Consider the following 57,671-nt stretch of genomic DNA (forward strand, 5'->3'; position numbering starts at 1 on the left):
GTCGCCCGCACTCGCAGCGTCACCGCCCCCGCCGCCTGCGGAGTCCAGGTGTACGACCAGTTGGCTCGGCCGTTCGCCGGGTGCCACGTCGCGCCGCCGTCGACGGACACCTCGACGCCGCCCACTACCCCGCCTCCGGTGTCGGTAGCCGTACCGGAGATGGTGGCGGGCGCGCCGACCTGGAAGGTCGCGCCGGGTCCCGGCGGGGTGATCGTCGCGCTCGGCCCGGTCGTGTCCGTCGACCTTGTCGCGGCGGTCAGCCCGGACACCAGCGTGGCGGGCTGCACGCCCATGTCCGCGAAGAGGTTGACCGTCGCCTGCCGCATCGGCGTGCTGGCGGCGCCGGAGCCGCGGTCGTGGTTGCTGTCCAGGCCCCAGGACCACTGCACGGTGCCGGCGCCGAAGACCAGCGCGCCGCTGGGCGCCCGGTAGAGCGTCAGGTTGTGGGTGGCGCTGCCGCCGCCGTACGTGCTGCCGTAGTCCTGGAGCAGGTCCAGGCCGCTCGCCGTGGTGGTGGACAGGCGGATGAGGCCGCGCGGGCGGGAGCCGTTGTCGGCGTCGACGTCCCACTCGTAGCCGAGCGTCCCGGTGCCCAACGTCGCGGTGGCGCCGGCGGCCTGGGTGGCGACGGTGGTGCCGCGCCAGAAGCGCATCTTGCCGTCGGCGGCCGGCACCTGGAGGTTGACCGTGCCGGCGTTCACCTTGAAGGACGTGCCGGTCAGCGCGTTTTCCGGCCGGCCGCCGTCGCCGGGCGGGCTGAACCGCGGGTCCCGCCAGGTGCCGGTCCAGGTCGACGGTGCCTGCGGGTCGATCCGGCTGTTGGCGTGGGTCTCCTTGTAGCAGACGAGGGTCCGGTGCGCGGTCCCCGAGCCGTCGACGCTCGGCTCCCACCGGGTCTTCCAGAACACCTCGTTGCCGCTGAAGAACGCGAGGTTGACGCCGGCGTCGCGGGCCGCCTCGACGTTCGCCCGCTGGGCGCCCGACCAGTACTCGTCGTGACCCACCGACAGGAACACCTTGTGGTTGCGCAGCAGCGGGCCGCGGCGGTCGGTGTCGACGCCGGCGATGTAGCTGACGTCGTAGCCGTTGGACTCCAGGAAGCGCACCATCGGGTACTCAGCGTTGAAGACGAAGTCCTCCGCGGCGTTGCCCCGGGTGCCGAACGGCCGGTTGTAGCTCACCTTGTACGCCCGCCCGACCGGCGCGCCGGCGTAGAGGCTGTTGCCGCCGTACTGGTTGTACGCCTGCCAGGTGGTGTCGGAGGTCTGGAACACCATGTCCGAGTGGCTGGCGTCGTCGCGCACCACGAAGAAGACGTGGCTGGCGCCGCTGGTGCCGTCGGTGCGCACCAGCCGCGCGAAGTAGATGCCGGACACCGCCGTGCCGGGGACCGGCCAGGAGGCGGAGACCGCCCAGTTGCCGCAGTCGACGAGGCCGGTGCTCGGCTCGGAGAGGCAGTTGGGCTGGCTCTGCGCGCCGCTGCGGGTGGCCGACCCGACCAGCCGGGCGCCGTTGCCGCCGTAAAAGCCCATCCGGTAGATGTCGAGCCGGTACGAGGTGGCGACCGTCTTCACCTTGAAGCTGACCGTCTCGCCGGCGTTGACGCTCATCTGGGTGGCGAAGCCCTGGATGGTGGCGCTGCCCGCGCCGGACACGTCCCACGTGCTCTTCGGCGTGCCGGGCTTGCTGTTCTCGCAGGCGATCGGGTTGAGCAGCGGCGCGCACGGATCGGCCGCGGCGGCCGGCTCGGCACCGAACGTCACGGCCGCGGCGGCGAGCAGCGTGGCAACGGCGACCACGGCGCGCCGCGTAGCGGATCTGCCTGTCTTCATGGCGCACTGCCTCCCGGCCGCGGGTCTCCCGGCGGCGTCGCGAGTCAATCGGGTGCCCGATTCACGGTGTCGACATAATGGGTCCACCGTTCCGGCTCCTCTGTCGGGAAGCCGACGCACGCGGCTGAGTGATCCGTTCCGCCTGGTTGATCGTGGCTGTCCGTACGGCACGGCTCGGCGTATCGGCCGGTTTCCCGTGATCCGGCCCCGTCCGCGGCGCCGTCCGGGTAGGTACGCACGCGCGCGGGGCCGGTCACCGCCGCCCAGGTGCCAACGGCGGGCGGCGGGCCGGCCCCGCGCTGTCTCCCCCGACGGGGAGGTCTCAGTTGACCGCGGTCACCTGCCGGTGCTGGGCGATCAGGTTGGCGTACGCGTGGCCGCTGGCCTTGATGGTGCGGCGCTGGCTGTCGTAGTCGACGTGCACCAGCCCGAAGCGCTTGTCGTACCCGTACGACCACTCGAAGTTGTCCAGCAGGGACCACACGTAGTAGCCGTCAATCGGCACGCCCCGACCGGCCGCCGAGGCGCAGGCGTCGATGTGCTGCTCCAGGTAGTCGGTGCGCTCCTTGTCCTGGATCTCGCCGTCCGTGGTGAGCTCGTCACGCCACGCCGAGCCGCTCTCGGTGACGACGACGCGCGCCGGCCGGTACGTCTCCGACACGCCGACCAGCAGCTGCTCGAGGCCGGACGGGTACATCTCCCAGCCCATCGCGGTCTCCATCGAGCCGGGCACCGGGATCTGCCGGGCGTACGGCGCGGGCCCCTCGGGGTCGTCGACCACGAGCTGCCGGAAGTAGTAGTTGAGGCCGAGGAACTCGGTCGGCGTCGCGATCAGCTCCAGGTCGCCGGGCTGGACGGGCGGCTCGTGGCGGTACGTCTCGACCATGTCGGCCGGGTAGCCGCGCCCGTACAGCGGGTCGAGCCACCAGCGGTTGGTGTGCCCGTCGGCGCGCCGCGCGGCGGCCACGTCCTCCGGGCGTTCGCTGCCCGGCTCGCAGGGGCTCGGGTTGAGCACGATGCCCACCGACGGCGGGCGGGCCGCCGCGGCCCGGATCGCCTGGGTGGCCAGACCGTGGCCGAGCAGCGTGTGGTGGCTGGCGCGCACGGCGAGGCCGAGGTCGCGCACGCCGGGCGCCATCCGCCCCTCCAGGTGGCCGATCCAGGAGACGCACAGCGGCTCGTTGACGGTCACCCACTCCGTGACCCGGTCGCCGAGCGCGCCGGCCACGACCGTCGCGTAGTCGGCGAGCGCCTCGGCGGTGGACCGCTCGGGCCAGCCGCCCTTGTCCTGCAACGCCTGCGGCAGGTCCCAGTGGTAGAGCGTGACCATCGGCTTGATGCCCGCCTCGAGCAGCCCGTCGACGAGGCGGTCGTAGAAGGCGAGGCCGGCCGCGTTGACCTGGCCGGTGCCGTCCGGGACGACCCGCGGCCAGGCGACCGAGAAGCGGTACGCCTGGACGCCGAGCCGGCGCATCAGCGCCACGTCCTCGGGCCACCGGTGGTAGTGGTCGCAGGCGACGTCGCCGTTGTCCGCGTTGTCGATCGCACCGGGTACCCGGCTGAAGGTGTCCCAGATGGACGGTTTCCGGCCGTCCTCGTCGACGGCACCTTCGATCTGATACGCCGCGGTGGCGACGCCCCAGGTGAAGTCGGGCGGCAGCTTGGTTAGGTCCGGCACTCGTCGACAACCCTTCTCACTTGACTGCGCCGGCGGTCAGGCCGGCCACGAAATAGCGTTGGAGCATCAGGAAACCGGCGACCACGGGGATGCTCACGACCAGCGACGCGGCCATGACCTGGTTCCAGTAGACCTGGTACTGGGTCGCGTACCCCTGAAGGCCGACGGCGAGGGTGCGGCTGTTCTCGTCGGTCATCACGGAGGCGAAGAGCACCTCGCCCCACGCGGTCATGAAGGCGTAGACCGTGACCGCCACGACGCCCGGCACGGCGGTCGGCAGGATGACCTGGAAGAGTGTCCTCATCGGACCGGCGCCGTCCACCTGCGCGGCCTCGTCGAGCCCGCGCGGGATCGAGTCGAAGTAGCCGACCAGCATCCAGATGGAGAACGGCAGCGAGAACGTCAGGTACGTGATGACGAGCCCGGTGCGGCTGGCGTACAGCTCGACGCCGGTGGCGTTGCCGAGGTTGACGTAGATGAGGAAGAGCGGGAGCAGGAAGAGGATCCCGGGAAACATCTGCGTCGACAGCACGGTCACCGAGAAGACCTGCCGGCCGCGGAAGCGGTACCGGCTGACCGCGAACGCGGCGAAGACGGCGATCGCCACCGAGACGAGCGCCGCCACGCTGGAAACCAGCAGGCTGTTCACCAGGTACCGGCCCAGCGGCACGGTGCTCCACATGTCGACGAACGCCTCGACGCTCGGGCGCGAGGGAAACCACGTGAACGCGCCCTGCACGTCCTTCAGCGGTTTGAGCGCGGAGCTGAGCATCACGTACAGCGGCGTGATCGTGAACAACGTGAGCAGGGTGAGCACGACGCGCCGCGACCAGCGCTCGGCGGTGGTCTCACGCATGGTTTCTCCTCATGCAGGGTCCCTCCTCCGGTTGGTGACCAGCAGGTACCCGGCCGTCACGAGCAGCAGGAAGAGCAGCAGCGCCACCGACATCGCGGAGCCCTGGCCGAAGTTCCAGGTGATGAACGAGCTGCGGTAGATGTGGATGGAGACGAGGTCGGCCTCTTCCGGCGCGGACCCTCCGAAGAGGACGAACGGCGTGTTGAAGTCGTTGAACGTCCACAGGAACAGCACCAGGACCAGCACCTGGTTGACCGGCCGCAGCATCGGCAGCGTCACGTCCTTGAGGCGGCGCCAGAAGCCGGCGCCGTCGATCGCGGCCGCCTCGTACATCTCCGACGGCACGTTCTGGAGGCCGGCCATGATGCACAGGAACGCGAACGGCCACGACCGCCACACCGACACGACCAGCAGCGCCCAGAAGCTGTTGCCGCCGATCAGCCAGAACGGCCGGTCGTCGGCGAGCCCGGTCGAGGTGAGCAGCTCGTTGAGCAGGCCGGTGTCCCGCTGGAAGATGAACGTCCAGGTGATGACGGCCGCGTAGACCGGCAGCGCGTACGGGGTGAGGAAGAGCGTGCGCAGCACCGCCCGACCGGGGAAGGGCCGCTGGAGGAACACGCCGGCGAAGAGCCCGAAGATCCAGGACAGGCCGACCGAGAAGGTCGTGTAGAGCACGGTCACCCAGAACGAGTGCAGCAGCTCCTTGCCGACCGGCCCGTTGACGTCCAATGTGGCCTTGTAGTTGTCCAGGCCGACGAAGGGCGCCGCCGACCAGTCGCGGATCTGAAACTGGGTCAGCTCCAGCAGGCTCATCCATACGCCGACCACCATCGGTACGACGTGGACGAGCAGCTCCAGCAGGACGGCCGGGAGCAGCAGCAGGTACGGCAGCTTGGATCGGGGCAGCCGGGTCTTCTTGCCGCGGCCGGCTTTCCCGGGGGCGGACGGCCGGACCGTCGCCGGAGCCGTCGTGGTGGTCGCCATCGCGGTCCTCTCAAGGATGGGCCGTGGAGGGGTCGGCGTTCCCCTCCACGGCCACGTCTTCGTCGCTCAGCTGCCCATCTGCTGCTGGGCGTTGCTGAGCTTCTCCTTGACCGCCTGCTCGGTGACCGCCTTGCCGCTGGCCGCGTCGGCGAACAGCTCCTTCATCGCGGTACCCACGAGGGTCTCGAACTTGCTCTCCTCCGCGACCTGGGGCAGCGGGGCCGCGCTGGTGGCGAGCACCTGGGCGAGGACCTTCTGCTCCTCGGCCTGGAACGCCGCGTCACCGGCCACCGTCGTCACCGACGGCAGTGAGCCGTAGGTCTTGTTGAGCTGGATCTGCTCGGCGTCGCTGGTCATGAACTTCACGAACTGGAGCGCGGCGTCCTTGTCCTTGGTGTGCTTGAACACCGCGATGTTGATGCCGGCCACCATACTGTTGACCTTTTTGCCACCGGCCGGAGCCGTGGCCGGGAACGGCACCGGCGCCACGCCGTACGCGTCGGCGGCCATGCCCTGCGCCTTGAACGCGGAACCGGCGGCCTGCCACAGCAGCATCGCCGCCTTGCCGTTGGCGAAGTCGGACACCGACTGGTTCTGCGCGTACTCGGCGTTGCTCGGGTTGACGATCTTGTCGACCGCCATCAGGTCGATGTACCGCTTGACGGCGGCCACGTTCTGCGGGGTGTCGAAGGTGGGCTTGCCGGACGCGTCGAACCACTCGCCGCCCCACTGCTGGCCGAACGCGAACGCGTGGTGCGAGTTCTCCGAGATGTTGGCGCCCTCGACGGCCAGGCCCCACTGGCTGCCCTTGGTCAGCTTCTTGCCGGTGGTGACGAGCTCTTCCCAGGTGGTCGGCGGGGCGGTGATGCCCGCGTCCGCGAACATCTTCTTGTTGTAGTAGAGGGCGTACGCGAGGCTGTAGAGCGGCACGGCGGTCGGCGGCTGGCCGGGCGCCCCCGCGGCGGCCAGCGCGGCCGGCACGAAGCGGTCCTTGCCGCCGACGGCACCGATGGTGGCGTCGTCGAACGGGACGAACGCGCCGGTCGCCTGGAGCGAGGCCGACCAGGTGTTGCCGATGTTGACCACGTCCGGGCCCTTGCCCGAGGTGGCCGCGGCCAGCAGCCGGTTGAGCAGGTCGGACCAGGGCACGACCTCCACGTTCACCTTGATGCCGGTCTGCTGCTCGAACTTGTCCAGCTCGGGCTGGAGGGTCTGCTTGTCGAAGTCGAGGCTGGAGCCCTGGTTGCTGGCCCAGTAGGTCAGTGTCTTGGCGCCGCCGCCGGAACCACCGTCCGAGTCGTCGCCACACGCGGTAATCGAAGCGGCCAACATCAGGGCCGCGGCAGTCATAGCCAACAGTCGTCGAGACACGATCTGCCCTTCTGGCGTGGGAGTTACATCAGGGCTTAAATTACGACGTCATTAAAGTGACTTTGCGGTTCGCCGTCAAGAGATCGCTCTCATGAGCCTGGCGGCGGGCACGAGAGCCTTACAGTTATCTGCCGGCGGGTGGGTTTGATCGAGGTGGTGGATGGCGCTGGAACGCACGACGAACCGCACGGTCCGGTTGCGTAACCGGGCGGCGCTGCTGTCGAAGCTCTTCCTGGAGGGGCCGCTGACCCGCCAGGACCTCGCCCGCGGCACCGGGCTGAGCCAGCCCGCGGTGAGCAACGTCGTGGCCGACCTGATCGCGGCCGGCCTGGTGGTGGGCGCGGGCGCGCTGGAGTCCGACGGCGGCCGTCCGAGCATGAGCCTGCGGGTGGCGCCCCGCTTCGCGCTGGTGGCCGGCGTCGACGTCGGTGAGACGCGGGTGCGGGTCGAGCTCTTCGACCTGTCCATGGCGCTGCTGGCCAGCGCCGACTACCCGATCGACGCGGCCCGGCCCGACCCGGCCACCGTCGTGCGCCACATCGTCGCCGGCCTCGCCGCGGTCACCGACCAGGCCGGTGTCCCCCGCGCCGACCTGCTCGGCGTGGGCGTCGGGGTCTCCGGCGTCGTCGTGCAGGACCGCGAGGCCGTCGTGTACGCGCAGACGCTCGGCTGGGACGGCGTGCCCCTGGAGCGCATGATCCGGGCCGAGGTCGACGTGCCCCTCCACATCGACAACGGCGCCAAGACGCAGGGCCAGGCGGAGATGTGGTTCGGCGCCGGCCGGGGTGCCCGCCACGCGGTGTTCGCGCTGGTCGGCTCGGGTGTCGGCGCCACCGTGGTGAGCAACGGCGCGACCTATCGCGGGGTGGCCAGCAGCGCCGGCGAGTGGGGGCACACCACGCTGGTGTACGGCGGCCGGGCCTGCCGGTGCGGCGCCCGCGGCTGCCTCGAGGCCTACGTCGGCGCGGAGGGCATCATCGAGCGCTACCGGGAGGCGCGGCGAGGTCGCGCGGTGCCCGGCGCCGACGAGGAGTCCCAGATCAACGCGCTGCTGGCGGCCGCCGACCGCTCCGAGACGGCGCGGCGGGTGCTCGACGAGACGGCCGCCTACCTGGGCGCCGGCGTCGCCAACCTGATCAACCTCTTCAACCCCGAGCGGGTGGTGCTCGGCGGCTGGGCCGGCCTGGCCCTGGGCTCGCGCCTGCTCCCGGAGATCCGCGCGGCGGCGGCGGCCCAGGCGCTGCGCAAGCCGTTCGAGCAGGCCAGGATCGAGTTGGGCCAGCTGGGCGTCGACGCGGTGGCGCTGGGCGCGGCGACCCTCCCGGTGGCCCAGCTCCTCGCGGCCGGCGGCGTGCGCGCCGCGACGGCGGTCCCCGCCTGAGCCGCGCCTTCCGGCATTCGGGATTTATTACGTTGTGATGGATCTATGTCTTGACGCACTCGTGACCCCGGCGTAACACTCTGCCGGGGAGCGAGAGCGCTCTCAGCGTTGCCCGGTTTCGGCGTCCGGGCCCCACCACCCACGACAGGCAGGGTCATGATTTCGCGTACCCCCTTTCGCCGGATCAGACGTCGACCACTCGTCATCGCCGTCGTCGCGGCGGCCGTCCTCGCGCTGCTCCCGCTCGGCGCGATACCGTTCGCCAACGCCGCGCCCACGCTGATCTCGCAGGGCAAGCCGGTCACCGCCTCCTCCACCGAGTCCGCCGCCTACCCGGCCACCGCGGCCGTCGACGGTAACACCGGCACCCGCTGGGCCTCCGGGTTCACCGATCCACAGTGGATACAGGTCGACCTGGGCACCACCGCCACGATCAGCCAGGTCGTGCTCCGCTGGGAGGCCGCGTACGCGTCGGCGTACCAGATACAGACCTCGACCAACGGCACCACCTGGACCAACGTCTACGCCACCACCACCTCCACCGGCGGCACGCAGACGCTCAACGTGACCGGCTCCGGCCGGTACGTGCGGATGAACGGCACCGCGCGGGCCACGGCGTGGGGGTACTCGCTGTGGGAGTTCGAGGTGATCGGCGAGTTCGGCGCCCAGCCCAACGTGTGCGGCACCGCCAACGCCGCCGCCGGCCGCCCCGCCACCGCATCCTCGACCGAGGCCGCCGCCTACCCCGCCTCGGCCGCGGTGGACGGCAACACCGGCACCCGCTGGGCCTCCGCGTTCAGCGATCCACAGTGGATCCAGGTGGACCTCGGCACCAGCCAGTCGATCTGCCAGGTGGTGCTCCAGTGGGAGGCCGCGCACGCGACGGCGTACCAGATACAGACCTCGGCCAACGGGACGAGCTGGACCACCGTCTACTCCACGACCACCTCCACCGGCGGCACGCAGACGCTCGACGTGAGCGGCACCGGCCGGTACGTGCGCATGAACGGCACCGCGCGGGCGACCGGCTTCGGCTACTCGCTGTGGGAGCTCCAGGTACGCGTCGGCGGCGGCACACCGACCACCAGCCCGCCGACCGGTGACCCGGTGGAGCCGACCGACCCGCGCAACCCCAACCTCGGGCCGAACACCTTCGTCTTCGACCCGTCCACGCCCACCTCCACCATCCAAAGTCGACTGAACACCATCTTCACCCAGCAGGAGACGGCGCAGTTCGCGCCCAACCGGTACGCGGTGCTTTTCAAGCCCGGCAACTACACCGCCGACGTCAACCTCGGCTTCTTCACCCAGGTCGCCGGGCTCGGCATGTCGCCGGACGACACCAACCTCAACGGCCACGTGCGGGCCGAGGCGTTCTGGATGGGCGGCAACGCCACGCAGAACTTCTGGCGCGCGGCCGAAAACCTCTCCGTCACGCTGCCCGCCGGCACCATCGTGGAGCGCTGGGCGGTGTCCCAGGCCGCGCCGTACCGCCGCATGCACCTGCGCGGCGCCGGCAACCAGATCCAGCTGTGGAACGGCGGCGACGGGTGGTCCAGCGGCGGCTTCATGGCCGACACCAAAGTGGACGGCCAGGTGGTCTCCGGCTCGCAGCAGCAGTGGTACTCGCGCAACAGCGAGTTCGGCAGCTGGAACGGCGGCGTGTGGAACATGGTGTTCCAGGGCGTCACCGGCGCGCCCGCGGCCAACTACCCCAACCCGCCGCACACGGTGATCGGGCAGACGCCGGTGGTCCGCGAGAAGCCGTTCCTGTACGTCGACGGCACCGGCGAGTACCGGGTGTTCGTGCCCGCGCTGCGCGCAAACTCGGCCGGCACGACGTGGTTCGGCAAGACGCCGGCCGGCTCGTCCATATCGCTGAGCCAGTTCTACCTGGTCCGCCCCGGCACCACCGCGGCCACCATCAACAACGCGCTCGCTGCCGGGCGGCATCTGCTGTTCACGCCGGGCGTGTACCAGATCGACCAGACCATCCGGATCACCCGGCCGGACACGGTGGTACTCGGCCTCGGCCTCGCCACCCTCCAGGCCAACAACGGCGTGACGGCCATGTCGGTCGCGGACGTCGACGGCGTGAAGGTCGCCGGCATCATGTTCGAGGCCGGCACCACCAACTCGCCGGTGCTGATGGAGGTCGGCCCGGCCGGGTCGTCGGCGAGCCACGCCGCCAACCCGACCTCGCTGCACGACGTGTTCTTCCGCATCGGCGGGGCGATCGCCGGCAAGGCGACCAACACGCTGACCGTCAACAGCGACAACGTGATCGGCGACCACATGTGGCTGTGGCGCGGCGACCACGGCGACGGCATCGGCTGGAACGTCAACACCGCCGACACCGGCCTCACCGTCAACGGCGACAACGTCACCATGTACGGCCTGTTCGTCGAGCACTACCAGAAGTACGAGGTCATCTGGAACGGCAACGGCGGCCGCACGTACTTCTTCCAGAACGAGAAGCCGTACGACCCGCCGAACCAGGCCGCGTGGATGAACGGGAGCACGCGCGGGTACGCCGCGTACAAGGTGGCCAACGGCGTCACCAGCCACGAGGCGTGGGGCGTGGGCAGCTACTGCTACTTCAACGTCAACCCCGCGGTGGTCGCCGAGCGCTCCTTCGAGGTGCCGGACACGCCCGGCGTCCGCTTCCACAACCTGGTGACGGTGTCGCTCGGCGGCGTCGGCACGATCAACCGCATCATCAACAACACCGGGGGTACCGCCAACACGGCGACCCAGCGGCAGACGCTGAACAACTACCCGTAGTCCCCCGTAGACCGCAGCCCTCCCACCAAGAGACCGTGGCCACGGACCGCCTCCGCGACGGGCGGCCCGTGGCCACGGTCCGGGCTACCGGAAGTCGTCCGCGTGGTCGCGGGCCCACTCGGCGAAAGCGCGGGCCGGGTGACCGGTCACCTTTTCCACATCCGGCCACGGGCGGGACAGCGCCGACCAGTCCTGCTCGGCGTAGCCGCTGTCGCTTTCCGGCGCGTCGCCGCCGTACTCGACGAAGCCGAGCATCAGGTCGGCACTCGCGGCCGCGAACCCGCCCTGCGCCAGCATCAGCGCCCGCGCCTCCTCGCGCGTCACCTCCTCGTACCGGACCTCCTCGCCGAGCGCGGCGCCAATCGCCCGCACCTGCTCGCGGACGGTGACCGCCGCGGGCCCGGTGATCGTGTACGCGGCACCGTGGTGCCCCTCCCGCAGCAGCGCCTCGACCGCGACGGCGGCGATGTCGTCTTCGTGGACCAGCAGCATCGGCTCGTCCGCGAACGGGTAACGCACCACCCGTTCGGCCCGCACCGTGGGCGCCCACATCTGGAGCATGTTGGCCATGAAGCCACCCGGCCGCAGGTGCGTCCACTGTAGACCGGACCGCGCCACGTGCGACTCGACCGGGTTGGTGTGCAGCCCGGCCGTCACAGACGCCGCCGACAGGTCCACGATCCGCCGCACCCCGGCGTCACGGGCCATCGCCACGACCTCCGCCGCGGTCCGCTCCACCGGGAAGAGGTAGAGGGCGTCCACATCGGCCAGCGCGGGCGCGACGCTCGCCGGATCTTCGAGATCGCCGCGCACGACCTCGACGCCGGCCGGCAGCCCCGCGCCGCCGGGGCGCCGGGTGAGCGCCCGGACGGCCACCCCTTCGGCCAGGAGGCGCCTGACCACGTTTCGCCCGACAAACCCGGTGGCACCGGTCACAAGAACTCTCATGCCGCCGACACTAGGCGGCAAGTAGGTCAGGAGCTGTCACACTTCCCGCGGGAGCGGGCCGAGGTGCGCGGCCACCCGCTCGCGGAGCAACCGGTACTCCTCCGCCCGCCGCGGCGGCGTCCCGGGCGGCCGGCTCACCGCACGCACCGCCACCACCCGCTGCCCGTCGACGAACTGCGACCGGGTCACGTCGATCTCGACGCCGCTGGCCAACCTGTTCCACCAGTGGAAGCCCTCCTGCACCGCGCCGCGCCACACCTCACCCAGCATCAGCTCACCGCCGAGCAGGTCGTGCAGCAACAGCGCGGTGATGTCGCACTGCCCCCAGGCGGGATTGCCGGGCTGCCAGCCGGCGCGCTCGACGTCGTCCGGTGAGCAGGTGTCGGCCGCCCAACTGGCCCGCAGCGCCGCCTCGATGTCGCCCAAGGTCCAGGGAGTCATCGCACGAGTATGCGAGGCGCCTACGACGAAAGGCGCCGGCGCCGCGAGTGGATCGCACGGACCAGCTCCGCGACGCCCTCCGCCCCTCGAGGTAGAGCTCGGCGCCGTCACCCCAGGCGGAGGAGCATCGCGCCGCCGTAGGCCAGGGCGGCGACCGAGCCGGTCAGCAACAGCAGTCCCCACAGCACCGGCGGGAGCAGCGTGAGCCGGCGCAGCTCGTCGTGGTCGGAGCCCTTGGTGGCGTACGCGCCGCCGCGCATGACCACCAGGCTCTGCTCCACCGCGGCGATCAGCAGGAACCAGGCCCACACGTGCGCGAGCAGCGCCTGGGTGGGCGGCTCGGTGTAGACGGCGGCGAGGAACGCGAGCACGACCAGCGCGGGCACCACCAGCCATCCGACCGGGCCGCGCACCACGAAGAGCATGAGCACCAGGAACGCGAGGCTGGCCCAGAAGACCGCCGCGGTGTAGCCGCGCACCGCCAGCCAGGCGGCGCCGAGCCCGAACACGGACGGGCCGAGGTGGCCCATCATCGTGACCGGCACGTCGATCGCCCACGGGAGCTTGCCGCCGAAGCTGGTGGCCGCGTTGCCGCCGCGCTCCAGGCGGATGCTCACCACCTTCTGCGCCAGCAGGCGACCGAGCAGCGCATGACCGCCCTCGTGGGCGACCGTCGCCGCGTACTTGGTCACCACGAACATCGGCACCGCACCGACCCAGGCGATCACCGCGGCCAGCACGACCACACGGGCGGGGTCGGCGTCGGTCACGGCGGCGGCGAGCGGCATCACAGGCGTCACGGTAAGGGCGGGCCGGGCTTGGTCACCATCGGCGAAACGGCAGGTCCGCGCTTAATCGGTTGTCCGCACACCGGTGGTCCTGATGGAGTGGTCAGCGACCCGACGTCCTGGAGAGGAGACCCGAGATGCGTGCCGCGTACATGTCCGTCCAGAAGGGAATCGACGCCTATGTAGAGGACATGACGCGTGAGTACGTTGAACCTGGGGATCCTGGCCCATGTCGACGCCGGTAAGACGAGCCTGACCGAGCGGCTGCTCTACGACGCCGGCGTGATCGACGAGATCGGGAGCGTCGACGCGGGTAGCACGCAGACCGACTCGATGGAGCTCGAGCGGCGGCGCGGCATCACGATCAAGTCGGCCGTGGTGTCGTTCGCGATCGGCGATGTGACCGTCAACCTCATCGACACGCCCGGCCACCCCGACTTCATCGCCGAGGTGGAGCGGGTGCTGAGCGTGCTCGACGGCGCCGTGCTCGTCGTCTCCGCCGTCGAAGGGGTGCAGGCGCAAACTCGCGTGCTGATGCGCACGCTGCGCCGCCTGCGCATCCCCACCCTGCTGTTCGTCAACAAGATCGACCGCTCCGGCGCGCGCTACGCCGGCCTGCTCGCCGCCGTCTCGGACAAGCTGACCACCGCCGCGGTACCGATGGGAACGGTCACATCGCTCGGCACCCGGCAGGCGGCGTTCGTACCGGACGACGCGGCGCTCGTCGACGCGCTCACCCGGCACGACGACGCGCTCCTCGCCGCCTTTGTGGACAACGAGAGAACGGTCACACCCCGCCGGCTGCGCGCCGATCTGGCCCGCGCCACCCGCCGTTGCCTCGCGTACCCCATCTTCTTCGGCTCGGCGATCACCGGCGCCGGCGTACCCGCGCTGATGAAAGGGATCGCGGACCTGCTGCCGGCCGCGGCGGGTGACCCGCGCGGGCCGGTCTCCGGCACGGTGTTCAAAGTGGAGCGTGGCCGGGCCGGCGAGAAGGTCGCCTACGTGCGGATGTTCTCCGGCACGGTCCGCACCCGCGACCGCCTCCGCGACGACAGCAAGGTGACCGCGATCGGCGTCTTCGACCGCGGCGGCACGGTGCGCGCCGACGAGGTTCCGGCCGGCCGCATCGGCAAGCTGTGGGGCCTGGGCGGTGTCCGCGTCGGCGACCCGATCGGCCGGCCGCACGGGACCGCGGCGCACCACTTCGCGCCGCCGTCGCTGGAGACGGTCGTCGAGCCGGCCCGCCCCGCCGACAAGGGCGCGCTGCACGCCGCCCTCACCCAGCTCGCCGAGCAGGACCCGCTCATCGACCTGCGGCAGGACGCGATCCGCCAGGAGATCTCGGTGTCGCTCTACGGCGAGGTGCAGAAGGAGGTCATCCAGGCGACGCTCGCCGGCGAGTACGGCGTGGCGGCGAGCTTCCGGGAGAGCACGACGATCTGCGTCGAGCGTCCGGCCGGCACCGGCGCGGCGGTCGAGTTCATGGGCCGGGACGGCAACCCGTTCCTGGCCACCGTCGGGTTCCGGGTGGATCCGGCGCCCGCCGGCTCCGGCGTCGGCTACCGCCTGGAGGTGGAGCTGGGGTCGATGCCGTACGCGTTCGTGAAGGCGGTCGAGGACACCGTGCGCGAGACCCTGGAGCAGGGCTTGCACGGCTGGCGGGTCACCGACTGCGTCGTGACCATGACCCACTCCGGGTACGCGGCGCGGCAGAGCCACGCGCACGCCACCTTCGACAAGAGCATGTCGAGTACCGGCTTCGACTTCCGCGGCCTCACGCCGCTGGTGCTGATGACCGCCCTCTCCCGTGCGGGCACGGTGGTGCACGAGCCGCTGCACCGGTTCCGGCTGGAGTTTCCGGCGGACACGTTCGGCACGCTGCTGCCGGTGCTGGTGCGGCTCGGCGGCGTGCCCGGTCAGCCCGACCTGCGCGGACCAGTGGGTGTGCTGGAGGGCTTCGTGCCCGCGGCGCGCGTGCACGAGCTTCAGCAGCGCCTGCCCGGCCTGACCCGCGGCGAGGGCGTTGTGGAGAACATGTTCGACCACTACGCGCCCGTGCGTGGCCCGGTGCCGTCGCGGTCGCGGTGGGACGCCAACCCGCTGGACCGCAAGGAGTACCTGCTGCGGGTGCTCCGCCGGGTGCCGTGAATGATCGGAGTCATGGAATTCGGAGTTGGCATCTTCCCCACCTACGACGGCATGAAGCCCGGTGACGTCGCCCGCATGGTCGAGGAGCGCGGCCAGAACGCGCTCTACTTCGCGGAGCACACGCACATCCCGGCCACCGAGACCGACCGCGCGCCGGGCAAGCCGCTGCCGTCGAAGTACTGGAAAACGTACGACCTTTTCGTCGCGCTGACGGCCGCCGCGGCGGCGACCAGCCGGCTGCGGGTGGCGAGCGGCATCTGCCTGGTCATCGAGCGCGACCCGATCGTCACCGCCAAGGAGGTGGCCAGCGTCGACCACCTTTCCGGCGGGCGGCTGGAGTTCGGGGTGGGCGCCGGCTGGAACCGCACCGAGATGAGCAACCACGGCACCGACCCCCGCGTCCGCATGCGGGTGCTGCGCGAGCGGGTCGAGGCCATGAAGACCATCTGGACGAACGACGAGGCGAGCTACTCCGGCCGGTACGTCAACTTCGAGCGCATCTGGTCGTGGCCGAAGCCCGCACAGCGCCCCCACCCGCCGGTCCTCGTCGGTGGGTCCGGTCCCACCGTGCTCGACCGGGTGCTGGCGTTCGGCGACGCGTGGTTTCCCAACTACTTCCCCGGCGTCTACGACAAGATCGCCGAGCTGCGCGCGCGGGCCGAACGGCCGATCGAGGTGCAGCTGATGAGCGTGCCGGCCGACCCCGCCGTCTTCGAACGCCTGCGCGACGCCGGCGTGCACCGCGTCGCCCAGTGGTTGCCCTCCGGCCCCCGGTGGCGGGTCGAGCAGGCGCTGGAAAAGTGGGAGCGCGCGATCGCCGAGTACCACCCGGAGTGACGCGGATGTTCATGTCACTGGTGACGCTCGTCGTGCCCGACTACGCCCCCGCCGTCGAGTTCTTCGTGGACGTTCTGGGCTTCGAGCTGGTGGAGGACACACCGTCCACGACCAACGACGGCCGCCCGAAGCGGTGGGTGGTGGTCCGCCCGCCCGGCGCCGAGACAGGGCTGTTGCTGGCCCGCGCCGACGGCCCGCGCCAGGAGGCGGTGGTGGGCGCGCAGGCGGCCGGGCGGGTCGCCTTCTTCCTGCGGGTGGACGACTTCGACGCGGTGTACAACCGGTTGGTGGCGGCGAGCGCGGAGATCACGCCGGCGCGCGACGAGCCGTACGGCCGCGTGGCCGTCTTCGCGGACCTGGCCGGCAACAAGTGGGACCTGGTGGGCCCGGTGAAAGGTTAGTGAAAGGTCGGGCTGCTAGCTTGCGGCCCGTGATGATGCGACGCGCCGTCCTGGGTGCGGCGGGCGCGGCGGCGCTGCTGCTCGCCTCCGCCGCCCCCGCGACCGCCGACAGTGTGGTGCGGTGGCTCACCGCGCAGCCGTGTGCCACCGCCCAGCTCACCGTCTCGTCTACACCGGACACCGACACGACGGTCTCCGGCTGGATCGACCCGTGTCAGCGGCCGGCCCGCGCCGAGCGGTTCGGCTTCGTCTACTACGTCCAGGACCCGGAGGGCGGCGGTCCGCGCGGATACGTCTACCTCGAAAGACTGCGGCACTACGGCACCGCCGAGGCGACCGCGTTCGAGGGGACCGTCGACCGCGACGTGGCGTCCCGCTTCGGGTCGGTGCTCGCCCTCTGCCTGGCCACCGGGCCCGGCCGGCTGGTCACCTGCGTCCCCGGCATGTACCCGGACGCCGACGCTCCCCCGCCGCCGAGGCCGACGCTCCAGGAACTGGCGGCTCTCCCGGTCATCGAGATCCCACCATCTCCGGCCGACCCGAACTGCGCCACCTGCGTGTAGGCGCGCCCGCCTTCAAGAGGGCAGCCCTGTCACAGGTGCCCGCGGGAGCATACGGTCTTCAGCTGGCGCGGACGGGGGCAAAATCAGGGCCTTTGCACGCGGGGTGACACACAACCCGTAGCGCTTCCTAGGAAGCTGGGCTAGTGGAACGGCGACGCAGCGTGAGGAGGGCGCCCGCCGCGACCAGGCCTACCCCCGCGGCCGTCGCGGCCTTCGGGAGCCACGGCGGGATGTCCAGGAAGACGGTGATGCCGAGGATCCGGGACAGGCCCCACGGCAGCAGGGCCATCTGGTCGTTCCAGACGGTGAGCGCGCGCTCCAGGCCCATGCCCGCCGCCACCCCGCCGAAGACCGCCACCGGCGCGCCGCCCGCCACCAGCACCCGGCCGGTCGCGTGGCGGGCGCCGAGGCCGTAGCCGCCGCGCAGGGCGTGGTAGGCCGCGACGAACACCCACAGAAACGCCGCGAACGCCGCCGTCACGTACACGCCCCGGGCCGGCGGGTCGGTCCAGAAGTTGAACCAGTAGCGGCCCGGCCCGCGGGACGCGGTGCCCACCAGCAGGATCAGCGTGCGGAGGACGGCCGCGCCGCCCAGCGCCGCCCACAGCGCGTAGGGGTCGGCGCCGCCGAGCAGCACGCGCAGCGCGACCGCGAAGAGCAGCCACGAGCCGAGGGTCAGCGTGAGGTGGGCCGGGGAGGCGAACCAGCTGTACGCCGCGCGGCTCAGCACCAGCGCCAGCGCCGGGATCGCCCATACCAGCAGGCGGTCGAGTGTGGACGGTGGGGGCGGCAGGTCACCGACCCGCCACGGGCGCGTCATGCCCACCCAGAGCGCCCGCAGCGCGGACGAGCGGCGGGAGAACGCGCCCACGAGCACCGCCGCGACGAGCAGCGCCAGCAACGCCCGGGCCAGCCACGCCATGGCGGCGTCCCGCTCGGCGCGGTCGAGGCCGATGTCCGCCGCGGGGAAGCGGAAGGCGGGCAGGTCGACGTCGTCGCCGTAGCGGGCGACGTGCGCGTCGCGGGCCTCGACGTAGCTGGCGCGGGCCGCCTCCCACGCCGCCCGCGCGTCCGGGTCGCCGGTGTCCAGCCACTGGGCGTACCGCAGGAACATCGTGCGGTAGGCGCCGAGGGTTTCGAACAAGTTCAACTGGAAGTCGAGGGTGTCCACGAACCGCTGCCGGAGCGCGGGATCGCGCCAGGTGGCCGGGTCGGTGGCGGCTATCCGCTCGCGCATGCGGCCGGCGAGCGCGACCGCGTCGCCGCCCTCGCGGATCGCCTCGTCGAGGTTGTCGCGGCTGACCGAGTAGATGCTGTCGAGCACCGCGCTGTCGCCGGTGACGATGTCCCACTCGAAGATCCACATCATCGGCGGCGGGTGCACGCCGAGCGCCTTGACCGTGCGGTTGGCGTACGGTCCGATGTAGAGCCCCTTCGTCACCGCCTGGCGCGACATGGCCATCACTTCGCCGATCGCCGCCACAGTGGACGGATCCGCGGAGAAGGTCTGCCGCGCCCAGTCCGCCGTCACCTCCCCCGGGTCGGCGTCCGGATCCCAGGCGAGGCGGGCGGCGGAGTAGACGTTGAGGTCGTAGAGCTGCCAGAAGCCCTCGCGCAGGTAGAGCGTGCGCGGCCCGGCGCGCAGCGGCCCACCCCCTTGCGTCCACGTCCACACGCCCTCGACGTTCGGGTTGGCGGCCAGGAACCGGCGCAGCGCGGCCCCGTGCAACGAGCCGAGGTCGTTGGGGAGCGCGCCGAAGACCTCGAACTCGCGCCGCGCCTGGAATTCCACGATCCGCCGCTGCGTGCCCATCTCCAGCGTGTGGTTGAACGGCAGGTGGCTGTAGTAGTCGCCGAGGCAGTACTTCGTGGACACGATGAGGTGCGGGTCGTCGATGCCGCCGAGCACCTCGTCGTACGACTCCGCGTCGATGTGCATCTCGCCGACCGCGCCGACCCCGATGCTCCAGGTGCGGAAGATGATGTCCCGCTCCCCCTCGCCGGCGACGGCCAGGAGCGCGCGGAGCATGGCGCGCACGGCCGCGGGCGTCTTCACCGCGATCTCCGAGGTGTAGTCCCACCCCGGGAACTTGTAGATGTCACCGCCCTCGCCGATGCGCACCATGAGGCCCGCCGCGTACGGCAGCGAGGTGAAGAACTCGCGCAGCCCGGCCTGGTAGACGCTCCACAGGCGAGGGTCCTCGGCGTTCATGCCGCCGGGCGCGCCGCGCAGGTGCTCGCGGAGCGGCGGGGAGAGGGCCAGCATGTCGGTCATGAAGTAGACCTTCATGCCCATGTCGGCGGCGTAGCGCCAGACCGGGCCGAAGTGCTCCACCATCGCGCGGGCCCGCGCCACGTGCGGGTCGCCGTCAGGGTAGACGCCGATCCCGTCGAACGTGACGTACTCCAGGAAGCCCTGCACGACGACGCCGTTGTACCCCTGGGCGAGCGAGTGGTCGACGAGCTCGCGAAACTGCTCCGAGATGCGGTCGACCGCAACTCTGTCCACATAGGGCGGTCCACTGAGGACGGCGGGGCCGACCACGTCGGTGTTGAGCGAGTAGTCGTCGCTGCCCGCCCAGCCGGCCGGGTCGGCGTCGACGCCGACCGCGCCCGAGTCGACCAGGCGCAGGCCGAGGCGGGGCGTGACGATCCGGCCGTCGTCGGCGGGTGGCAGGACGGGTGCGCCGGACCGGATCCGGTCGGCGACCGTGTAGAGGCCGGCGGAGGCGCCCGCCGGGGTGGCCGCCTCCAGGACGAGGTCGGCGCCGGCGCGGCGGAGCCGGAACGCTTCGCCGGCGAGGCCGCCAACCGCGGAACCTTCCGCCCCCGGCGGCTCAGCGCCCGGCGGCGGGCCGCCTTCCGGCGCCGGCGGCTCGGTGCCCGGCGGCTGGTCGCCCTCTGGCGCCGGCGGCTCGGTGCCCGGCTGGTCGCCTTCTGGCGCCGGCGGCTCGGTCAGGGCGACCCGGAGCACGGGGCCGTCGCCGCCCGCTCCGGGCGCGGGTGGGGTGGCGCCACCGGGCGCGGGTGAGGCGTCGCCGGCCGTGACCGGGCCGCTCACCACCATCGGCTTGGCGCCGCCGCGCTCCGCGAGGGCACCGGCGACCGCGTCCGCGGCGAGCCCGACCCGCCGGTCCACCGGCACCTCGACCCGGGCGAGCCGCGGCGCCGGCTCCATCTCGCGCGGCGGTGCCGCCTTCAGGTCCTCGGGTGGCACGTCGGCCGGCGTGAAGCTCAGCCCGAGCGCCTTGTCGACCTGCCAGGCGATGGCCGCGCCGACGCCCAGCAGCACGAGCGCGGTCGCGCCGGCGATCCACGGGCGCGCGGCCAACCCCCGAAGCATGCCTACCCCGCTCCGCCGCTCGGCGCTCGTCCGCCGTCGGGGTCGAGGCTCGCGGCCTCGCGGCTCCCGCTCAAGGACACGCGGCCATCCTACGGCCTGATCAAGCCACCACCTGGTTCAAGCCAGCAGGCGGTCGAGGAACGGGTTGGTGAACACCCGGTGCGGGTCGAACGTGTTCAACACATCGACGGCGGCGTCCCACGTGGGGTCGGGGCCCTGGCGGTAGGAGTCGGGCACCGTGCCGGTCACGAAGGGTACGTCCGCCCAGGCCGCGTCCGTCGTGTAGCCCCAGCCCTTCGACCACTCGGCCCGCACCGCCGCGTAGCCCTGGTAGGTCGCGAGGAAGAACTGCTCCATGTCCCGGTAGAAGGCGTGCGCGCCGGGCGCGGTCGGGAAGGTCAGCACGTCGAACCACACCACCACGTCCCAGTCGGGGTGGTCGGCCCGTGGCCGCGCGGCGGACAGCGCCGGTGGCGCCGCGCCGGGTACGCCGCTGTCGGCGGGCCGGTCCACCCCGGCGACCCGGATCTCCACCTGCCCGGTCACCGGGTAGAGCCCGCGCGCCTGGTACGCCGCGACCGACTGCTCGTGGTACACGGCGAACTCGTGCACCACCCGCTGGATCGAGGCGCGGCTGGTGTGCACGGCGTACCCGTTCGCGGTCTCCCGCAGCGTGGTCGGCTTGACGTACAGCAGCAGGTTCTTCGAGCGGCCCCACAGGTCGGTCGAGACGGTGGCGGTGAGCCCGGTGGCCGCGACGGTGTACTGGAGCTGCCCGAACGTCGGCGTCAGCTCCCACTCCCCCGCCAGCAGCCGCTCCGCCAGGTCCGCGACGGCCTCGGGCACGTTGTCGGAGAACGGGTAGTTGTACGGCGCGACGACCGGCCGGGAGGTGAGCGGCCGCTGCGGGCTGACGCTCCACACCTTGACCCACGGGTGGGTGGTGTTGGTGAACCAGATCGCCTCCACCCGCCCGCCCTCGTCGACGTAGCGGGCGTACGTGCGGCCGGGCGAGCCGGGCGGGGCGAAGAGCTCGCGCGCCGGTACGTCCACATGCGACAGGCAGCGGAGGTTGCTGTCGGCGCCCACCCGCAGCACCGCCTCGGTGATGAACGCTCTGCCCACATGGGTGAGAAGCGCCGGCCCCTGGGGATCGGCGCGGTTGAACGTGTTCAACACATAGCGGCCGGCTGATGGGTCCCAGACCACGGCGGTGAGCGAGAGGACGAGGTTGCTGAGCGTGCCATAGGTGTGCCCGGGGGCCAGCGTCTCGCCCGTCGCCGCCACCGAGGTGCCGTGGCCGTTGATGGCAAGCACGCCGCCCACGCTCAGGTCACCCGGCGCGGGCGTGTTGGTGACGCCCAGGCCGTTGCCCTCCAGGAAGGCGAGCAGGTCGTCCATGGACGCGCCGGCCTGCACCCGCACGGCCGACGAACCGGGCACCGGACCGGCGACGACCGACATCGCCGTCAGGTGGCGGGTGGTGTCCACGAGCAGCACCGGGTCCGCGGGAGCGGTCTCCTCGGTCACCGTCAGCGGCGCCCACCCGTGCTTGAAGCCACGCGGCCGCACCTTCCAGCCGGCGCCGTGCGCCCAGTTGACGACGGTCACCACGTCGGCGGCGGTGCGCGGGACACAGGTCCACAGGCTGGCGACGCGGATCTCGCCGGCCCAGTTCTCGTAGACCTCCCGGTGCACGTCGATGCCGGCCGGGAAGCCCGGCGGCGGGTCCTCACCGAGCACACCGGCGGGCAGCCAGGCGACGCCGGCGGCGGCAGCCGACGCGCGGAGCAGGTCACGGCGGGTCAGTTCGGCCATGGTGGACAGTGTGGGCACGCGGTGGCGCCCACCGCTGGGCGAGCGCCCGCTAACGACCGGTTGGCGCAGTGTGGCAGATGACCAACAAACCGCGGCGAGGTGTCATTGCCGTTTCCGCGTGGCGCGGGCGACGCCGTGCCCTGTGCGGCGGCGGCCTCAGGACCATCATGTCCCGGGTCCGCGTCAGCCGCGGACCGCCGCTCCCGCCGGAGACCGCGCAGGTCGGCGGCTCGCGGAGCGAGCCGAATTCCCCGACCTGCGCTGCCAGGTCCGCGGCGCACGCCCCCGGTGGAGACCTCGGCCGCTGGTCGGCGAGGCTCCCTCGTTTGGCCCGCTCGTCACGAGCCCGATCTGAAGGACGGAGCTTGGGCTGCCGCGATGTGCGTCGTGGTCCGGACCCGGTCACCCGTCCGCTGTTGCTCGCGGTTAGTTCGGCGCCTCCGGCGGGGCCTCGGGCTTCGCACGCTGGCCGCGGCTTTTGGGGATGGCTGGCCAGGTGGGTCATGATCGCCGGCCTACTTCCCACTGGTTGGGGATGTGGCTCAGCATGTGGGCGGCGTCATGATCGTTCGCCTGAAATGGGCGTGACACGCCGAGGATTACGCCCTTATCGGGCGAACGATCATGCGCTGCGACCGCCACAGCCCCGCATCTCCCACGTGACGGGACGATCGGGTCAGCATTCGGAAGGCGTCGTGATCGTTAGCCCGGAACCTGTGTGACACGCGGACGAGAACGCGGTTCTAGGGCTAACGATCATCGAAGCGCGGTGGACACCGGGGCTCGCGGAGCCTTGCTTGGCCGAGCCCCAAGCCCGGCCAACAGCCGCGAAAGTCGAGGGGCCGACAAAAATACCAAGATCTGGTGGCGGGCCCGCGGCAACCGGGCTGGCCGCCGATCAAGGTCTAGCCCGTGGGCTTGCACCGCGGGCTCGGCGGCGGATGGCCGGACACCGACCGGTGCGGTCAGCGGGCCAGCCGCTTCGACAGCCACCCGAGTGCCATCGGATATCGGTGGTCGATGGCCATGTGGCTGCCTTCGAAGTGTTCGAAGTGGACCTTCTCGTCGGGCACGCCGATCCGGGCGAGGCCGGCGCGGAACGCCTCGGCGCCGAGGTCGAGGAACCACTCGTCGCGGGTGCCGGCGTCGATCCAGGCGGCGCGGAGGGAGCGGAGCGCGTCCGGGTACCGGTCGATCATGCGCACCGGGTCCCAGGCCAGCCACCGCTCCCACAGCTCGGGGCGGAGCTGACCCGTGTGCGGGTCGAACGGCAGCTCGGGGGTGCCGTCGTCGCGGGCGGAGTAGCAGGCGGAGCAGCCGAGCACGATCAGCAGCGTCTGGTCGGCCTCCTTGGTGAAGGCCGTCCGCGACCGGAAGTCGTCCCACCAGCGCTGGATGTCGCCGCCGTAGTCGCGTAGCGCGCGTACGGCCTTGCCGAAGTCGTTGAGGTACACGTACTCGTAGAGGCTGTCGCCGGCGTGGCTGGCGAACGCGCCGAAGAGGTCGGGCCGCAGCATCGGCGTGATCATGGCGCCGAAGCCGCCCGAGGACTTGCCGCTCACGGCGCGCGACTCGCGGTCGGCGATGGTGCGGTAGCGGGCGTCGACCCAGGGCACGATCTCGTCGCAGAGGTACGAGTGGTAGCGCCCGGTGCCCGGTGAGTCGACGAACTGGGAGCCGCCGTACGCCGTCCACGCGTCGACGTAGACCACGACGCACGGCGGTGCCTCGCCGGAGGCGAAGACCGCGTCGGCCGTCTCGATGAACGGCTGCCGGTAGGGCGTGCGGTTGGCCCACATCGCGACGTGGCCGGTGTACCCCTGTAGCACGTACACCGCCGGGTAGCGGGTGGTGGTGTCGCTGTCGTAGCCGGGCGGCGTATACACCCACAGTGGACGCTCGTGGGGATCGCCGAGCGGGTTGCCGCGCAGCAGCTCAGACTCGATCACCGCGCGGTCGAGGCGACCGGCGAGCTCACCCTCCCAGGGCAGCATGGTGGCGTTTACTGGGCCGCGAGCACGTCGACGACGAAGCGCAGCGGCCCGGCCGGCGCGCCGGCCTGCTGCGGGTTGTCGCCGTACGCGAGGTCGGCCGGGATGTCCAGCTGCACGCGGCTGCCCACCGTCACACCGACCAGACCCTGGTCCCACCCGGGGATCACCTGACCGACGCCGATCGGGAAGCTGGCCGGCTGCCCGGCCTTCCACGAGGCGTCGAACTCCTCGCCCTTGGCGTAGGTGACGCCGACGTAGTTGACGGTGATGGTCTGCCCGGACTTGACCGCCGCGCCCTTGCCCTTGATGAGCGGGGTGACGACAAGCTTGGACACGGTGCCGCTGCCCGCCTTGACCACCGGCTTGGTCTTGAGCGCCGGGTCGGCCCCGGCCGGAAGCGGGACCTCACCTGCCGGAGGCGGCGCCGCCGTGGTGGCCGGTGCCTCCGGCTCGGCGACGGCGGTGGGAGTGGGGCTGGCGGTCGTGGTGAGCGCGGGCGAGCCGACGTCTTCGCCGTCACCGCCGCTGCGCGCGACGAAGAAGACCGTGACGAGTATCGCGACGACGGCGACGCCGACACCGGCGCCCGCGAACGCCTGGTTGCGCTTCTTCACCTGCGCGGCCCGTGCGGCAGCCGCCTTGGCGGCAGCGCGCCGCTCCTGCTTGGGCGTCCTCTGTTCCGCCACCACGCCTCCTCAATCGGCAAGACTCCGACACCTTACCGGCACGACCTGAGCCCCACCCACGTGCGGGGTCAGCGGCCGAGGACCCCGGAGTAGACATCGACCAGCGTGCGGACCACCGCGTCCTGGGCGTAGCGGGCGATGGTCGCGCGGCCGTCGCTGCGCGCGCCGGACTCCAGCACCTCGGCGGCGGCCGCCACCAGCGCGGACACGAGCTCGGCGTCGGACGGCGGAAACGGCACCACCGCGGAGGGCGTCACGCCGGCCAGGACCTCGCGGGCGTCGCCGACGTCGGCGCTGACGACCGGCAGGCCCATCGCGGCGGCCTCCTTGACGATCAGCGGGCCGCTCTCGGTGCCCTTCCGGGAGGTGACCAGCAGCAGGTCGGCGGCGGCGAACTTGGGCACCACGTCGGCGCGCACCTGGCCGGGGCCGGGCAGGATCAGCTCGCGGACGGGCAGCCCGCGCTCGCGGAGGCCGGCGAGCACGGCCGTGAAGATGTCGTAGCGCTTGACCGCGTTGTCCGGCGCGGCGCCGAAAAGTACCACCAGGTCGTCGGGCTTGAAGCCCAGCCGGGAGCGGGCCGCCGCGCGGTCTTCCGGCGAGAGCGGGGTGAAGAGATCGAAGTCGATGCCGTTGGGCACGATCACGCCGGCGGGGTCACCCGCCGCCTCGACAAGGCGGCGGGACGGGTACACGCGCACCGCCGGCCGGCCCGCGGTGAGCCGGGTGATCCGGCGCTGCCACGGCTCGTTGACGTCGCTGCCGTACAGCGACAGCACCCGCGGCACGCCGCGGACCAAGCGGGACGAGAGCGCCGTCAGTCCATAGTGGACGTGGACCAGGTCGTAGCCGCCGCGCGCGGCGCGCCGGCGCACCCGCGGGGCGGCCAGCAGGTAGTCGGCCTTGCCCCGGGACTGCGCGACGACCTCCACGTCGACGTCGTGGCCGAGCTTGCGAAGGCCCTCCACCTGCTCGGCCACGAACACGCCGCGGAAGCTGCCCGGCGCCGGCCACAGGTTCGTGACTGCTAACACCCGCATGTCAGGCGACGCGCATCTCAGAAGAAGGACTTCACCGCGGCGACGACGCGCGCGAGCTGCTCGTCGGTCAGCTCCGGGTAGATCGGCAGCGACAGGCACTCGTCGGCCCACGCCTCGGTCAGCGGCAGGTCGCCGCGCTTGTGGCCGAGCGACGCGTAGGCCGGCTGGAGGTGCAGCGGCACCGGGTAGTGCACGCCGGCGCCCACGCCCTGCTCCTTCAAGAACGACAGAAGCGAGTCGCGGTGCGAGGTGCGCAGCAGCGCGTGGTGGAAGACGCTGCGCCGGTCCGGCGTCGCGGGCGGGAACCACAGGTCGCCGACGCCGGCCAGCTCGGCCTCGTAGCGCGCCATGAGCGCGACGCGCCGCGCGTTGTCGGCGTCGAGCGTGGTGAGCTTCGCCGACAGGACCGCCGCCTGGAGGGTGTCCATGCGGTGCGCGTACCCGATGATCTCGTGCTCGTACTTGGTGGTGCGCCCGTGGTCGCGGAGCTTGCGCACGGCGGCGGCGAAGTCGTCGTCGTTGGTGGTGATGGCGCCCGCGTCGCCGAAGGCGCCCAGGTTTTTACCCGGGTAGAACGAGAAGCAGGCGGCGATGCCCCACCCGCCGGCCCGCACCACGCTGCCGTCGGCCTTGACCACGTCGGCGCCGTGCGACTGGGCCGCGTCCTCGATCAGCGGTACGCCGGCCGAGGCGCACACCGCGGTCAGCTGCTCCAGGTCGGCCGGGCGGCCGTGGATGTCGACGGGGAGCACCGCGCGTACCCCGTCGATGGCGTCCTTGAGCGCGACCGGGTCCATCGCGCCGGTCTGCGGGTCGATCTCGACGAACCGCGGCGTCGCGCCCAGCCAGGTGATCGGCTCGGCGCTCGCGATGAACGTGTGCGCGGGCACCGCCACCACGTCGCCGGGGCCGACGCCCGCGGCGGCGAGCGCGAGGTGCAGCGCGGCGGTGCCGGAGCCGACGCCGATCGCGTGCTTCGTGCCGCAGAACGCCGCGTACTGCGCCTCGAAGGCCTTCAGCTGCGGGCCCTGGATGAACGCCGTGCTCTCCACGACCTCGCGCATGCCGGCGTCGATCGCCTCCTTGTGGCGCAGGTAGGAGGCCTTGACGTCGACGAGCGGTACTGCGGTGGTCATCGTTACTCCGAAAGCGATGCGTAGGGACGGTGGTCAAGCCCGGCGGGGCAGAGCAGGTCGTCGATGGTCTTCACTTGCCGGCCGGCGTTGCCGACCACGACGGCGCCCGGGGCGACGTCCTTGGTGACGACGGCGCCGGCGCCGACGAGGGCGCGCTCGCCGATGCGTACGCCGGGCAGGATCGTGACGTTGGCGCCGATGCGCGCGGCGCGTCCGATGTGGACACCCTTCATGCACGCGGACACGTCGGGGCAGCGCGGGAACGGCGCGTTGGTGAGCGTCACCCGCGGCCCCAGCCACGCGTCGTCCTCCAGCACGGAGAACTCCGGCACGAAGCAGTGCGAGTGCACGCGTACCCGGTGTCCGATCTGGACGGTGTGCTCCACGACGGACAGCGAGCCGACCGAGACGTCGTCGCCGATGGTGGTGTGTTCGCGAACCAGCACGTGGTGGCCGGTCTGGAACTTCGCGCCGGCGGTGACGCCCGCGTAGACGACGGTGTGGCTGCGCAGCGTGGCGCCGTCACCGAAGACCGTCTTCTCCGACGCGGGCCCGGACCGGCCGACGATGCAGAACTCCTCGACGGTGCTGCCCTCGCCGAGCACCACGCCATCCGCCACCACGGCGAGCGGGCTAACGGTCACCGGCCTCCACCTTCACCTGGGCGCCGCCGGCGCGCAGCGAGGCGTCGACCGCCTCGAGCACGGCCACGACGTCCACGCCGTTCCACCCGTCGGTGCGCGGGCGGGTGCCGGCGTCGGCGCACTCCAGGAAGTGGCGCAGCTCCACGCCGAGCGGCTCGGCCTTCTCCAGCTCGGGCACGGTCACGACGCCGTCGCGCAGGCGGTACTGCCAGGCGCCGTACTCGTCTTCGAACACCTTGTCGGCGCCCTTGTCGTAGACCCGCAGCTTGGCGTCGGCGTCCATGTCGTCGTACACGAGCATCTGCTTGCTGCCCACGACGGTGGTGCGGCGGGTCTTCGACGGGTCGAGCCAGCTCACGTGCATGTGCGCGAGCACGCCGCCCGGATAGCCGACGGTGACGAACGCCACGTCTTCGACGGTCTTGTTGAGGTAGCGGGCACCCTCGGCCGCGGCCCACTCGGGGCGCTGCCCGACCAGGAAGTTGGCGATCGACACGTCGTGCGGGCCGATCGACCAGAACGCGTTGATGTCGCTCTGGATCCGCCCGAGGTTGAGCCGCTGCGAGTGCAGGTAGAGCAGGTCGCCGAAGTCGTCGCCGTCGACGAGCTCCTTCATCTTCCGCACCGCCGGCACGTACTCGAAGGTGTGCCCGACCATCAGCACCCGCTCGCGCTGGTCGGCGAGCCGGGCCAGCGCGACCGCGTCCGCGCTGGAGAGCGCGAGCGGCTTTTCGACCAGGACGTGCTTGCCGGCCTCCAGCAGCCGCCGCGTCAGCGACACGTGCGTCGCCGCCGGGGTGGCGACCACGGCCATGCCCACCGCGGGGTCGTCGAGCACGGCGGACAGGTCGTCGGTGACGGTCACCTTCGGGTACAGCCCCGCCGCCTTCGCGCGCCGCTCGGGCGAGAGCTCGACCAGGTAGCGCCACCGGTCGCCGGCGTGGGTCTGAAGGTTGCGGGCGAGGTTGGGGGCCCAGTAGCCGAAGCCGACCAGTGCGACGGCATCACTCACGTTCTTCGGTCCTCTCGGATTCAACCGCTGATCCCGAAGACACTAGCGTGCCGCGCTTCCACCAGACCCAGGCCAGGCCCAGGATGGTGAAGAGCTGCGCCGGGAACAGCGGATCCTCCAGCGAGGGCGCCAGGCAGGCGACCAGGACCGCGAACGTCATCGCGGCCGCCGCCCACCAGGCGAACGGGTGCACCGCGGCCCCGCGCCGCCACACCGCACGCACCAGCGGCGCGATGAGCAGGAAGAGCCAGGCCAGGTACGCGAGCGCGCCGAGCGCGCCGGTCTCCACGAGCAGGTGCAGCCAGAAGGAGTCGACCTGCTTCTCGTTGGAACCGTAGAGGCGGAAGCCCTCCGGGCCGAAGCGCGAGTCCTGGTACCAGAGCGGGTCGTGCTCGTACGCCACGATGCCGCCGAACTGGCCCACGCCGTAGCCGAGCAGCGGCCGCTTGAGCCACAGCTCGACGCCCTGCTGGGCGTAGAGGACGCGCACCTCGCGCTCGGGGATCTTCTCCCGGTCGTCGCCGCAGTCGGTGCGGGTCTCGACGCAGGCGTCGTCGCCCTCGGCCCCACTGGGCAGGTCGAACGCGCTCGCCACGCCGGCCAGGCGGCGGGCCAGCTCGGCCCGGTTTTCCGGGCTGACCGCGAGCTGGGCGCCGGCGAAGCCGAGCACGATCACGACGGCGATCGAGGCGGCGGCCCACTTGGCGCGGCGCAGGAAGCAGATCACCGCGACACCCGCGACGAAGCCGAGCGTCGACTCGCGCGACTGGGTCGCCGACAGCGCGATCGCCAGCAGCACGAACGCGACCCACCACCGCCAGTGCGTCTTCGCGCGCGACGCCATGTACGCGAAGATGCCGAGCATCGTGAGCGCGAGCAGGTGGCCGAGGTGGTTGGGGTGGTCGAGCAGCGCGTGCGCCCGGTTGATCCGGGCCCACGTCATGTTGATCCAGCCCAGGTCCTGGTAGGTGGCCGGGCCGGCGAGCGTCTGCCAGATCGCGATCGCCGCGTTGACGCCGACGACCGCGCCCACGACGACGAGCACGGTGCGCACGTGCTTGCGACTGGGGTCGGCGGCCCGCCACCCGTAGAAGACGATCACGCCGCGCAGGTAGACCCAGCCGGCCTCGCCGATCAGCTTGACCGGCGAGTCGCCGAAGATGCCGGCGAGCACGAGCACCACGCCGAGCACGACGAGCGCGATGTCGGCCGGGGTAAGGAAGTCGCGCCACCGCCGGTCCACTGTGATCTTGACGAGCGTGACGGCGAGCAGCAGGAAGTACAGCCCGTTCTTCACCGACTTCGGCCAGTCGGGGCCGTCGGCGAGCAGGTTGCCCTCGGCGTCTTCCACAGGGGTGGAGAGCAGCACCTGGATCCAGGTCTCGAAGAGCACCCACACCAGCAGGGTGCCGAGCAGCACCACCAGGGCGAGACCGAGCCACCGGCTCAGGCGGCCCGTCAGGTCCGTGCGGGGCGCTGTGTCCTCCGCGAGCGATTCCGTCCGCGGTTGTGCAGAAAGCATCTGTGCCCCGTCATCCGTCCCGGTCCCTACCGCGCCGCGCGCCACTACACCCTCCGTCCCCAACGAGATGGTGAACCCCCGGCCACCTTAAGCCGTCCGCCAATGGAAGCGTCGCGCAGTATGCGGATCTGACCACGCAGCAGGAAAATGCCCATGATCAGGGCGAACGCGGCCGCCGCGATCCGCGTGCCGGGATTCAGCCATTGGTCGGCGATCGAGGCGGCGACGAGCGCGGCGGCCACCAGGCCGACCGCTAACCCCGCGGGGGCGAGCCACGACATGCGATGCAGTCGCCAGGCCGTGACGATCGGGCCACCCGCGGTCACCGCCGTGCCGCACAGGTAGCCGAGCCCGACGCCGGTCGCGCCGAGCGGCCCGCCCAGCGCGGCGACCACGGCCAGGCCGGTGACCAGGCCGGCCACGGCCGAGAGGACCGGCACGCGCACGTGGGCGCCGCTGGAGAGGGCGTTGACGGCCGGTACCGCCACCACGGCCAGGTAGGTGGCGGCGAGCATGAGCCGCAGCACCGGCGCGCCGTCCGCGTAGTCCGTTCCGCCGAAGACGGTCAGGATCTCGGGCGCGAGCAGCAGCGCGGCGGCGAAGAGCGGCGCCAGCACGACGAGCAGCGCGCGGGTGGAGATGTCGGCCTGGCGGCGCACGTCGTCCATGTCGCCGGCGCCGTGCGCGCGGGCCATCGACGGGAAGAGCACGATGCCGAGCGCGCGGGGCAGGAAGTACGTCGGCGCGATGAGCGTGACCGCCGCCGCGAAGTAGGCCACCTCGTGCGGCGCCGCGAAGTGGTTGGCCAGCAGCTGGGTGCCCTGGAGGAAGCCCTGCGAGCAGAGCGTGCCGATACACGCCAATGCCACGAAGACGGCGATCTCGCGGGTGGCGGCGTGCCGGGTTTTCGGCCCTTTCGTGAGTGGCCGCACGCGCCACCACGCGCCGATGGTGAAGAGCGTGTAACCGGCCGCCAGGGGCAGCAGATAGACGGACCAGCCGGCGGCCACCACCAGCACCGTCGCCGCCAGCGACACACCGGAGCAGGCCAGCTCCAGCCTCGTGTACGCGGGGACGAGCCCGAACCCGTACAACACCGACTTCTGCACGGAGTAGGCGGAGAACGCGCAGCAGAGCGCCGCGACCTGGACCGTGTCGACCCACCCCAGGTCGAGCACGGCGGCGGCGCCCACGGCCGCGCCGAGGCTGATCGGCACGGTGCCCGACCAGCCCACCCGCACCAGTAGGCGGTGTACGCCCCGGGCCGCGGCGTCGTCGCCCCGCCCGTGCTCGAAGGGGATGAACTTGGACGCCGCGCTCGCCACCCCGGCCGGCAGCAGCAGGCTGCCGATGGTGGTGACCGCGATGAGCGTGCCGACCAGGCCGAACGTCTCCTGGTCGGTGGCGCGGCTGACCATCGCACCGTGCAGGAGCCGGGTCAGGCCGAGGGCGACGAGCCCCGCCATGGACAGCAGCCCCGCGCGGACGATACCGGGGCGCGGCGGGGAGGTGGTCTCAACCACGCCTTGCGGCGAGGCGGTCGACGACCGCGAAGTAGTGCTTCTTCTGCTCGCTCCACCGCAGGCCGGCCATGACCTCGCTGGCCCGGGCCGCCTGCGCGAGCGCCTTGTCGGGGTCGCCGGCCAGCTCCCGCATCGCCTCGTGCAGCGTGTCGGGGTTGGCCGGGTCGACGTAGCGGACGGTGTCGTCCGGGAAGTAGCGCGAGATCACCGGGTTGCGGAACGTGATGACCGGGACGCCCAGCATCGCGTACTCCATCAGCTTCGTCGGGAGCACGCCGTCGGTCCACGGGTCGAGCTTGCTCGGCACGAGTCCGATGTGGACCTTCTCCAGCTCCTTGACGATCTCGGGCAGCGGGTAGAGCTTGGTGGGCAGGTCGACCGCGTCCGCGACGCCGAGCGCCGCGGCGCGGGCGCCGAGCTCCTCCAGGCCGTCGCCGCTCCCCCGCACCTGGAGCCGCGCGCCCGGGAAGTCGCCGCGCAGCCGGGCCAGCGCCTCGGTGGCCTCGACCAGGCCGTGGCGGGGCGCGACGAGGCCGTGGTAGCTGAACACGATCTCGCCGGCCGGATCCCAGCGCAGCGGCTCGGGGCGGGGCACGAAGAGGCGCTCGTCGGGGCAGTTCATCACCACGGAGACGGGGCGCTTGGTGCAGGCGCGGATCTCGTCCGCGTACGGCTCGTGGACGGTGAGCACCTCGCGCGCGAACCGGAACGACGCCTTCTCCGACGCGGTGATCGCGCCGAGCACCTTGCTCTTGCCGGCGAACTTCGACGCGAACAGCTTCGACGTCAGGTCGTGCACGTCGAGCAGCACCGGGGTGCCGAAGAGCCGGGGCACGACCGCGGCGAACACCAGCGCCTCGGGCATCGAGTGCGCCTGCACCAGGTCGAACGCGCGGGGGCGGGTGCTCAGCCAGCGGGCGGCGCGGGCGCCGAAGCCGCCGTACAGGGACAGGTAGGCCTTCGCCGAGCTGCCCCGGTACTTGCGGGTGGGCAGGTGCACGACGTTCACGCCGTCGACCACGTCGATCTCGGGGCGGCCGGGCGCGGCGAGCGCGACGACGGTCACCTCGTCACCGCGCGCGACGAGCGCCTCGGCCTGCCGGCGCACGCGGGGGTCCGATTCGTACTCGCTCACCACGATCATGCCGATCCGCAGCGGACGGCCCGGATCGCGCGTCGGTGGGGTGGCCTTCTCCGGCGCCGACAACGTCACGCGCCCGAGGATAGGTGCGGGGCGCTCACCTATCCTCGGGCGGGGGGCTCGGGCACCGATTATTAACCTTTCGTTTACCTGACGGCCACCTTGGTCACCGTCGGTGACGGTTCGAGTGCGGGTTTCCTCCGCGCCCGGAAGGCGACGGCCACCGCGACCGCCCCCGCGAGCACCACCGCGCCGGCCCAGCTCGCCGTCACGTGCATCGCGTCGACGAACGCCCGGTTGGCCGCCTCGACGAGGTCGGGACGCCCGAGTACCCCGGCGGCGTGGCGGGTCGCCTCGGCGGACGGGCTGGCGTCCTCCTGTACCCCAGGCGGAAGGCCGGCCAGCGCGGGGCCGACGCCGTCGCGATAGTTGGAGGTCAGGATCGTGCCCAGGACCGCGATGCCCAGCACGCTGCCGACCTGGCGGATGGTGCTGGTGACGGCGGAGCCGGCGCCCATGCGTTCCGGCGGGAGGGCGGCGACGACCGCGGCGGTGACCGGCGCGACGGCCGCGCCGATCCCGAGGCCGCTGAGCGCACCCGCGACGCACCACCAGAAGAGGGAGGTGTGCAGGCCGAACGCGAGGTTCGCGGCGAAGGCGGCCGTGACCGCGACGAGGCCGGCGCCGGCGACGGGGGCGACGCCGAGGCGCCGGGTGAGCCGCGCGCCGAGCGGGGCGCCCGCGATCACGCCGAGCGCGCCGGGCAGCGCGACGAGGCCGGCGTCCCACGCGGACATGCCGCGCGCGCCCTGGAGGTAGAAGGTGCCGAAGAACATCTGCCCGGTGACGCCGAAGAAGAGCGCGCCGAGGGCGAGGTTGCCGGCCGCGAAGCGCGCGTTGCGGAACAGCCGCGGGTCGAAGCTCGGCTGGGCCGCGCGCAGCTCCGCCACCACGAACGCGGCGAGCAGCGCGACGCCGGCCACGATCGGCAGCCACACCCGCGCGCGTCCCCAGTCGACGCTCTGGCCGCCCTCGATGAGCCCGTACGCGAGCCCGACCAGACCGGCGGTGGACAGGACGAGCCCGGCGGTGTCGACCTTCCGCCGGCTCGCGGCCCTGGGATTCGGGACCGTCCGGAGCACGCCGGCGAGGGCGAACGCGACCACCGGCACGTTCACGAGGAAGATCGAGCCCCACCAGAAGTGGTCGATGAGCAGGCCGCCGATGAGCGGTCCGCCGGCCACGCCGACGCCGCTGGAGGCGGACCAGGCGGCGATCGCGGCGGCCCGCCGCGCGGGCGGGAACGTGACGCCGATGATCGCCATCGACGACGGCATGATCATGGCGCCACCCGCGCCCATCAGCCCGCGGGCGACGATGAGCTGCGCCGGGTCGCCGGCCCAGGCCGCCCACACGGAGGCCACGCCGAATGCGACGAGGCCGAGGAGGAGGACGGTGCGGTGGCCGTACCGGTCGCCGAGCGCGCCGGCCACGAAGAGCCCGGTGGCGAAGATCAGCGAGTACGAGCCGACGGCCCACTGGAGCTCTCCCGGGCTGGCGCCGAGCCCGGTGGACGGGTCGGCGAGGCGCTCCAGAGCGGTGCTCAGGATCGTGGCGTCGAGCCAGATGAGCACGGCGGCGGTGACGAGGATCGCGAGGATCCGGGTATCCTTTGACAGGTTCCTGACGGTCACTCGTTGAGGGTGGCAGGTCGTCAGGGTCCTGTCAATCTTCAGAATGGCTGGTGTGAGCGACGATCCCGGCACCGAGTGGTGCCTCAGCTTCCTGGTCCGGCATGCGTGGCTGAGCATGCGCGGGGTGGTGGCCGAGGCGCTGGCCGAGCACGGGCTCTCGGTGGCGCAGTTCGGGTCGCTGATGCTGATCGAGGAAGAGCCCGGCCTGACCGTCGCGGAGCTGGCGCGCAAGGTCTCCAGCACCCGCCAGTCGGCCAACGAGATGCTCGCCGGCATGGAGCGCGCCGGCCTCGTCGAGCGCCGCCCGCATCCCACCGACCGACGCGCCCAGCAGGTGTTCATCACGCCGGCGGGCCGTTCCCGGCTGCTGGCCGCCACGCCCGACGTGATCACGGTCGAGGCGGACCTGGAGGCGGACTTCAGTGCCGCCGAACGGGCCGTCGTGCGGCGCTGGCTCACCACGATGGCGGCGGCCGGCACGCCCCACGGTGAGGAATTCTCCACCGCGTGACAGGCTGTCCGGCATGACCCTGCTCCTCGTGGACGCGCCAAGCCTGTACTTCCGGGCGTACTTCGGTATCCCCGAGTCGGCCGCCAAGGCTTCCGATGGCACGCCGGTCAACGCCGTGCGCGGGTTCATCGACTTCATCGCCACGCTGGTCCGCGGCCGCCACCCCGACCGCCTGGTGTGCGCGATGGACGCGGACTGGCGGCCCGCGTGGCGGGTGAAGCTGCTGCCGTCGTACAAGGCGCACCGCCTCGACGCCGGCGGCGCGCCCGGCGCCGAGATCGTGCCGGACACGCTCGTCCCCCAGATCCCGCTGATCCTCGAGGTGCTCGAGGCCGTGGGCATCCCGGCGGTCGAGGCGGCCGGCTACGAAGCCGACGACGTGCTGGGCACGCTCGCCACCACCCAGCCCGGTCCGGTCGAGGTGGCCTCCGGCGACCGCGACCTGTTCCAGCTGATCGACGACGCCAAGCCGGTGCGCCTGCTGTACTGCGGGCGCGGCGTGGCCAAGCTCGAGGACTGCGACGACGCGGCGGTGCGCGCGAAGTACGGCGTGCCGGCCGCGGCCTACGCCGACTTCGCCGCCCTGCGCGGCGACCCGAGCGACGGCCTGCCCGGCGTCCCCGGCGTCGGCGAGAAGACGGCCGCCCGGCTGGTCACCCGCTACGGCGACCTGGACGGGATCCTGGCCGCGCTCGACGACCCGAAGGCCGGCTTCGCGGCCGGGCTGCGGGGCAAGCTGGCCGCGGCGCGCGACTACCTCGCGGTGGCGCCGCAGGTGGTGCGGGTGGCGCGGGACATCCCGATCCCGGACTTCGACACCCGCCTGCCGACCGCGCCGGTGGACGGCGACCGGCTGCTGGCACTGGCCGAGAAGTGGAACCTGGCCGGCTCCTGCAAGCGCCTCGTGGACGCCCTCGCCCTCCCCCGCTGACGGACGGCGGCGCGTCCGGGGGTTGGGCTTGGCGCGCGGACCCGGCAGCGGAGGCCGGGGATCTCGGCTCGCTCCGCGAGCCGCCGGCCGCCGCGGTCTCCGGCGGGAGCGGCGGTCCGCCGCTGACGCGGACCCGGGAAATTCTCGGAAGAAAAGCTAGTGGCGGCGCGTCGACGAGGGGAAGTTGGTGCGGCGGGCGGCCAGGCCGTGTGGGGACGGGGGTGGCTCGGGGGCCGAGGCGTTGGCCCGGTCGGCCATCCGGGCGTCCAGGTAGGCTGCGCCGGCGCGGTCCTCCTCGTTGGGGGCGGCCAGCACGGCGTAGATGAGCGCGATCACCACGAGGATCACGGCGAGGATGATCGGCACCAGCAGGTTGGACGCGGTGGCGCCGGAGGGGTCGCCGGCGGTGGGGTGTTCGTGTGCGGACATGGAGGACATGCCGGTGAAGTGCATGCCGTTCACCGCGATGCCCATGACCAGGGCGGACGCGACGATGGCGAGCGCGCCCTTGACGTTCACGACCAGCCACAGCGCGACCGTCGCGGCGACCACGGCGATCGCGAACGACAGGGCCACGCGGGTCGTGTCGTAGTCGATGCGGGCGTCGACCCGCATGGCGGCCATGCCGGTGTAGTGCATGGCGCCGACGCCGACGCCGGCGAAGATGCCGCCGAGCACGATCTTCGGGATCGACGGGCGGCCCAGCGCGGCGATGAACAGGCCGATGCCGACCACCGCCACGGCGATCAGCGCGCTCGCGGCGGTCATCGCCACGTCGTACCGGATCTGCTGGCCGACCACCGAGAAGCCGAGCATGGCCATGAAGTGCATGCTCCAGATGGCGGTGCCGCCGATCGCCCAGGCGGCGAGCATCAGCCACCAGGCGCGCTGTGCCCGGGTCTTTCCCTCGCGCACGCGAACGGCACAGGTGAGCCCCAGCAGCGAGCCGAGCACCGAGATGCCATAGCTGAGTGTCGGCGTGATCCAGCCGTACTCGAAGTGATGAATCTCCACGATCGCCCGTCCCCCAGTGAAGAGCCTCCACCCCGGCCAGAACGGAGGCACATTCGCGTTAGCGATCTTTAAGAGACGATCGGCGTTCTACAACTGGACGGTCGGGTATACGTCAGAACGTATCCAAAAAACTACGAAACGGCGTTGTATGCGAGCACTCCGCGATTGACCGCGCCCATTGCCGAGCGGGCGATCTCGCGGAGCTTGGGGGTGGCGGAGGCGGCCTCGGCGACCTGGCCGAGCAGGTCGACCACCTGGCGGGCCCAGCGCACGAAGTCGCCGGCCGGCATCTCGCCGTCGAGGTTGTGGCCGCTGGCCAGCACCTTCGCGAGGTCTTCGCCGCGCGCCCAGCGGAAGATCGGCCACACGAAGCCGAGGTCGGGCTCGCGGGTCAGGTCGAGGCCCCGGGACGCCTCGTCGGCCTCCAGCTCGGCCCAGATCTTCACGGTCTCGTCGACGGCGTCGGACACCGGGCCGCGGGGCACCGAGGCGCGCTCGTCGCCTTCGCGGCGCGCCTCGTAGAGCACCACGGAGACGGCCGCCGCCAGCTCGGCCGCGGACAGGCCGTCCCACACGCCACGGCGCAGGCACTCGGCGACCAGCAGGTCGGCCTCGGTCCAGATGCGGGCGAGCATGCGGCCGGCGTCGGTGACCTCGCCCTGCGGCGTCAGGTAGCCCCGGTTGGTCAGCAGGGCACACACGTTGTCGAACGTACGTGCGAGCGAGCCGGTCCGCCCGGCCACCTTGTCGCGCAGCTGCTCGGTGTCGCGCCGCAGCCGGTGGCGCCGCTCGGCCCAGCGGGCGTGCTCCTCGCGTTCCGGGCAGGCGTGGCAGGGGTGCTGCCGCAGCTCCACGCGGAGCAGCGCCAGCTCGTGGTCCTCGCCGTTGCCGCCCTTGGACCGCGACCGCCGCCCGGCGTGCCGGTCGAGGCCCGTGGCGGTCACCTGCGCGGCCAGGTCGCGGCGCGCGGCCGGCGAACGGTGGTTGAAGTGCTTGGGCACCCGCACGCGGGCCAGCACCTCGGCCGGCGCGGTGAAATCGGCCGGGGTGACCCGCCCGGCCCACCGGTCCTGGGTGAGCACCAGCGGGCGGGGCTCGCCGAAGCCGCCCACGCCCGGGTCGAGCACGACCGCCAGGCCGGAGCGGCGGCCGGACGGCACGCGCACCACGTCGCCCACCCGCAGGCGCTCCAGCGAGCGCACCGCCTCGGCGCGGCGCTGGCTGCTGCCCTGCTTGGCCAGCGAGCGCTCGCGGTCGGCGATCGCCACCCGCAGCCCGAAGTACTCGTCGAAATCGCCGTGGTGGCAGCGCACCTCGTTGCCGTACGCCTCGATGGTCTCCTGGTTGCGCTGCACCTGCCGGGCCAGGCCGACCACCGAGCGGTCCGCCTGGAACTGGGCGAACGAGCTCTCCAGCAGCTCGCGCGCCGGCGCCGCGCCCACCGTGGCGACGAGGTTGGCGGCCATGTTGTACGACGGCCGGAAGCTGGACCGCAGCGGGTAGGTGCGGGTGGAGGCGAGCCCGGCGACGTGCCGCGGGTCGACCTCGGGCGCCCACACCACGACCGCGTGCCCCTCCACGTCGATGCCCCGGCGGCCGGCGCGGCCGGTGAGCTGGGTGTACTCCCCCGGCGTCAGGTCGACGTGCGCCTCGCCGTTGAACTTGACCAGCCGCTCCAGCACCACGCACCGGGCCGGCATGTTGATGCCCAGGGCGAGGGTCTCGGTGGCGAAGACGGCCTTGACCAGCCCGCGCACGAACAGCTCCTCGACCACCTCCTTGAACGCCGGCAGCAGGCCCGCGTGGTGGGCGGCCAGCCCGCGCTCCAGGCCGTCGAGCCACTCCCAGTAGCCGAGCACCTGGAGGTCGCCGCCGGGGATGGCGGCCATCCGCGCCTCGGCCACGCGGCGGATCTCGGCCCGCTCGTCGGGCGTGGTGAGCCGCAGCCCCGCGTGCAGGCACTGCTGCACGGCCGCGTCGCAGCCGGCGCGGCTGAAGATGAACAGGATCGCCGGCAGCAGCCCCTCGCGGTCGAGCCGCTCGACGATGTCGGCGCGCAGCGGACCCCGCCACCGCCGCCCGCCGCGGCCGCCGCGCCCGGGGGTGTAGCCGTCGGTCATCTCCAGCCGGCGCAGCTGCTCCCGCGAGTAGCGCAGCAGCTCGGGGTGCACGTCGTGCTTGCGGGCCGCGTCGGCGTCGTGGAACAGGTCGAACATCCGCCGCCCCACCAGCATGTGCTGCCACAGGGGCACCGGCCGGTGCTCGCTCACCACGACGGCCGTCTCACCCCGCACGGTGACCAGCCAGTCGGCGAACTCCTCCGCGTTGGAGACGGTCGCCGACAGGGACACGAGCGTCACCGAGGCGGGCAGGTGGATGATCACCTCCTCCCAGACCGCGCCGCGGAAGCGGTCGGCGAGGTAGTGCACCTCGTCCATCACCACGTACGCCAGTCCCTCCAAAGTGGACGACCCGGCGTAGAGCATGTTGCGCAGCACCTCGGTGGTCATCACCACCACGGGCGCGTCGCCGTTGATGGCGTTGTCGCCGGTCAGCAGCCCGACCCGCTCGGCGCCGTAGCGCTGCACCAGGTCGTGGTACTTCTGGTTGGACAGCGCCTTGATCGGCGTGGTGTAGAAGCACTTGCGCTTGAGGCCGGGGGTGGCGAGCGCCAGGTGCACGGCGAACTCGCCGACCACGGTCTTTCCCGCCCCGGTGGGGGCGCAGACGAGCACGCCGCTACCCCGCTCGAGCGCCTCGCACGCCTCCCGCTGGAAGTCGTCGAGATCGAACCCGAGGTCGAGGGCGAAGTCCTCGAGTGCTGGGAAACCTGCGGCCTCATCGGCCCGGCGGCGCGCCTGGGCGTACCGCTCGGCGGGGCTGCTCATGCCCTTAATTTATCTTGCCCGTACAGCCCGATACCCAACGCGCCACCAGCGGGTCGGCTTACGGGACCAACCGGGCGACTCGGTAGGGTCACGGACGTGCCGGACCAGACCGCCCTCCCCGACCCCAGACCCACCCGATCGCCGCTGGAGGCGGTGCTCTTCGACTTCCACGGCACGCTCGCACAGGTGGAAGACCCGATCGAATGGGTCATCGCGGCCGCCGGGGAGTGCGGCGTCACGCTCGACCGCGGCCGGGCCACCGTGCTGGCCGACCGGCTGGTCACCGCCGGGCGCGCGGGCGGGCCGGTGCCGCGCCGGGTGCCGCCGCACCTGGCCGAGCTGTTCGCCGACCGCGACCTGTACGAGCACGCCCACCGCGCCGCCTACATCGGGCTGGCGGAGACCGTGGGAGCGGGCGTGGAGGGGTTCGAGGAGGCCCTCTACGAGCGGCTGCTGCGCCCGGACGGCTGGGTGCTCTACGCGGACACCGCCGGCACGCTGATGGCGCTCAAGGAGGCGGGCGTGCCGGTCGCGGTGGTGAGCAACATCGGCTTCGACATCCGGCCGCTCTTCGCGGCCTGGGGCTTCGCCGGCCTGGTCGACGCCTACGTGCTGTCCTACGAGGTGGGCCGCACCAAGCCCGACCCGGCGATCTTCCTGCGGGCGTGCGGCGCGCTGGGCGTGGAGCCGGAGCGCGCGCTCATGGTCGGCGACACCCCCGCCGACGCCGGCGCCGTGCGGGCCGGCCTGGCCGCGCTGGTGCTCCCGGCGGCCGACCCCGGCAAGTCGAACGGCCTGGCCGCGGTGCTCAACCTCACCGCACCGTAATCCCATTTGCCCGGGTTCGCGTCACCTGCGGACCGCCGCTCCCGCCGGAGACCGCGCAGGTCGGCGGCTCGCGGGGCTCGCCGAGATCCCCGACCTCCGCTGCCACCTCCGCGCGGCAAGACCGACCGGTGACCGGAGGCGACGGTCTAGCCGGAAGGCTCACGGACCAATCGCCGCTGGGTGCACACCCGCGAGACGACCGAGGACTTCTCGGCCGTCCGCGAACTACGGCTGGCAGCCGCGGCAGCCCCGGGTCTGACGCCGGCGCGGCCCGCGGCGACAGCGGCCCCGGGGCGAACGAAGCAACGCGGCGTCGCCCTCGACCCGGCGAGATATCCAAGATCAAGGCCCCTTGAAGAGCGCGACCGTCTACCGGCCGCCGTGCCGCGGCTCTGGGGTCGCGGCGTAGCTCGCCGCAACACCGGCCCGACACGATGGAAAGGGCGACGGCGGACCACGCATTCGGTCGAACCTATGGACGGGGCGCGCGATGACCGGCCGTGCCTTTTCCGGCCACCTTAGCGAGACGTCCCGCTGATGAATCGCACGTCTCGGCGCGACGCCAATCCTCTTGTCGAACGGCGCGTGGATTGGTCGCGGCAGACGCGGTCTTGGATGCGCCCCAAATGTGCGGGCAAAGGAGCGTCGGCCTGCCGTGGACGATGGCGGCTGAAGCGGCGACCTCACCGGCGCGGGTTTGTCCAGCGCGGATATGGGTCTCTTTGGTGGCTCGCCGTGGTCGTGGCCGGCGTGGACCGGTCGGTCCGTCCGGACCGGTGCGGCGGCATCGGCGCCGTCCCCGCCGCGACCTGCGGTCTGCTGGCTGGTCGGCGGGCAGTGCTCGGGTGAGCCTGCCGACCGAGAAGCACAAGAGCTGCCGCGCTGGCGGTGCAGGCGCTCGCGCTGACGCTGGATCAGCCCCCAGGCGCGATGGCATTGATGCTCGCGGCGAAACTCCTCACCCGCGGGAGAATAGTTACGCGAAGCGGTCCGGTCACGCATTTTGGCGAGCTCAGCCGAGGCGAACAACTGAAGCTGCCGCATACACAAATTATCCCGCAGCCGCCGCGAACCCGCTGCCCCGAACGACGATTAATCGTACCGAATTGGCGTGGGTTACCTACGGGAATACAGGTGGTCCGGCTGAGAGCGACCTGCCCAATTGACGCGGCGGGTGGTGGGGCGGGTGTCCCAGCGGTAGTGGGTGCGGGCTTGGCGGATGAGGGCGCGGATCGTGACCAAGGTGGCGGCGAGGTGGAGGTAGCCGCGGAAGGGGGGACCGCGACCAACAGCGGACGGGTGAGGCCGCGGGAGCGGCGGTCCGGACCACCGCGGGCGTCGCGGTAGCTCAGATCGTGAATTTGATCTGTCAGCCGAGCAGGCGCACCGCTCCCGGGACCGCGGTGATCGTGACGGGGAGGGGGAAGGCGCGCTCGCCGTCCACGTAGGTGGTGATGCCCTCGGCCTCGATCTCGACGGTGCGGGCCCGGTAGGTGTGCACCTGGGGGTGCTCGACGTGGGTGCCCTTGTAGGTCTTGCCCTTGAGCCGCACCAGCGTGGCCCGGCTGACGTCGCCGAGCACCACGTCGAGCAGGCCGTCGGTGGGCACGGCCGAGGGCACGATGCGGATGCCGCCGCCGTAGCTGGCGCAGTTGCCGACCGCGAGCAGCACGGCGTTACGCACCTGCTCCTCGCCGTCGAGGCGCAGCGTGTAACGGCGGGCCTTGAGCCGCAGCAGCTCGACGAAGATGGCCAGGTCGTAGCGGCGGGGGCCGCGTGGCCAACGCATCCTGTTGGCCCGCTCGTTGACCACCGCGTCGAAGCCGGCGGCGAGCACCGCGCCGTACCACATCGGGGCGCGGCCGGGACCGGTCAGCCGCGCGAGGTCGATCGGGCGCGTACGGCCGGCCTTAACCGCGCCGGCGATCGCGGCGGCCGCGGCGATCGGCTCGGTGGGGACGCCGGTCTCGACGGCGAAGTCGTTGCCGGTGCCGGCGGGCACCGCGCCGAAGGGCAGATCGGTGCCGGCCACGGCCTGTAGCGCCAGGTGGACGGTGCCGTCGCCGCCCACGGCCACCAGCGCGGCGGCGCCGCCGGCGACCGCGTCGTGGCAGGCCGCCTGGGCCTCCTCCCGGGTACGGGCGTCGAGCAGCCGCACCGGCAGGTCGGCCTCGGCGAGCCGGTCGAGCACGGGTGGGAGCAGGTCGCGATGGCGCCCGCGTCCCGCTTCCGGGTTGACGAGCACTACGAGGTCGCCGGACATCAGGTGGTCTCGTCGTAGCGGCGCTCGATCGGCAGCGGCGCGGCCACGGGTGCCACGCTCTCGAGCGGCTCACCGGCCTCCACCGACTCCGCGTCGTACTCCAGCGGGGACGCCTCGTCGTCGTCGAGCCCGGCGTAGGTCTCCTGCCGGCGGCGCTTGCGCCGGTCGTTGATGAACGCCACACCGACGGCCGCGAAGTAGAGCACGCAGAGGCACAGCGCGAGCGCGGTCATGCCGAACGGGTCGGGCGTGGGCGTGGCGATCGCGGAGAACGCGAAGAACGCGAAGATCGCGATGCGCCACCAGCCGAGCAGGCGTTTCGCGCTGGCCAGCCCGACGAAGTTGAGCATCAAGATGATCAACGGGAACTCGAACGCCACCCCGAAGATCAAAATCAAGTTGGTGACGAACGAGAAATATCGGCCGACCTCGAGCGTGGTCTGGATGTTGTCCGGGCTGATGGTCAGCAGGAACTCGAGGCCGGTGTGCACCACGAAGAACGCCAGGAACCCGCCGGCGGCGAAGAGCGGCGCGGCGATCGCGGCGAACGCGTACGCGTACCGGCGCTCGTGCCGGTGCAGACCGGGCGCGATGAACGCCCAGAGCTGGTAGAGCCAGATCGGCCCGGCGATGATCAGGCCGAGCCAGAGCGACATCCGCAGCTGGAGCAGCAGGTAGTCGGCCGGTCCGAGCTGGAGCAGCAGGCACTTGCCGGTCTCCGGATCCTTCGCCGCCTCCAGCTGGCAGTACGGGTTGTCCATGACGTCCATCACGCGCTTCGAGATCGCGAAGCCGATGATGAAGCCGATGAGAAGGCCGAGCGACGCCCGGAACAACCGCGTGCGCAGCTCGCGCAGGTGCTCGATGAGGGTCATCGAGCCGTCAGCGGCACGCTCGAAGTTGCTCGGACCGCGCCGCAGGAGGGAGAACGCCACGGGGAGCGCCGCGGATCAGGAAACGTCGCGGGTGCGCTGCACCGGGTCCTGGACCGGCGCGGCCGGGCGCTGCTCCGTGGCCGGCGGCAGCGGCTGGCGACCGTTTTGAGCGTCCGCCTTTTCGGCGAGGTCGCGCTCGTCGTCGTCGGTCAGGTGCTTGGTCTCGGCCTTGATGATCCGCAACGAGCGGCCCAAGGACCGGGCCGCGTCGGGCAACCGCTTCGCGCCGAAGAGAAGGACCAGCACGACCACGAGTACGGCGATGTGCCACGGCTTGAGGGCGCCCATGGAAAGCTCCAACTGCTGATCGTCGTGAGGACTGTCGAGCCCTATCGTACGTGCGTCTGGCGGCGAACAGTCAACGGCCGCGTGATGGTTGTTTGACCTTGATAAGAGCGATCCGCTCCTGCGTGATCTCGGCCTTGAGCCGCAGCGTCTCCGCCTCCTGGGCCAGCGTCAACGCGGCCGCCTGCAACTTTTCCGCCTCGGCCTGCCGGCGCAGCAGGGCCATCGCCGCGCGCCGCAGCGGCCGCAGGCGCCCCACCAGCGATCCGGCGGCCAACACCAGCACCAGCAGCCCCACCAGCACCACAGCGATCACGACCCACAGGACCATGCCTACCCCGCTCCGCCGATCGGCGCTCGTCCGCCGTCGTGGGCAAGGCCCGTAGCCTCACGGCTCCCGCTCATGGGCGCTAACTGTACTGGTCGAGCGCGGCCGCCGCCTGCTGACGCACCCGCTCGACGAGGTCGGCGGGCGCGACCACCGTGGCGTCCGGGCCGAGCCCGAGCACGAAGCGCTGCGCCCAGGCCAGGTCGGCCACCCGCAGCGAGACGAGCCACTCCTCGCCGTCGGGCCGCACGTCCTCACACGGGTAGTACTCCGTGATCCACCGGCCGCCGCGCCCCACCCGGAGCGTGACCAGGGGCAGCTCGGGGCCGGGCTGGTAGACGCCGCCGCTCACGTCGTGGAGCCGCACCTCGCCGGGCAGGCGGGCCGGCTCGTCGAGCTCGGTGAGCGCGTCGATGCGGTCGGCCCGGAACATGCGCACCGCCTCGGCCCGCCGGCACCACGCCTCCAGGTAGGCGCGACCGGCGACCACCAGCACCCGGATCGGGTCGACCACGCGCTCGGTCAGCTCGTCGCGGGTCGCCGTGTAGTAGGTGATCCGCAGCGCCCGCCGCCGCTCCACCGCGCCGCGCAGCGTGTCGAGGCGGTCGGCGTTGCCGGGCAGGCGTACCTCCACCGGCGCGCTGGTCAGGTCGCCGGCGGCGCTCTCCAGCTTGGCGAGGGTGCGCTCGATGGCGTCGCGGTTGGCCATGCCGGGGGTCTCGGCCAGCATGCGCAGCGCCACCACCAGGGCGAGCGCCTCGTCGGGGGTGAGCCGGAGCGGCCGGTCGATGCCCGCGTCGTAGGTGATCGTGACCCGGTCGCCGTCGAACGCCATGTCGATCAGGTCGCCCGGCCCGTATCCGGGCAGGCCGCAGACCCACAGCAGCTCCAGGTCCTCGCGCAGCTGCTTGTCGCTCACGCCCAGCTCGGCGGCCGCCTCGGCGAGCTCGATGCCGGGGCGGGCGAGCAGGTAGGGCACGAGGTTGAGCAGTCGGCCGAGCCGGTCGGCGGACGCCCGGGACGGCGCGGTCATCCGGCCGCCACCGACGCCTCCTCGTGGCGGGTGGCGATCTCCTTGAGCCGCTGGATGACCGCCTCGCGCACCTCCGGCGGGTCGAGCACGCGCACGTCGGCGCCGTAGCCCACCACGGACGAGGCGAGCCCGTCGGGGTCGGCGAACGGCAGCACGAGCTTGTCGCCCTCGGGTGTCGCCTCCGCCTCGGCGGCCCACCGGCGCAGCCCGGCCGCCCGCCCGGGGCGCACCAGCACGGTCGCCCGCCCGTTGCGCTCGACCGGCCCGGACCAGCGGGCCACGTGGCTGATCAGGTCGACGCCGGCCGGCGGCTCGTAGGCCTCCGGCTTGCCGGTAAGCCGCACCTGCCCCACGATCCGGGAGAGCCGGAAGCAGCGGGTGGCCTCGCGGTCGAGGTCGTGCCCCACCACGTACCACCTGCCGCGCCAGCAGACCACGCCCCACGGCTGGAGCCGCCGGCTGGTCGGGCCGTCTCCCTCGGGCACCCGGTAGTCGAAGGCCACCGTGCGCCGCTCGCGGGCCGCGGTGGTGAGCGGCGCGAAGGCCGGGTCGACGGTGACCACCGGCTCGACGCCGAGCGTCGCCGAGGGGTCGATGTCGATGCCGGCCGCGCGCAGCTTGGCCAGGCCGGACGAGGCGGCGGCGGCGAGCCCCGCGTGGCGCCACAGCCGCGCGGCGATGCCCACGGCCGCGGCCTCGTCGGGCTCGAGCTGGATGTCGGGCAGCGCGTACTCCCGGGCGGCGATCCGGTAGCCGGGCTCGGCGTCGAACACGCTCGCCGTGCCCGTCTCCAGCGGCACGCCCAGCTCGCGCAGCTCCGCCTTGTCGCGTTCGAACTTACGTTGGAACGCCTCGTGGTCGCGCGGGTCGTCGGGGTTGTGCTCGTAGCCGGGAACCGTCGCGGCGATCTGCGCGGCGGTGAGGAACCGCCGCGTGGAGAGCAGGCAGATCACCAGGTTGACCAGGCGCTCCGTCCGTGACCTCGACACGACCAAGACTCTAGCCCCATTCGCACGCCCGTACGTCTCCCCCACGCCGCGTCGCCCGGCCGGTTCACTCATCCTGGGAGACAATCTGCACGTGTCGGACAGCCGCCCCGCTCCCCTGCCGCCGGACCTCAACGCGCGCCTCGGCGAGGGCGCCGGCGCCTCGGAGAGCGTCGGCACCGTGATCGTGGCCGGCCTCGCCAACCTCGCCATCGCCGCGGCGAAGCTGGTCGCCGGCCTCATTTCCGGGTCCGCGGCCATGATGTCGGAGGCGGCACACTCGCTCGCCGACACCACCACGGAGGTGCTGCTGTTCACCGCGCTGCGGCGCGGCGCCCACCCGGCCGACGAGCGGCACCCCTTCGGGTACGGCAAGGAAAGCTACGTCTGGGCCTTCATCGCGGCGCTGTTCACGTTCGTGGCGGGTGCCGGCTTCTCGGTCACGCACGGGGTGAACACGATCATCTCCGGCGAGCACAGCGGCGAGTACCTGGTGTCGTACGTGGTGCTGGCCATCTCGTTCGTCATCGAGTCGATCTCCCTCTCCCGGGCGGTGCGCCAGGTCCGCGCCTCGGCGCGCGGGTGGCGGGTCACCCCGGCCCGGTTCCTGCGGGTGACGCCCGACACCACGATCAAGGCGGTCTTCCTGGAGGACAGCGCCGCGCTCGTCGGCCTGCTGCTGGCCGGCACCGGCCTCGGCCTGGCCCAGGCGACCGGCGACGAGCTGTGGGACGGCCTCGCCTCCATCGCCATCGGCCTGCTCCTGCTCGTCGTGGCGGCCGCCCTGGCCCGCACCAACATCTCGCTGCTGGTCGGCCGCGCGGCCACCCCGCGCCTCCGCCGCATGATCACCGAGGAGATCTCCGCCATCCCCACCGTGGAACGCGTCGACACCCTCCTCACCATGCAGCTCGGCCCCGCCGAGGTGCTCGTCGCCGCCAAGGTCGACTTCGCCGACGACGCCACCGGCGCTGACATCGAGGCCGCCGCCGACGAGGCCGAGCGCCGCCTGCGCGCCCGCTACGGCGGCATCCGGTACGTCTTCCTCGACCCGACGCGGCGGCGTGGTTAGGTGTCCGGCATGGTTCGCTGGCGCTCGGGTGTGGTTTCGTCGGTCGGTCGTCGCTGGAAGGGCGTCGTCACGCTCGAGGTCGACGTGTCGGCCTCGGTTGTTCGGGCCCTCGCCTACCCCGCGCTGACCGGTGAGCCCGCGGTGGGCGACCGGGTCCTCCTGAACGTGGGCGCGCTGGACCTCGGCCTCGGCACCGGCGGTTACGCGCTCGTCGTCGCGCTGCCGGATCGGCTGCCTCCGGACTCGGGTGACCTCTCGCGTTCCACCGGCCACCTGGTGAAGGCCCGGTACACGCCGCTCCAGGCCATCGTGCTCGGCGTGGACGAGGAGGCCTCCCCGCACCGCGCCGTCATGGAGTCGGTCGACTCCGTCGACGGCATGCCGGTGGTGGTGGCCGACCTGCACTCGGCGCTTCCCGCCATCCTGGCCGGCGTGGGTTCCGACCTCTCGGTCGCGTACGTGATGACCGACGGCGGCGCGCTCCCGGCCTGGTTCTCCCGCACGCTCGACGGCCTACAGGGCCACCTGGCCGGCGTGGTCACGGTCGGCCAGTCGTTCGGCGGCGATCTGGAGGCCACCACCGTCCACAGCGGACTCCTGGCCGCGCGGCACGTCCTCCGCGCGGACGTCACCGTGGTCACCCAGGGCCCCGGCAACTTGGGAACCGGCACCGCGTGGGGCTTCAGCGGCGTCTCGGCCGGCGAGGCGGTCAACGCGGCCGCGGCCGTCGGCGGCCGCCCGGTGGCCTCGCTGCGCCTGTCCGACGCCGACCCCCGCCCCCGCCACCGCGGCGTCTCCCACCACAGCCTGACCGCGTACGCCCGGGTCGCGCTGACCCCGGCGGACGTGGTGGTCCCGTCGCCCCTGCCCTTCGACGTCGAAGACGCGCTGGCGGCCTTGTCGGCACGCCACCGGATCGTCCACGTGCCGGTGGACGGGCTGGAGGCGGCCCTGAAGGCATCGCCGGTGCCGCTGTCCACGATGGGCCGCGGCCTGGACGCCGACCCGTGGTACTTCCTGGCCGCCGCGGCCGCCGGCCGCCACGCCGCGGCCCTGCTCGCGTAGGTCAGCCGCCACCCATCGTGGGGCGGCCCTGGACGCCCACCTCCAGCTCACCCATGCGGTTGTCGAACTCGCTGCGCCACGCGTCCGTCTCCACCCGCACCGCCTCGTTGACCCGCCCGACGAACTCCCGCGCCCGGCCGATCAGCGCGCGCACCTCCTCCGCGGTGGGCTCCCGGTCGCCGATCGCCGCCATCTCCGCCGCCCACCCGACCCGGAAGTCGGTCAGGTCGGCCTGGATCAGCGTGGCGGTGGCGACGTACCGAAGCCAGGCCGACGAGTAGCCGAAGAACCGGTCGTAGGCGACGCTGCCGGCGGCGAGGGCGAGCAGCAGGTAGCCCCAGTTGCCGTACTCCGGATGCCGGGACGCGAGCGCGACCACGGGCACGGCGCCGCCGAGGGTGGCGAGGATGATCGCGAGCGCGCGGAGGCGGCGCGACCAGCGCGCCTTGTAGCGCTTCTCGGCCAGGTACCAGCCGACCGCCTCGTTGGCCACGCCCTCGGCCCAGGCACGGAGGGCGGCGAGGTCCGCGCGCAGTGCGCCGGGCGCCCAGGTGAGGGCCGGCAGGTCCGGCAGGTCGAGGTCGTCGGGCCGGCGCGTGGGCGCGGTCATCGCGTCCACCACTCCCATTTCGATTTTTCCTCCCACAGATACGCGTTGGAGGGTGGTCGCAGGTCCGGCCGCGCGATCGCGACCCGGTCCAGAAGGGCGTTGAACGACGGGGCGTCGTTGGACCCCGAGGGAGGTCTGGTGAGGGCCTCACCAAGGTGCCGGAACAGCACCGGCAGCCCGGCGGCGAGCGCGTCGGCGCGTTCGATCAGCCAAGCCGCGAGCGGGTTGTCGCGATTCACCGGTCCCAATCGATGGCGAAGCAGTTCGACCGGCGCCTCGTATGGCACGAAGAAGAGCGGCGGAAACCGGGCGAGCCCTCGTGCCAGCTCAGGCCGCCGGTTCGATCGCACGGAATACCTCGCCTGGCTGTCGGGACCAGCTGGGCGCCAGGTCATGTCCAGCCCCAACTGGATCACGGACGCACCGACCAGGCGCTCGAATCCGTGTCCGCCGTACCGCCTTGGACGAGGCCAATCGGACGAATCCCAGCCCTTGAAGGTGGCGAGGGACGCCGTCCCGCCCGCCCGCACGTCGGCGAGGCTGCGCCGACCGCCGTCCATCTCGATGACGGCCTCGCCCTCCCAGTCGCCGCCGGAGAGCAACGGGTCTTCGAGCACGCCGGCCAGCACGACGGGTTCGACCGGACGAAACTCGAGGAACCTGGTGCCCATGGTGGCTCGCGCCAGCCAGTCGAAGGCGCCGCCGAGATATGGCCGGGCCGCTCGGCGCACCGACAGCCACATGGCCGAGTGGATCGCGACGGAGAGGCCGGACGTCCGCTGCCGCGACATCGTGACGTCCGGCCGAAGGCCGTCCGCCAACGCGACGACGCCGACCGGGATCACCGCGCCGCTGTCGATCCAGCCCCGAACGAATTCGTCTGGCTCGGGAAGTGCGATGCCGTTGTGCGACCACCGCGGCTTCCCAAAGCCGGCGACTTCGAGGTGACGCAGAGGTTCGCTGTCCAGCGCGATCTCACCGCGCGAGGAAAGTCCGAGGAAAAGGGGGAGATGCGGGACCGCGCCGCGGATCGCGGCGATCAGACGGGCCGCCAGGCCCTCGCGGGCTGAAAAGTCGGCGACCGCGCGAAGTACGTCGATGTCCCGGACTTCTCGCCGCACGACCACCTGCCACCTACGCTCGCTTGTCCTGTCGATGCTGACGTGGTAGCCCGCGACAGCCTCGGCGAGGGCGTCGCGAAGGCGGTCGGGAAAAACCTGGCGCTCCTCCTCGGGCCAGCCGGTCAGCAGGTCGGTGTATTGGACCGTGCCCGGCGCCGCCACGACCCGAGCACCGACGGCGACGAGCTGGCCACGCAGCCTCGGGGTTGGCGACGCCGCGGTGAGGTCCAACGGCAACGCACCCAGTTCCAGATCACCAAGGAACGGGGATGACGTGGTCGCCTCGGCCCGTAGGCGCGGAGACGAGACGGGCTCGGGCAGCCAGGGCCGATCGGTGCGGGCGGCCGACTCCGCTCCCACCGGCTCACCGTTGTAGGTAACCGCGATGGGCGGACAGTGGATGTAGCCGCCGACCCGAGTCGCGAGCTCCGAGGTCGTGATGTCGACGTTGGTCGGATCGATCCGGACGGCTATGCGGGTGCCCGCCTCCTCCTGATAGCCGACCTCCCCGCCGCCTCGAACCGGCAAGGGTGTGGCAGGCATGTGCGGCTCGCGGAGAACAAAATACTCCTCGCGCCGGTCGAGGGAGAGTCGCAGTGGCTTGGCGAGCGTCCCGTCCGGCAGCAGCCTGCGGGTGGACAGCTCCACCCTGTCGCCGGCGAGGAAGCAGGACAGCACGCCGATCCCGAACCGACTGATGGCCACGAAGTCGTGCTCGCCACGACCGCGGCGCAGCAGGTCGGCGCGGAGCTCCGCGGTCCGGTAGTAGGACCGGCCGACGCGAAGGAAGTAGTCGCGGAGCCGGTCCTCGTCCATGCCGACGCCGTCGTCGTCCACCCTGACCCAGACGAACCCGTCGCGATCCTCCCAGCACGAGACAGCCACGCCCCGCGGGTGATCCTCCGGATATAGCACCGCACGGAGCCGCACCGCGTCGATGGCGTTCTGGAGCAGCTCGCGGACGAAGACGTAAGGGTCTTCGTACAGCCGCTCACCCGTGAACAGCTCCAAGACGGCCGAGCGGTCCAGCTCGAACCTGAATTCGCCGTATTTGTACCCATCGCTGATGATGTTGCGACGGTCCACCTCGCCCGGGAGTATCAGACCCCGCCAGCGCGGGTGGCATGTGTCGAGCACCGCCCGGGAGCGGCGGACCTCGTCGTCGACCACGTCGAGAAAACGCCGGATGTCGTGCTCGACGGCCGGACTCTCGGGGCCCGCCACAAAGTGCAGCGGATACCCGGCCTCGCGAGAGGCGGGAAACGTGAAGCCGTCCGTGGCGAGGTGTTTTCGCCATTCGGCGTCACTCGTCGCGGTGCGATGATCGGCCCGGGCGGCGAGCCCGAGGTGTTCGTAGATCGACCTCGGCGTGCGTGAGCCGTCGAAGTCGAGAATGTCCGCGAGCCGCAGGAGGATGGCGCACAGCCGCAGGTCGCAGGCGCCAAGGAAATGCGGATCGAATCCGTCCCCTTTGAGATCGGCCGCGGGCCCGTTGTGGCTCCGGCAGAGCATCCCAAGCGCGTCGCGAAGCGAGACGGCGCCCCATTTGAGGCGCTCCTTCTGGATGTGGTTCAGGTGCGCGTACACCCGGTCGGCGTGGCGGAAACGGCAGTAGTTTTCCAGCACCGACAACGGTGGCTCGCCGTCGTTGTGCCGTACCGCCAAGTACTCCTCGGGCCGGCCCGCGAGGTAGGCCTCGAACTCCGGCTGCTCCTTGGTCTGGCCCAGCTCTTCCGGCGTGTAGACCATGCCGATGTCGTGGTAGTAGGCGGCCAGGATGAGCATGGCCGCCTCAAGGCCGCTCAGGTCGGTGACGCGCTCCCCCAGCAGGTCGCCCATGATGCGCAGCACGTTCGCCGAGTGCAGCTCGTCGTGGAGGGTGTACGTGGGGAACGTGTCGCGGACGAGCCGCAGCTTGCCGGCGGCCTCCTCCGCGAGGTCTTTGACCAGGGGCGCGCGATCCCGCGCCTTCTCCCGGAGCACCGCCCAGATCGGGCCTTCTTCGATGTCCACACTCGACCTTCGTCCGACGGGTAACGCCGCACTGTAGCGAGTGGACGCAAGCTACGAGAAGACGATCAGGCCGATCCAGGCCGCCAGGAAGACGCCGAGGGCCACCGCGAGCACCCAGGTGGGCACCCGGTACTCGCCGCGGCGGTTGCGGGCGATCTCGTCGGCGATCTTTTGCCGGCGGCGCTGCACCAGGCCTGGCTTGCGCTGGTCGTCGGGGGAATCCACGGCACCAAGTCTCACATGCTGGCGATCAGCCGCTCCACCCGCTCGTCGTACGCGCGGAACGGATCCTTGCAGAGCACCGTGCGCTGGGCCTGGTCGTTGAGCTTGAGGTGCACCCAGTCGACGGTGAAGTCGCGGCGCTTTTCCTGTGCGTGGCGGATGAACTCGCCGCGCAGGCGGGCCCGCGTGGTCTGCGGCGGGGTCTCCTTCGCCTCGAAGATCTCGAGGTCGGTGGCCACGCGGTCGACCTGGCCGCGCCGCTCGAGCAGCCCGTACAGGCCACGGCCGCGGCGCAGGTCGTGGTAGGCGAGGTCCATCTGGGCGACCCGGGGGTGGGAGAGCGGCAGGTCGTGCTTTTCCTGGTAGCGCTCGATCAGCTTGAGCTTGCTCACCCAGTCGATCTCGCGGGACACGGGCTCGAGGTCGCCGGTCTCGACGGCCCGCAGGACCCTCCCCCACAGCTCGACGACCCGCTTGGCGGTCTGGTCGCCGCCGCGCCGCTCGACGAACTCGGTGGCCTTCGCCAGGTACTCCTGCTGGATCTCCAGGGCGCTGACCTCCTTGTTGGAGGCGAGGCGGACCTTGCGGCGGCCGGTGATGTCGTGCGAGACCTCGCGGATCGCCCGGATGGGGTTTTCCAGCGACAGGTCGCGCATCACCACGCCGGCCTCGATCATGCGGAGCACGATGTCGGCGCTGCCGACCTTGAGGAGGGTGGTGACCTCGTTCATGTTGGAGTCGCCGACGATCACGTGGAGGCGCCGGTAGCGCTCGGCGTCGGCGTGCGGCTCGTCGCGGGTGTTGATGATCGGGCGGCTGCGGGTGGTGGCCGAGGAGACGCCCTCCCAGATGTGCTCGGCGCGCTGGGACAGGCAGTAGACCGCGCCGCGCGGGGTCTGGAGCACCTTGCCGGCGCCGCAGATCAGCTGCCGGGTGACCAGGAACGGGATCAGCACGTCGGCGAGCCGCCCGAACTCGCCGTGCCGGGAGACGAGGTAGTTTTCGTGGCAGCCGTACGAGTTGCCTGCCGAGTCGGTGTTGTTCTTGAACAGGTAGATCTCGCCGGCGATGCCCTCGTCGTGCAGCCGCTTCTCCGCGTCTACCAGCAGGCCTTCCAGGATCCGCTCGCCGGCCCGGTCGTGCGCGACGAGGTCGGAGACGGAGTCACACTCCGGTGTGGCGTACTCGGGGTGGGAGCCGACGTCGAGGTAGAGCCGGGCACCGTTGCGCAGGAAGACGTTGCTGGAGCGCCCCCACGACACCACCCGGCGAAACAGGTAGCGGGCCACCTCGTCGGGAGAGAGTCGTCGCTGTCCTCGGTAGGTGCAGGTGACGCCGTATTCGGTCTCGAGCCCGAAGATTCGCCGTTCCATGAAGAGACACTATCCGTCCGAGGGCCCGGATCGTCACTCCTGACGCAAGGTTTCGGTGTACTCGCGGCATGTGTCGTACGACGGCAGGGTGCCGGCCGCGCGCGCCGCGTCGAGCGACGGCGCCGCGTCGTCGCGGGCGGAGAGCGTCGGAGCGGCCGCCGGCCACTCGATGCCGAGCGTCGGGTCGAGCGGGTGCACGGTGTGCTCGGCCGCCGGGTTGTACGTGGTCGAGCAGAGGTAGGTGAGCGTCGCGTCGTCGGTGAGCGCGCAGAAGCCGTGGCCCAGCCCTTCGGCGATGTAGACCGCGCGGCGGTCGACGTCGTCGAGCCGCACCGCCTCCCACCGGCCGAACGTCGGCGAGCCGACCCGGATGTCGACGATCACGTCGACCACCGCGCCGCGCGGGCAGGTGACGTACTTCGCCTGGCCGGGCGGCACGTCGGCGAAGTGGATGCCGCGCACCACACCGGCCGCGGAGACCGACATGTTGGCCTGGGCGAGGTCGAGCGGGTGCCCGACCACCTCGGCGAGGCGATCGAAGCGGTACCACTCGAGGAACAGCCCGCGCGGGTCGCCGTGCTGCTGGGGCGTGACCTCCCACGCCCCCTCGATGCCGAGTGGGCGGATCTTCACGACGGGAACCGCGCCACGGTCACGAACTCGTTGTAGGTGAAGAGCTTGCCCATGAAGCGCGGGAACGGGAACGAGTACTGCTTTTCCACCGTCAGCCCCAGGTCACGGCAGATCGCGGCGGCCTCGGCGAAGCCCACGAAGCGCACGTGGGTGGCGTCGCTCGCGTACCCCCGCTCCTGCGGGGTGATGAAGACGGCCTTGCCGCCCGGCTTGACGCAGGGCAGGTAGGACTCGACGACCTTGCGGGCCTGCTCCTCGGGCATGTGCTCCAGCAGGTGGGCGGCGAGCATCGAGTCGAACGTCGCCGCCCGGTCGGTCTCGAAGAACTCGTTGATCGTGTACGCCTCGAAGCCCTGCGACCGCGCGAACTCGACCGACGTGGGGTTGTGGTCGACGCCAACGCCGTTGCCGCCCAGGTGGGCGAGGTTGCGACCGAGGCCGCAGCCCACGTCGAGGGTGCGCCCGAGCTTGAGGCGGCGGATGTTCCACCGGTAGGGGCGCTGGACGTCGAGGACCTGCTTCCACCGGGCGCCGGTCACCCGCTGGAGGCGGTCGGTGTAGTCGGCACCCTGGGTGCTCGGCTTCTCCTGCTGCACGGCGCGAAGCCTGTCAGACCCGGCCGGCGGACCGCAACCGGGCACGCCTACACATAGTCAACCTTCTCCTCCGTACCCTCGGTCACCGCCCGCGCCAGCAGGTCGCCGAGCAGCGGGGCGAACTTGAACAGATTGTCACCGTAGACCGCCGTGAACGGGCCGCGCCGCCGGAGGTGGAAGCCGTCGCCGAGCCCGGCCATGGTGGTGCAGTAGACCTCGTCGAGCACCTCCGGCACCACCCCGTCGAGGTGAACGCGGACGTAGTCGAGCACCGCCTCCCGTGCGGCCCGGGTCGCCTCGGCCCGCCCCGCCTCCCAGGCGGTCGCCGCGTGGTCGAGCAGGCCGCCGACCGCCCACCGTCCCGGCCGCGCCATGTGCTGGTAGGTGGCCATCCGGCCGGAGCTCTGGTCGATCCAGGCGGACAACGGGCCGGTGCGCGTGGTGGCGAACGTGAACCGCACATGGTGCGCCAGCACGGTCGGCGTGTAGAGACCGACCTGCGCGGCCAACGACGAGGTGCCCGCACCGGCCGCGATCAGCACGGCGTCGGCGTCGACCGCCCCTTCGGGCGTGTGCACGCGCGCGCCCGAGCCGCGCTCTTCCAGCAGGTACACGACGCGGGTCTGGAAAGCCGCGCCGACGCGGCGGGTGAGGTGGGCGCCGGTGCCCTCGGCGTCGATCACGCCGCCCGTGGTGTCGAGGAGCGCGACGTCCGGGCCGCGCCGCGCCGGGATCCGCGCGTCGGCGCCGACCGTCTCGTAGGGTGCGCCGGCCTTGCGCATGGCGGCGGTCCAGGCCAGCGTGTCGGCGCCGCTCACCAGGCAGCCCACGTCGTGGACCAGCGGCCGGCCGGCGGCCTCGCTCCAGCGCCTCCAGCCGGCCCGCGCCTCCCGGGCCAGCGCGACGAGGTCGGCGCTGCCGTGGGCGAGCCGGAAGATCCGCGACGAGCCGGTGGAGCGCTCGGCCATCGGGCCGGTGCGGTCGAGGCACAGGACGTCGTGGTCGGCATCGAGCAGCGCGGCCGCCGCGGCCAGCCCGACCACGCCCGCACCGACGACAGCGACCCGCATCAGAGCTCTTCGAGCAGGCCCAGCAGGTAGTCGCCGTAGCCGCTCTTGGTCAGCGGGTCGGCCAGCTCGCGCACCTGGGCGGTGGTCAGGAAGCCGGCCCGCCAGGCCACCTCCTCCACGCAGCCGATCTTGAGGCCCTGCCGCTCCTCGATCACGCGCACGAACTCGGCCGCCTGCATCAGTGACGTGAACGTGCCGGTGTCGAGCCACGCGGTGCCGCGGTCGAGGACGGTCACCGACAGCTCACCCTTTTCGCGGTATGCCTCGTTGACCGCGGTGATCTCCAGCTCGCCCCGGTCGGACGGCTTGAGGCCGCGGGCGATCTCGACCACGCGGTTGTCGTAGAAGTACAGGCCGGGCACCACGTAGCGGGACTTGGGGCGGGCCGGCTTCTCCTCGATCGACAGCACGCGCCCCTCGCCGTCGAACTCGACCACCCCGTACGCCTCCGGGTTGGCCACCGGGTAGGCGAACACCCGCCCGCCGACCAGGTCGTCGTTGTGGCTGGCCAGCTGGTGGCCGAGGCCGACACCGTGGAAGATGTTGTCGCCGAGGATGAGGGCCACCGGCTGGTCGCCGATGAAGTCGGCCCCGATGACGAACGCCTGGGCGATCCCCTCCGGCCGCGGCTGGGCCGCGTAGCGCAGGTCGAGACCCCACTGCGAACCGTCGCCGAGCAGGCGCCGGAACTGCGACTGGTCCTCCGGCGTGGTGATGATCAGGATCTCGCGGATCCCGGCCATGACCAGCGTCGACAGCGGGTAGTAGATCATCGGCTTGTCGAAGACCGGCATGAGCTGCTTCGATACCGCCCGGGTGATCGGCCACAGCCGGGAGCCGGTGCCGCCGGCGAGAAGGATTCCACGCACCCCGGTACCTTATCGGGAGCGCGCGACACGGCAGTCGTGCTGCCGACAGGCCCGGCGAGACCGGCTCGCGTAGACTCCCGACCCTGTGAGAGTCCTCGTCACCGGCGGAGCCGGGTTCATCGGGTCGGAGTACGTGCGTGAGCTGCTGCGCGGCACGCTGCCGGCCGCCGCGCCCGCCGCGGTCACCGTGCTCGACAAGCTCACCTACTCGGGCAATCTGGCCAATCTCGACCCGGTGCGCGAGGACGCCCGCCTCCGGTTCGTCGAGGGTGACATCTGCGACGCCGCGCTCGTCGACGACGTGGTGCCCGGCCACGACGTGATCGTGCACTTCGCGGCCGAGTCGCACGTCGACCGCTCGATCGAGGGCGCCGCGCCGTTCGTGACCACCAACGTGTTGGGCACCCAGACGCTGCTCGACGCGGCGCTCAAGCACGGCACCGGACGGTTCGTGCAC

The 57,671-nt window shown here is 72.0% G+C and carries 48 protein-coding genes (2 of these 48 cut by a window edge); 12 read left to right on the forward strand and 36 right to left on the reverse strand.

What is annotated here, in order from left to right; all coding sequences use genetic code 11:
- The 5 genes from ACTMTJ_RS03590 to ACTMTJ_RS03610 all read right to left on the reverse strand — a co-directional run.
- Positions 1 to 1,832, reverse strand: partial view of a DUF4082 domain-containing protein gene (locus ACTMTJ_RS03590; RefSeq protein ID WP_441214591.1) — the 5' portion only. 1,375 nt of this gene lie to the left of the window's left edge; the window shows 1,832 of its 3,207 coding nt (coding positions 1–1,832); the start codon lies at positions 1,830 to 1,832; its stop codon lies beyond the left edge, outside the window.
- A 322-nt stretch (positions 1,833 to 2,154) separates the two neighbouring features.
- Positions 2,155 to 3,510: a GH1 family beta-glucosidase gene (locus tag ACTMTJ_RS03595; RefSeq protein ID WP_441214592.1), complete on the reverse strand. Its 1,356-nt coding sequence runs from the start codon at positions 3,508 to 3,510 to the stop codon at positions 2,155 to 2,157.
- Between the two features lie 16 nt (positions 3,511 to 3,526).
- On the reverse strand, positions 3,527 to 4,366 hold the full coding sequence (locus ACTMTJ_RS03600; RefSeq protein ID WP_441214593.1) for a carbohydrate ABC transporter permease: 840 nt from the start codon (positions 4,364 to 4,366) through the stop codon (positions 3,527 to 3,529).
- Positions 4,367 to 4,375: 9 nt separating this feature from the next.
- On the reverse strand, positions 4,376 to 5,350 hold the full coding sequence (locus ACTMTJ_RS03605; protein WP_441214594.1) for a carbohydrate ABC transporter permease: 975 nt from the start codon (positions 5,348 to 5,350) through the stop codon (positions 4,376 to 4,378).
- A 66-nt stretch (positions 5,351 to 5,416) separates the two neighbouring features.
- The gene (locus ACTMTJ_RS03610) at positions 5,417 to 6,700 is read right to left on the reverse strand and encodes an ABC transporter substrate-binding protein (protein ID WP_441214595.1); all 1,284 of its coding nucleotides are present in this window, start codon (positions 6,698 to 6,700) and stop codon (positions 5,417 to 5,419) included.
- A 181-nt stretch (positions 6,701 to 6,881) separates the two neighbouring features.
- Here ACTMTJ_RS03610 and ACTMTJ_RS03615 point away from each other — a divergent pair, with 181 nt between their 5' ends.
- Both ACTMTJ_RS03615 and ACTMTJ_RS03620 read left to right on the forward strand, forming a co-directional pair.
- On the forward strand, positions 6,882 to 8,102 hold the full coding sequence (locus tag ACTMTJ_RS03615) for an ROK family transcriptional regulator (protein WP_441214596.1): 1,221 nt from the start codon (positions 6,882 to 6,884) through the stop codon (positions 8,100 to 8,102).
- 156 nt (positions 8,103 to 8,258) lie between these two features.
- On the forward strand, positions 8,259 to 10,886 hold the full coding sequence (locus ACTMTJ_RS03620) for a discoidin domain-containing protein (RefSeq protein WP_441214597.1): 2,628 nt from the start codon (positions 8,259 to 8,261) through the stop codon (positions 10,884 to 10,886).
- An 84-nt stretch (positions 10,887 to 10,970) separates the two neighbouring features.
- On the opposite strand, the gene ACTMTJ_RS03625 is transcribed toward ACTMTJ_RS03620, so the two are convergent.
- From ACTMTJ_RS03625 to ACTMTJ_RS03635, 3 genes are all read right to left on the reverse strand, one after another.
- Positions 10,971 to 11,834 carry an SDR family oxidoreductase gene (locus ACTMTJ_RS03625; protein ID WP_441214598.1) on the reverse strand — a complete coding sequence of 288 codons (864 nt, stop codon included), beginning with the start codon at positions 11,832 to 11,834 and terminating at the stop codon, positions 10,971 to 10,973.
- 36 nt (positions 11,835 to 11,870) lie between these two features.
- Positions 11,871 to 12,275 carry a YunG family protein gene (locus ACTMTJ_RS03630; RefSeq protein ID WP_441214599.1) on the reverse strand — a complete coding sequence of 135 codons (405 nt, stop codon included), beginning with the start codon at positions 12,273 to 12,275 and terminating at the stop codon, positions 11,871 to 11,873.
- A gap of 107 nt (positions 12,276 to 12,382) precedes the next feature.
- A complete protein-coding gene (locus tag ACTMTJ_RS03635; RefSeq protein ID WP_441214948.1) occupies positions 12,383 to 13,063 on the reverse strand; it encodes a M50 family metallopeptidase in 681 nt (226 codons plus the stop codon).
- 198 nt (positions 13,064 to 13,261) lie between these two features.
- Between ACTMTJ_RS03635 and ACTMTJ_RS03640 the strand changes: the two genes are divergently transcribed.
- The 4 genes from ACTMTJ_RS03640 to ACTMTJ_RS03655 are packed head-to-tail and all read left to right on the forward strand — an operon-like array spanning position 13,262 to position 17,015.
- A complete protein-coding gene (locus tag ACTMTJ_RS03640) occupies positions 13,262 to 15,214 on the forward strand; it encodes a GTP-binding protein (protein WP_441214600.1) in 1,953 nt (650 codons plus the stop codon).
- Positions 15,215 to 15,226: 12 nt separating this feature from the next.
- Positions 15,227 to 16,051, forward strand: a complete 825-nt coding sequence (locus tag ACTMTJ_RS03645) for a TIGR03619 family F420-dependent LLM class oxidoreductase (protein WP_441214601.1) — start codon at positions 15,227 to 15,229, stop codon at positions 16,049 to 16,051.
- Positions 16,052 to 16,056: 5 nt separating this feature from the next.
- Positions 16,057 to 16,452, forward strand: a complete 396-nt coding sequence (locus ACTMTJ_RS03650; RefSeq protein ID WP_441214602.1) for a VOC family protein — start codon at positions 16,057 to 16,059, stop codon at positions 16,450 to 16,452.
- Between the two features lie 29 nt (positions 16,453 to 16,481).
- A complete protein-coding gene (locus ACTMTJ_RS03655) occupies positions 16,482 to 17,015 on the forward strand; it encodes a hypothetical protein (RefSeq protein WP_441214603.1) in 534 nt (177 codons plus the stop codon).
- Positions 17,016 to 17,142: 127 nt separating this feature from the next.
- Here the strand turns inward: ACTMTJ_RS03655 and ACTMTJ_RS03660 are convergent, their stop codons facing one another.
- From ACTMTJ_RS03660 to ACTMTJ_RS03715, 12 genes are all read right to left on the reverse strand, one after another.
- Complete coding sequence (locus tag ACTMTJ_RS03660; RefSeq protein WP_441214604.1) at positions 17,143 to 20,358, reverse strand: hypothetical protein; 3,216 nt, start codon at positions 20,356 to 20,358, stop codon at positions 17,143 to 17,145.
- 117 nt (positions 20,359 to 20,475) lie between these two features.
- Positions 20,476 to 22,176, reverse strand: a complete 1,701-nt coding sequence (locus ACTMTJ_RS03665) for a cholesterol oxidase substrate-binding domain-containing protein (protein WP_441214605.1) — start codon at positions 22,174 to 22,176, stop codon at positions 20,476 to 20,478.
- A 965-nt stretch (positions 22,177 to 23,141) separates the two neighbouring features.
- Positions 23,142 to 24,170 carry an alpha/beta hydrolase-fold protein gene (locus ACTMTJ_RS03670; protein ID WP_441214606.1) on the reverse strand — a complete coding sequence of 343 codons (1,029 nt, stop codon included), beginning with the start codon at positions 24,168 to 24,170 and terminating at the stop codon, positions 23,142 to 23,144.
- An 8-nt stretch (positions 24,171 to 24,178) separates the two neighbouring features.
- A complete protein-coding gene (locus tag ACTMTJ_RS03675) occupies positions 24,179 to 24,856 on the reverse strand; it encodes an FKBP-type peptidyl-prolyl cis-trans isomerase (RefSeq protein ID WP_441214607.1) in 678 nt (225 codons plus the stop codon).
- Between the two features lie 68 nt (positions 24,857 to 24,924).
- Positions 24,925 to 25,896: a glycosyltransferase family 4 protein gene (locus tag ACTMTJ_RS03680; protein WP_441214608.1), complete on the reverse strand. Its 972-nt coding sequence runs from the start codon at positions 25,894 to 25,896 to the stop codon at positions 24,925 to 24,927.
- Positions 25,897 to 25,913: 17 nt separating this feature from the next.
- Entirely contained in the window at positions 25,914 to 27,032 is a 1,119-nt protein-coding gene (locus tag ACTMTJ_RS03685; RefSeq protein WP_441214609.1) for a DegT/DnrJ/EryC1/StrS family aminotransferase, read from the reverse strand.
- Positions 27,033 to 27,034: 2 nt separating this feature from the next.
- Entirely contained in the window at positions 27,035 to 27,676 is a 642-nt protein-coding gene (locus ACTMTJ_RS03690) for an acyltransferase (protein WP_441214610.1), read from the reverse strand.
- Complete coding sequence (locus ACTMTJ_RS03695; protein ID WP_441214611.1) at positions 27,666 to 28,688, reverse strand: Gfo/Idh/MocA family protein; 1,023 nt, start codon at positions 28,686 to 28,688, stop codon at positions 27,666 to 27,668. The genes ACTMTJ_RS03690 and ACTMTJ_RS03695 overlap by 11 nt, the downstream gene beginning before the upstream one ends.
- Complete coding sequence (locus tag ACTMTJ_RS03700; RefSeq protein ID WP_441214612.1) at positions 28,681 to 30,210, reverse strand: O-antigen ligase family protein; 1,530 nt, start codon at positions 30,208 to 30,210, stop codon at positions 28,681 to 28,683. The genes ACTMTJ_RS03695 and ACTMTJ_RS03700 overlap by 8 nt, the downstream gene beginning before the upstream one ends.
- Positions 30,211 to 30,254: 44 nt before the next feature.
- Positions 30,255 to 31,676, reverse strand: coding sequence for a lipopolysaccharide biosynthesis protein (locus ACTMTJ_RS03705; RefSeq protein WP_441214613.1), 1,422 nt, complete (start codon positions 31,674 to 31,676; stop codon positions 30,255 to 30,257).
- Positions 31,677 to 31,725: 49 nt separating this feature from the next.
- Complete coding sequence (locus tag ACTMTJ_RS03710; RefSeq protein WP_441214614.1) at positions 31,726 to 32,946, reverse strand: glycosyltransferase family 4 protein; 1,221 nt, start codon at positions 32,944 to 32,946, stop codon at positions 31,726 to 31,728.
- Positions 32,947 to 33,020: 74 nt separating this feature from the next.
- Entirely contained in the window at positions 33,021 to 34,568 is a 1,548-nt protein-coding gene (locus ACTMTJ_RS03715; RefSeq protein WP_441214615.1) for a DHA2 family efflux MFS transporter permease subunit, read from the reverse strand.
- A gap of 52 nt (positions 34,569 to 34,620) precedes the next feature.
- Between ACTMTJ_RS03715 and ACTMTJ_RS03720 the strand changes: the two genes are divergently transcribed.
- Entirely contained in the window at positions 34,621 to 35,079 is a 459-nt protein-coding gene (locus ACTMTJ_RS03720; protein ID WP_441214616.1) for a MarR family winged helix-turn-helix transcriptional regulator, read from the forward strand.
- A 13-nt stretch (positions 35,080 to 35,092) separates the two neighbouring features.
- Positions 35,093 to 36,010 (forward strand): 5'-3' exonuclease, encoded by a 918-nt coding sequence (locus tag ACTMTJ_RS03725; protein ID WP_441214617.1) that lies wholly within the window; start codon positions 35,093 to 35,095, stop codon positions 36,008 to 36,010.
- Between the two features lie 156 nt (positions 36,011 to 36,166).
- On the opposite strand, the gene ACTMTJ_RS03730 is transcribed toward ACTMTJ_RS03725, so the two are convergent.
- Positions 36,167 to 37,024 (reverse strand): MHYT domain-containing protein, encoded by an 858-nt coding sequence (locus ACTMTJ_RS03730; RefSeq protein ID WP_441214618.1) that lies wholly within the window; start codon positions 37,022 to 37,024, stop codon positions 36,167 to 36,169.
- A gap of 131 nt (positions 37,025 to 37,155) precedes the next feature.
- On the reverse strand, positions 37,156 to 39,912 hold the full coding sequence (locus ACTMTJ_RS03735; RefSeq protein WP_441214619.1) for a DEAD/DEAH box helicase: 2,757 nt from the start codon (positions 39,910 to 39,912) through the stop codon (positions 37,156 to 37,158).
- Between the two features lie 144 nt (positions 39,913 to 40,056).
- Between ACTMTJ_RS03735 and ACTMTJ_RS03740 the strand changes: the two genes are divergently transcribed.
- Positions 40,057 to 40,740, forward strand: coding sequence for an HAD family hydrolase (locus tag ACTMTJ_RS03740; RefSeq protein WP_441214949.1), 684 nt, complete (start codon positions 40,057 to 40,059; stop codon positions 40,738 to 40,740).
- Positions 40,741 to 42,109: 1,369 nt separating this feature from the next.
- Here ACTMTJ_RS03740 and ACTMTJ_RS03745 read toward each other — a convergent pair.
- The 6 genes from ACTMTJ_RS03745 to ACTMTJ_RS03770 form a co-directional block, all read right to left on the reverse strand.
- The gene (locus ACTMTJ_RS03745; RefSeq protein WP_441214620.1) at positions 42,110 to 43,003 is read right to left on the reverse strand and encodes a diacylglycerol kinase family protein; all 894 of its coding nucleotides are present in this window, start codon (positions 43,001 to 43,003) and stop codon (positions 42,110 to 42,112) included.
- Complete coding sequence (tatC, locus tag ACTMTJ_RS03750; RefSeq protein WP_441214621.1) at positions 43,003 to 43,938, reverse strand: twin-arginine translocase subunit TatC; 936 nt, start codon at positions 43,936 to 43,938, stop codon at positions 43,003 to 43,005. Before tatC ends, ACTMTJ_RS03745 begins: the two co-directional genes overlap by 1 nt.
- Before the next feature lie 15 nt (positions 43,939 to 43,953).
- Positions 43,954 to 44,226, reverse strand: a complete 273-nt coding sequence (tatA, locus tag ACTMTJ_RS03755) for a Sec-independent protein translocase subunit TatA (protein WP_441214622.1) — start codon at positions 44,224 to 44,226, stop codon at positions 43,954 to 43,956.
- A 70-nt stretch (positions 44,227 to 44,296) separates the two neighbouring features.
- Positions 44,297 to 44,554 (reverse strand): hypothetical protein, encoded by a 258-nt coding sequence (locus ACTMTJ_RS03760; protein WP_441214623.1) that lies wholly within the window; start codon positions 44,552 to 44,554, stop codon positions 44,297 to 44,299.
- A gap of 79 nt (positions 44,555 to 44,633) precedes the next feature.
- Positions 44,634 to 45,584, reverse strand: coding sequence for a helix-turn-helix transcriptional regulator (locus ACTMTJ_RS03765; protein WP_441214624.1), 951 nt, complete (start codon positions 45,582 to 45,584; stop codon positions 44,634 to 44,636).
- On the reverse strand, positions 45,581 to 46,573 hold the full coding sequence (locus ACTMTJ_RS03770) for a helix-turn-helix transcriptional regulator (protein ID WP_441214625.1): 993 nt from the start codon (positions 46,571 to 46,573) through the stop codon (positions 45,581 to 45,583). The genes ACTMTJ_RS03765 and ACTMTJ_RS03770 overlap by 4 nt, the downstream gene beginning before the upstream one ends.
- Before the next feature lie 115 nt (positions 46,574 to 46,688).
- Between ACTMTJ_RS03770 and ACTMTJ_RS03775 the strand changes: the two genes are divergently transcribed.
- Both ACTMTJ_RS03775 and ACTMTJ_RS03780 read left to right on the forward strand, forming a co-directional pair.
- Positions 46,689 to 47,642 carry a cation diffusion facilitator family transporter gene (locus tag ACTMTJ_RS03775; RefSeq protein WP_441214950.1) on the forward strand — a complete coding sequence of 318 codons (954 nt, stop codon included), beginning with the start codon at positions 46,689 to 46,691 and terminating at the stop codon, positions 47,640 to 47,642.
- A gap of 9 nt (positions 47,643 to 47,651) precedes the next feature.
- The gene (locus ACTMTJ_RS03780; RefSeq protein WP_441214626.1) at positions 47,652 to 48,707 is read left to right on the forward strand and encodes a DUF3866 family protein; all 1,056 of its coding nucleotides are present in this window, start codon (positions 47,652 to 47,654) and stop codon (positions 48,705 to 48,707) included.
- A gap of 1 nt (position 48,708) precedes the next feature.
- Here the strand turns inward: ACTMTJ_RS03780 and ACTMTJ_RS03785 are convergent, their stop codons facing one another.
- From ACTMTJ_RS03785 to rfbA, 8 genes are read right to left on the reverse strand one after another with little or no spacing between them, the layout of a single operon-like run.
- The gene (locus ACTMTJ_RS03785) at positions 48,709 to 49,317 is read right to left on the reverse strand and encodes an SLATT domain-containing protein (RefSeq protein ID WP_441214627.1); all 609 of its coding nucleotides are present in this window, start codon (positions 49,315 to 49,317) and stop codon (positions 48,709 to 48,711) included.
- Positions 49,314 to 52,451 carry an HD domain-containing protein gene (locus ACTMTJ_RS03790; RefSeq protein WP_441214628.1) on the reverse strand — a complete coding sequence of 1,046 codons (3,138 nt, stop codon included), beginning with the start codon at positions 52,449 to 52,451 and terminating at the stop codon, positions 49,314 to 49,316. Before ACTMTJ_RS03790 ends, ACTMTJ_RS03785 begins: the two co-directional genes overlap by 4 nt.
- 51 nt (positions 52,452 to 52,502) lie before the next feature.
- The gene (locus tag ACTMTJ_RS03795) at positions 52,503 to 52,676 is read right to left on the reverse strand and encodes a hypothetical protein (protein ID WP_441214629.1); all 174 of its coding nucleotides are present in this window, start codon (positions 52,674 to 52,676) and stop codon (positions 52,503 to 52,505) included.
- 11 nt (positions 52,677 to 52,687) lie between these two features.
- Positions 52,688 to 54,046, reverse strand: a complete 1,359-nt coding sequence (gene pafA, locus ACTMTJ_RS03800; protein WP_441214630.1) for a Pup--protein ligase — start codon at positions 54,044 to 54,046, stop codon at positions 52,688 to 52,690.
- A gap of 33 nt (positions 54,047 to 54,079) precedes the next feature.
- Positions 54,080 to 54,679: a dTDP-4-dehydrorhamnose 3,5-epimerase family protein gene (locus tag ACTMTJ_RS03805; protein ID WP_441214631.1), complete on the reverse strand. Its 600-nt coding sequence runs from the start codon at positions 54,677 to 54,679 to the stop codon at positions 54,080 to 54,082.
- Entirely contained in the window at positions 54,676 to 55,275 is a 600-nt protein-coding gene (locus tag ACTMTJ_RS03810; RefSeq protein ID WP_441214632.1) for a class I SAM-dependent methyltransferase, read from the reverse strand. Before ACTMTJ_RS03810 ends, ACTMTJ_RS03805 begins: the two co-directional genes overlap by 4 nt.
- 47 nt (positions 55,276 to 55,322) lie before the next feature.
- Positions 55,323 to 56,345, reverse strand: coding sequence for an FAD-dependent oxidoreductase (locus ACTMTJ_RS03815; protein ID WP_441214633.1), 1,023 nt, complete (start codon positions 56,343 to 56,345; stop codon positions 55,323 to 55,325).
- Positions 56,345 to 57,214: a glucose-1-phosphate thymidylyltransferase RfbA gene (rfbA, locus tag ACTMTJ_RS03820; protein WP_441214634.1), complete on the reverse strand. Its 870-nt coding sequence runs from the start codon at positions 57,212 to 57,214 to the stop codon at positions 56,345 to 56,347. Before rfbA ends, ACTMTJ_RS03815 begins: the two co-directional genes overlap by 1 nt.
- An 85-nt stretch (positions 57,215 to 57,299) precedes the next feature.
- Here rfbA and rfbB point away from each other — a divergent pair, with 85 nt between their 5' ends.
- On the forward strand, positions 57,300 to 57,671 hold the 5' end (the start) of the coding sequence (gene rfbB, locus ACTMTJ_RS03825; protein WP_441214635.1) for a dTDP-glucose 4,6-dehydratase. The gene runs 600 nt beyond the window's last position; 372 of the gene's 972 nt are visible here — the first part of the coding sequence; its start codon is at positions 57,300 to 57,302; the stop codon falls past the right edge of the window.

The sequence above is a fragment of the Phytohabitans sp. LJ34 genome (genome assembly GCF_052068095.1).
Taxonomy (GTDB): domain Bacteria; phylum Actinomycetota; class Actinomycetes; order Mycobacteriales; family Micromonosporaceae; genus Phytohabitans.

Coding starts and splice junctions, on each gene's coding strand:
- ACTMTJ_RS03760 (WP_441214623.1), bottom strand. CDS start 44,554: ATGGTCCTGTGGGTCGTGATCGCTGTGGTGCTGGTGGGGCTGCTGGTG.
- ACTMTJ_RS03670 (WP_441214606.1), bottom strand. CDS start 24,170: ATGCTGCCCTGGGAGGGTGAGCTCGCCGGTCGCCTCGACCGCGCGGTG.
- ACTMTJ_RS03680 (WP_441214608.1), bottom strand. CDS start 25,896: ATGCGGGTGTTAGCAGTCACGAACCTGTGGCCGGCGCCGGGCAGCTTC.
- ACTMTJ_RS03700 (WP_441214612.1), bottom strand. CDS start 30,210: ATGCTTTCTGCACAACCGCGGACGGAATCGCTCGCGGAGGACACAGCG.
- ACTMTJ_RS03685 (WP_441214609.1), bottom strand. CDS start 27,032: ATGACCACCGCAGTACCGCTCGTCGACGTCAAGGCCTCCTACCTGCGC.
- ACTMTJ_RS03665 (WP_441214605.1), bottom strand. CDS start 22,176: ATGGCCGAACTGACCCGCCGTGACCTGCTCCGCGCGTCGGCTGCCGCC.
- ACTMTJ_RS03610 (WP_441214595.1), bottom strand. CDS start 6,700: ATGACTGCCGCGGCCCTGATGTTGGCCGCTTCGATTACCGCGTGTGGC.
- ACTMTJ_RS03630 (WP_441214599.1), bottom strand. CDS start 12,275: ATGACTCCCTGGACCTTGGGCGACATCGAGGCGGCGCTGCGGGCCAGT.
- ACTMTJ_RS03620 (WP_441214597.1), top strand. CDS start 8,259: ATGATTTCGCGTACCCCCTTTCGCCGGATCAGACGTCGACCACTCGTC.
- ACTMTJ_RS03785 (WP_441214627.1), bottom strand. CDS start 49,317: ATGACCGCGCCCACGCGCCGGCCCGACGACCTCGACCTGCCGGACCTG.
- ACTMTJ_RS03605 (WP_441214594.1), bottom strand. CDS start 5,350: ATGGCGACCACCACGACGGCTCCGGCGACGGTCCGGCCGTCCGCCCCC.
- ACTMTJ_RS03735 (WP_441214619.1), bottom strand. CDS start 39,912: ATGAGCAGCCCCGCCGAGCGGTACGCCCAGGCGCGCCGCCGGGCCGAT.
- ACTMTJ_RS03815 (WP_441214633.1), bottom strand. CDS start 56,345: ATGCGGGTCGCTGTCGTCGGTGCGGGCGTGGTCGGGCTGGCCGCGGCG.
- ACTMTJ_RS03650 (WP_441214602.1), top strand. CDS start 16,057: ATGTTCATGTCACTGGTGACGCTCGTCGTGCCCGACTACGCCCCCGCC.
- pafA (WP_441214630.1), bottom strand. CDS start 54,046: ATGGAACGGCGAATCTTCGGGCTCGAGACCGAATACGGCGTCACCTGC.
- ACTMTJ_RS03745 (WP_441214620.1), bottom strand. CDS start 43,003: ATGTCCGGCGACCTCGTAGTGCTCGTCAACCCGGAAGCGGGACGCGGG.
- ACTMTJ_RS03635 (WP_441214948.1), bottom strand. CDS start 13,063: ATGCCGCTCGCCGCCGCCGTGACCGACGCCGACCCCGCCCGTGTGGTC.
- ACTMTJ_RS03625 (WP_441214598.1), bottom strand. CDS start 11,834: ATGAGAGTTCTTGTGACCGGTGCCACCGGGTTTGTCGGGCGAAACGTG.
- ACTMTJ_RS03600 (WP_441214593.1), bottom strand. CDS start 4,366: ATGCGTGAGACCACCGCCGAGCGCTGGTCGCGGCGCGTCGTGCTCACC.
- ACTMTJ_RS03725 (WP_441214617.1), top strand. CDS start 35,093: ATGACCCTGCTCCTCGTGGACGCGCCAAGCCTGTACTTCCGGGCGTAC.
- ACTMTJ_RS03705 (WP_441214613.1), bottom strand. CDS start 31,676: ATGGCGGGGCTCGTCGCCCTCGGCCTGACCCGGCTCCTGCACGGTGCG.
- ACTMTJ_RS03645 (WP_441214601.1), top strand. CDS start 15,227: ATGGAATTCGGAGTTGGCATCTTCCCCACCTACGACGGCATGAAGCCC.
- ACTMTJ_RS03765 (WP_441214624.1), bottom strand. CDS start 45,584: ATGACCGCGCCGTCCCGGGCGTCCGCCGACCGGCTCGGCCGACTGCTC.
- ACTMTJ_RS03780 (WP_441214626.1), top strand. CDS start 47,652: ATGGTTCGCTGGCGCTCGGGTGTGGTTTCGTCGGTCGGTCGTCGCTGG.
- tatA (WP_441214622.1), bottom strand. CDS start 44,226: ATGGGCGCCCTCAAGCCGTGGCACATCGCCGTACTCGTGGTCGTGCTG.
- ACTMTJ_RS03615 (WP_441214596.1), top strand. CDS start 6,882: ATGGCGCTGGAACGCACGACGAACCGCACGGTCCGGTTGCGTAACCGG.
- ACTMTJ_RS03660 (WP_441214604.1), bottom strand. CDS start 20,358: ATGCTTCGGGGGTTGGCCGCGCGCCCGTGGATCGCCGGCGCGACCGCG.